The 56,490-nt window shown below is 68.4% G+C and carries 54 protein-coding genes (2 of these 54 running past the window's edge); 41 read left to right on the top strand and 13 right to left on the bottom strand.

The window, feature by feature from the left end; all coding sequences use genetic code 11:
• The 23 genes from J2850_RS11125 to J2850_RS11015 form a co-directional block, all read left to right on the top strand.
• Positions 1-374, top strand: the 3' portion of a protein-coding gene (locus J2850_RS11125) for an NADH-quinone oxidoreductase subunit D (RefSeq protein ID WP_246512999.1). 775 nt of this gene lie to the left of the window's left edge; only the last 374 of its 1,149 coding nucleotides appear in the window; the start codon falls outside the window, past its left edge; its stop codon occupies positions 372-374.
• Positions 371-1,012 carry an NADH-quinone oxidoreductase subunit NuoE gene (nuoE, locus tag J2850_RS11120; protein ID WP_209981563.1) on the top strand — a complete coding sequence of 214 codons (642 nt, stop codon included), beginning with the start codon at positions 371-373 and terminating at the stop codon, positions 1,010-1,012. The genes J2850_RS11125 and nuoE overlap by 4 nt, the downstream gene beginning before the upstream one ends.
• Before the next feature lie 16 nt (positions 1,013-1,028).
• Positions 1,029-2,318 (top strand): NADH-quinone oxidoreductase subunit NuoF, encoded by a 1,290-nt coding sequence (gene nuoF, locus J2850_RS11115; RefSeq protein WP_209981561.1) that lies wholly within the window; start codon positions 1,029-1,031, stop codon positions 2,316-2,318.
• A gap of 15 nt (positions 2,319-2,333) precedes the next feature.
• Positions 2,334-4,397 carry an NADH-quinone oxidoreductase subunit NuoG gene (nuoG, locus tag J2850_RS11110; RefSeq protein WP_209981559.1) on the top strand — a complete coding sequence of 688 codons (2,064 nt, stop codon included), beginning with the start codon at positions 2,334-2,336 and terminating at the stop codon, positions 4,395-4,397.
• Entirely contained in the window at positions 4,390-5,400 is a 1,011-nt protein-coding gene (nuoH, locus tag J2850_RS11105) for an NADH-quinone oxidoreductase subunit NuoH (protein ID WP_209981557.1), read from the top strand. Before nuoG ends, nuoH begins: the two co-directional genes overlap by 8 nt.
• An 89-nt stretch (positions 5,401-5,489) precedes the next feature.
• Positions 5,490-5,978, top strand: a complete 489-nt coding sequence (gene nuoI / locus J2850_RS11100; protein WP_209981555.1) for an NADH-quinone oxidoreductase subunit NuoI — start codon at positions 5,490-5,492, stop codon at positions 5,976-5,978.
• A gap of 18 nt (positions 5,979-5,996) precedes the next feature.
• Positions 5,997-6,611, top strand: a complete 615-nt coding sequence (locus J2850_RS11095; RefSeq protein ID WP_209981553.1) for an NADH-quinone oxidoreductase subunit J — start codon at positions 5,997-5,999, stop codon at positions 6,609-6,611.
• 1 nt (position 6,612) lies between these two features.
• Positions 6,613-6,921, top strand: a complete 309-nt coding sequence (gene nuoK / locus J2850_RS11090; RefSeq protein WP_014248409.1) for an NADH-quinone oxidoreductase subunit NuoK — start codon at positions 6,613-6,615, stop codon at positions 6,919-6,921.
• Positions 6,922-6,930: 9 nt separating this feature from the next.
• Positions 6,931-9,048: an NADH-quinone oxidoreductase subunit L gene (gene nuoL, locus J2850_RS11085; protein ID WP_209981550.1), complete on the top strand. Its 2,118-nt coding sequence runs from the start codon at positions 6,931-6,933 to the stop codon at positions 9,046-9,048.
• A 25-nt stretch (positions 9,049-9,073) separates the two neighbouring features.
• Positions 9,074-10,600, top strand: coding sequence for an NADH-quinone oxidoreductase subunit M (locus J2850_RS11080; protein WP_209981548.1), 1,527 nt, complete (start codon positions 9,074-9,076; stop codon positions 10,598-10,600).
• Between the two features lie 13 nt (positions 10,601-10,613).
• Complete coding sequence (gene nuoN, locus J2850_RS11075; RefSeq protein WP_209981546.1) at positions 10,614-12,062, top strand: NADH-quinone oxidoreductase subunit NuoN; 1,449 nt, start codon at positions 10,614-10,616, stop codon at positions 12,060-12,062.
• Positions 12,063-12,072: 10 nt separating this feature from the next.
• Positions 12,073-12,867 (top strand): biotin--[acetyl-CoA-carboxylase] ligase, encoded by a 795-nt coding sequence (locus J2850_RS11070; RefSeq protein WP_209981544.1) that lies wholly within the window; start codon positions 12,073-12,075, stop codon positions 12,865-12,867.
• Positions 12,868-12,901: 34 nt separating this feature from the next.
• On the top strand, positions 12,902-13,675 hold the full coding sequence (locus J2850_RS11065) for a type III pantothenate kinase (RefSeq protein WP_209981542.1): 774 nt from the start codon (positions 12,902-12,904) through the stop codon (positions 13,673-13,675).
• Positions 13,672-15,387 (top strand): ribonuclease J, encoded by a 1,716-nt coding sequence (locus tag J2850_RS11060; RefSeq protein WP_209981540.1) that lies wholly within the window; start codon positions 13,672-13,674, stop codon positions 15,385-15,387. Before J2850_RS11065 ends, J2850_RS11060 begins: the two co-directional genes overlap by 4 nt.
• Before the next feature lie 54 nt (positions 15,388-15,441).
• Positions 15,442-15,846 (top strand): methylmalonyl-CoA epimerase, encoded by a 405-nt coding sequence (gene mce / locus J2850_RS11055; RefSeq protein WP_209981538.1) that lies wholly within the window; start codon positions 15,442-15,444, stop codon positions 15,844-15,846.
• A gap of 25 nt (positions 15,847-15,871) precedes the next feature.
• A complete protein-coding gene (locus J2850_RS11050; protein ID WP_209981536.1) occupies positions 15,872-16,126 on the top strand; it encodes a DUF1467 family protein in 255 nt (84 codons plus the stop codon).
• Between the two features lie 72 nt (positions 16,127-16,198).
• Entirely contained in the window at positions 16,199-16,774 is a 576-nt protein-coding gene (locus J2850_RS11045) for a DNA-3-methyladenine glycosylase I (RefSeq protein ID WP_209981535.1), read from the top strand.
• A gap of 502 nt (positions 16,775-17,276) precedes the next feature.
• Entirely contained in the window at positions 17,277-18,182 is a 906-nt protein-coding gene (locus J2850_RS11040; RefSeq protein ID WP_209981533.1) for a hypothetical protein, read from the top strand.
• Between the two features lie 17 nt (positions 18,183-18,199).
• Positions 18,200-18,637 carry a hypothetical protein gene (locus J2850_RS11035; protein ID WP_307354385.1) on the top strand — a complete coding sequence of 146 codons (438 nt, stop codon included), beginning with the start codon at positions 18,200-18,202 and terminating at the stop codon, positions 18,635-18,637.
• Between the two features lie 174 nt (positions 18,638-18,811).
• The gene (proS, locus tag J2850_RS11030; RefSeq protein ID WP_209981530.1) at positions 18,812-20,125 is read left to right on the top strand and encodes a proline--tRNA ligase; all 1,314 of its coding nucleotides are present in this window, start codon (positions 18,812-18,814) and stop codon (positions 20,123-20,125) included.
• Between the two features lie 351 nt (positions 20,126-20,476).
• A complete protein-coding gene (locus J2850_RS11025) occupies positions 20,477-21,724 on the top strand; it encodes a lipoprotein-releasing ABC transporter permease subunit (protein ID WP_209981528.1) in 1,248 nt (415 codons plus the stop codon).
• A complete protein-coding gene (locus J2850_RS11020; RefSeq protein WP_209981525.1) occupies positions 21,717-22,472 on the top strand; it encodes an ABC transporter ATP-binding protein in 756 nt (251 codons plus the stop codon). Before J2850_RS11025 ends, J2850_RS11020 begins: the two co-directional genes overlap by 8 nt.
• 109 nt (positions 22,473-22,581) lie before the next feature.
• Positions 22,582-23,439 carry a dienelactone hydrolase family protein gene (locus tag J2850_RS11015; protein WP_209981523.1) on the top strand — a complete coding sequence of 286 codons (858 nt, stop codon included), beginning with the start codon at positions 22,582-22,584 and terminating at the stop codon, positions 23,437-23,439.
• A gap of 76 nt (positions 23,440-23,515) precedes the next feature.
• Here the strand turns inward: J2850_RS11015 and J2850_RS11010 are convergent, their stop codons facing one another.
• Positions 23,516-24,088, bottom strand: a complete 573-nt coding sequence (locus J2850_RS11010) for a cysteine hydrolase family protein (protein ID WP_209981521.1) — start codon at positions 24,086-24,088, stop codon at positions 23,516-23,518.
• A 110-nt stretch (positions 24,089-24,198) separates the two neighbouring features.
• On the opposite strand from J2850_RS11010, the gene crcB reads away from it, so the two are divergent.
• From crcB to J2850_RS10990, 4 genes are read left to right on the top strand one after another with little or no spacing between them, the layout of a single operon-like run.
• On the top strand, positions 24,199-24,600 hold the full coding sequence (gene crcB, locus J2850_RS11005) for a fluoride efflux transporter CrcB (RefSeq protein WP_209981519.1): 402 nt from the start codon (positions 24,199-24,201) through the stop codon (positions 24,598-24,600).
• Entirely contained in the window at positions 24,600-25,667 is a 1,068-nt protein-coding gene (locus J2850_RS11000) for an RluA family pseudouridine synthase (RefSeq protein WP_246512982.1), read from the top strand. The genes crcB and J2850_RS11000 overlap by 1 nt, the downstream gene beginning before the upstream one ends.
• Entirely contained in the window at positions 25,667-26,338 is a 672-nt protein-coding gene (locus J2850_RS10995) for an HAD-IA family hydrolase (protein ID WP_209981517.1), read from the top strand. The genes J2850_RS11000 and J2850_RS10995 overlap by 1 nt, the downstream gene beginning before the upstream one ends.
• Positions 26,339-26,340: 2 nt before the next feature.
• On the top strand, positions 26,341-27,036 hold the full coding sequence (locus J2850_RS10990) for an ATP12 family chaperone protein (protein WP_209981515.1): 696 nt from the start codon (positions 26,341-26,343) through the stop codon (positions 27,034-27,036).
• Positions 27,037-27,227: 191 nt separating this feature from the next.
• Here J2850_RS10990 and J2850_RS10985 read toward each other — a convergent pair whose 3' ends face one another.
• Both J2850_RS10985 and ygfZ read right to left on the bottom strand, forming a co-directional pair.
• Positions 27,228-27,797, bottom strand: coding sequence for a PRC-barrel domain-containing protein (locus tag J2850_RS10985; RefSeq protein ID WP_209981513.1), 570 nt, complete (start codon positions 27,795-27,797; stop codon positions 27,228-27,230).
• A gap of 100 nt (positions 27,798-27,897) precedes the next feature.
• Complete coding sequence (ygfZ, locus tag J2850_RS10980) at positions 27,898-28,794, bottom strand: CAF17-like 4Fe-4S cluster assembly/insertion protein YgfZ (RefSeq protein ID WP_209981511.1); 897 nt, start codon at positions 28,792-28,794, stop codon at positions 27,898-27,900.
• Between the two features lie 242 nt (positions 28,795-29,036).
• Between ygfZ and J2850_RS10975 the strand changes: the two genes are divergently transcribed.
• From J2850_RS10975 to J2850_RS10960, 4 genes are all read left to right on the top strand, one after another.
• Positions 29,037-30,614, top strand: coding sequence for an ABC transporter ATP-binding protein (locus J2850_RS10975; RefSeq protein ID WP_209981509.1), 1,578 nt, complete (start codon positions 29,037-29,039; stop codon positions 30,612-30,614).
• 78 nt (positions 30,615-30,692) lie between these two features.
• Positions 30,693-31,769 (top strand): ABC transporter permease, encoded by a 1,077-nt coding sequence (locus tag J2850_RS10970; RefSeq protein ID WP_209981507.1) that lies wholly within the window; start codon positions 30,693-30,695, stop codon positions 31,767-31,769.
• Positions 31,766-32,695, top strand: a complete 930-nt coding sequence (locus tag J2850_RS10965; protein WP_209981505.1) for an ABC transporter permease — start codon at positions 31,766-31,768, stop codon at positions 32,693-32,695. The genes J2850_RS10970 and J2850_RS10965 overlap by 4 nt, the downstream gene beginning before the upstream one ends.
• An 80-nt stretch (positions 32,696-32,775) precedes the next feature.
• Positions 32,776-33,852, top strand: coding sequence for a BMP family ABC transporter substrate-binding protein (locus J2850_RS10960; RefSeq protein ID WP_209981771.1), 1,077 nt, complete (start codon positions 32,776-32,778; stop codon positions 33,850-33,852).
• Positions 33,853-34,074: 222 nt separating this feature from the next.
• On the opposite strand, the gene J2850_RS10955 is transcribed toward J2850_RS10960, so the two are convergent.
• Entirely contained in the window at positions 34,075-34,533 is a 459-nt protein-coding gene (locus tag J2850_RS10955; protein WP_209981503.1) for a hypothetical protein, read from the bottom strand.
• Between the two features lie 130 nt (positions 34,534-34,663).
• On the opposite strand from J2850_RS10955, the gene J2850_RS10950 reads away from it, so the two are divergent.
• Together J2850_RS10950 and pssA are read left to right on the top strand one after the other, a co-directional pair.
• Positions 34,664-35,362, top strand: coding sequence for a phosphatidylserine decarboxylase (locus J2850_RS10950; protein ID WP_246512981.1), 699 nt, complete (start codon positions 34,664-34,666; stop codon positions 35,360-35,362).
• Positions 35,359-36,309: a CDP-diacylglycerol--serine O-phosphatidyltransferase gene (gene pssA, locus J2850_RS10945; protein WP_209981499.1), complete on the top strand. Its 951-nt coding sequence runs from the start codon at positions 35,359-35,361 to the stop codon at positions 36,307-36,309. The genes J2850_RS10950 and pssA overlap by 4 nt, the downstream gene beginning before the upstream one ends.
• 99 nt (positions 36,310-36,408) lie before the next feature.
• Here pssA and J2850_RS10940 read toward each other — a convergent pair whose 3' ends face one another.
• Positions 36,409-36,765 carry a hypothetical protein gene (locus tag J2850_RS10940; RefSeq protein WP_209981497.1) on the bottom strand — a complete coding sequence of 119 codons (357 nt, stop codon included), beginning with the start codon at positions 36,763-36,765 and terminating at the stop codon, positions 36,409-36,411.
• A 385-nt stretch (positions 36,766-37,150) separates the two neighbouring features.
• Between J2850_RS10940 and J2850_RS10935 the strand changes: the two genes are divergently transcribed.
• On the top strand, positions 37,151-37,306 hold the full coding sequence (locus tag J2850_RS10935; protein ID WP_082860756.1) for a DUF3309 family protein: 156 nt from the start codon (positions 37,151-37,153) through the stop codon (positions 37,304-37,306).
• 485 nt (positions 37,307-37,791) lie between these two features.
• Positions 37,792-38,268, top strand: coding sequence for a CYTH domain-containing protein (locus J2850_RS10930; protein WP_209981495.1), 477 nt, complete (start codon positions 37,792-37,794; stop codon positions 38,266-38,268).
• 79 nt (positions 38,269-38,347) lie between these two features.
• Here the strand turns inward: J2850_RS10930 and J2850_RS10925 are convergent, their stop codons facing one another.
• From J2850_RS10925 to J2850_RS10895, 7 genes are all read right to left on the bottom strand, one after another.
• Positions 38,348-40,753 (bottom strand): HAMP domain-containing methyl-accepting chemotaxis protein, encoded by a 2,406-nt coding sequence (locus J2850_RS10925; protein ID WP_209981493.1) that lies wholly within the window; start codon positions 40,751-40,753, stop codon positions 38,348-38,350.
• Between the two features lie 119 nt (positions 40,754-40,872).
• A complete protein-coding gene (locus J2850_RS10920) occupies positions 40,873-42,072 on the bottom strand; it encodes a GNAT family N-acetyltransferase (RefSeq protein WP_343206880.1) in 1,200 nt (399 codons plus the stop codon).
• Positions 42,073-42,282: 210 nt separating this feature from the next.
• Positions 42,283-43,371, bottom strand: a complete 1,089-nt coding sequence (queG, locus tag J2850_RS10915) for a tRNA epoxyqueuosine(34) reductase QueG (RefSeq protein ID WP_307354386.1) — start codon at positions 43,369-43,371, stop codon at positions 42,283-42,285.
• Positions 43,358-43,822: a preQ(1) synthase gene (gene queF, locus J2850_RS10910; protein WP_209981491.1), complete on the bottom strand. Its 465-nt coding sequence runs from the start codon at positions 43,820-43,822 to the stop codon at positions 43,358-43,360. The genes queG and queF overlap by 14 nt, the downstream gene beginning before the upstream one ends.
• The gene (gene tgt, locus J2850_RS10905) at positions 43,815-45,110 is read right to left on the bottom strand and encodes a tRNA guanosine(34) transglycosylase Tgt (protein WP_209981490.1); all 1,296 of its coding nucleotides are present in this window, start codon (positions 45,108-45,110) and stop codon (positions 43,815-43,817) included. The genes queF and tgt overlap by 8 nt, the downstream gene beginning before the upstream one ends.
• A complete protein-coding gene (gene queA, locus J2850_RS10900) occupies positions 45,107-46,150 on the bottom strand; it encodes a tRNA preQ1(34) S-adenosylmethionine ribosyltransferase-isomerase QueA (RefSeq protein ID WP_209981488.1) in 1,044 nt (347 codons plus the stop codon). Before queA ends, tgt begins: the two co-directional genes overlap by 4 nt.
• Positions 46,151-46,273: 123 nt before the next feature.
• Positions 46,274-47,620: an ABC1 kinase family protein gene (locus J2850_RS10895; protein ID WP_209981486.1), complete on the bottom strand. Its 1,347-nt coding sequence runs from the start codon at positions 47,618-47,620 to the stop codon at positions 46,274-46,276.
• A 552-nt stretch (positions 47,621-48,172) separates the two neighbouring features.
• Between J2850_RS10895 and J2850_RS10890 the strand changes: the two genes are divergently transcribed.
• From J2850_RS10890 to guaB, 4 genes are all read left to right on the top strand, one after another.
• Positions 48,173-49,414: an ABC transporter substrate-binding protein gene (locus tag J2850_RS10890; protein WP_209981484.1), complete on the top strand. Its 1,242-nt coding sequence runs from the start codon at positions 48,173-48,175 to the stop codon at positions 49,412-49,414.
• A gap of 196 nt (positions 49,415-49,610) precedes the next feature.
• Positions 49,611-50,621, top strand: coding sequence for a Ppx/GppA phosphatase family protein (locus J2850_RS10885; protein ID WP_307354387.1), 1,011 nt, complete (start codon positions 49,611-49,613; stop codon positions 50,619-50,621).
• 54 nt (positions 50,622-50,675) lie between these two features.
• Entirely contained in the window at positions 50,676-51,383 is a 708-nt protein-coding gene (locus J2850_RS10880; RefSeq protein ID WP_209981480.1) for an RlmE family RNA methyltransferase, read from the top strand.
• A 108-nt stretch (positions 51,384-51,491) separates the two neighbouring features.
• Positions 51,492-52,970, top strand: a complete 1,479-nt coding sequence (gene guaB / locus J2850_RS10875) for an IMP dehydrogenase (protein WP_209981478.1) — start codon at positions 51,492-51,494, stop codon at positions 52,968-52,970.
• Positions 52,971-53,067: 97 nt separating this feature from the next.
• Here guaB and J2850_RS10870 read toward each other — a convergent pair whose 3' ends face one another.
• The gene (locus tag J2850_RS10870) at positions 53,068-53,586 is read right to left on the bottom strand and encodes a hypothetical protein (protein WP_209981476.1); all 519 of its coding nucleotides are present in this window, start codon (positions 53,584-53,586) and stop codon (positions 53,068-53,070) included.
• A gap of 187 nt (positions 53,587-53,773) precedes the next feature.
• Here J2850_RS10870 and ligA point away from each other — a divergent pair, with 187 nt between their 5' ends.
• Positions 53,774-56,140: an NAD-dependent DNA ligase LigA gene (gene ligA / locus J2850_RS10865; protein ID WP_209981474.1), complete on the top strand. Its 2,367-nt coding sequence runs from the start codon at positions 53,774-53,776 to the stop codon at positions 56,138-56,140.
• Between the two features lie 217 nt (positions 56,141-56,357).
• Positions 56,358-56,490, top strand: partial view of a bacteriohemerythrin gene (locus J2850_RS10860; protein WP_209981472.1) — the 5' portion only. It continues 287 nt past the right edge of the window; 133 of the gene's 420 nt are visible here — the first part of the coding sequence; the start codon lies at positions 56,358-56,360; the stop codon falls past the right edge of the window.

Below are 56,490 nucleotides of genomic sequence, written 5' to 3'. Positions count from 1 at the left end.
CGCTGCGCATCATGCGCCAGTGCTGCAAGGAGATGCCGGCCGGCCCGGTGAAGGTGGAGGACCGCAAGGTCGCGCCGCCGGCCCGCGGCGAGATGAAGCGCTCGATGGAAGCGCTGATCCACCACTTCAAGCTCTTCACCGAGGGCTTCCACGTTCCCGCCGGCGAGACCTACACCGCCATCGAGGCGCCAAAGGGCGAGTTCGGCGTGTACCTGGTGTCCGACGGCACCAACAAGCCCTACCGCTGCAAGATCCGCGCGCCGGGCTTCGCCCACCTTCAGGGCCTGGACTTCATGTCGAAGGGGCACATGCTGGCCGACGCCGTTGCCAACATCGCCTCGATGGACATCGTTTTCGGAGAGATCGATCGATGAGCGCGCCCGCTTCCGATCACGGCCACGAGCCGACCAGTTTCACCTTCACCCAGGAAAACCTGGAGCTGGCGAAGCGCATCATCGCCAAGTACCCGGCCGGCAAGCAGGCCAGCGCCTGCATGCCGCTGCTCGACGTCGCCCAGCGCCAGAACGGCGGCTGGCTGCCGCGCGTCGCCATGGACGCCGTGGCCGACCTGCTGGGCATGCCGCGCATCCGCGTGTACGAGGTCGCGACCTTCTACACGATGTACAACAAGACCCCGGTCGGCCGGCACCACATCCAGGTCTGCACCACCACGCCCTGCTGGCTGCGCGGGTCGGACGATATCGTCCACACCTGCAAGAAGAAGCTCGGCGTCGAGGTCGGCGAGACCACGGCCGACGGCCAGTTCACGCTGGGCGAGGTCGAGTGCTCGGGCGCCTGCGTCAACGCGCCGGTCGTGCAGATCGGCGACGACTACTACGAAGACGTCACGCCGGAGCACATGGAGCGCATCCTCGACGCGCTGGCCCGCGGCGAGACGCCGAAGCCGGGTTCGCAGACCGGCCGCCGGTCGTCCGAGCCGGCCGGCGGCCCGACGACGCTGAAGGCATTCACCACCGCGCAAGCGGACGCCACCGCGCAAGCGGACGATTGAGGGGGAGGAGACAGCGATGCTTCGCGATGAGGACCGCATCTTCACCAACCTCTACGGCTACCAGGACTTCGGTCTCGAGGCGGCCCGCAAGCGCGGTGACTGGGACAACACGGCGGCGATCCTGGCCAACGGCCGCGAATGGATCATCGAGCAGGTGAAGGAATCGGGGCTGCGCGGCCGCGGCGGCGCCGGCTTCTCGACCGGCATGAAGTGGTCCTTCATGCCGAAGAACGTGACCGACAAGCCCGTCTATCTCGTCATCAACGCCGACGAGGGCGAACCCGGCACCTGCAAGGACCGCGACATCCTGCGCCACGATCCGCACAAGCTGATCGAGGGCTGCCTGATCGCCGGTTTCGCCATCGGCGCCAGCGCCTGCTATATCTACATCCGCGGCGAGTTCTACAACGAGGGCTCCAACGTCCAGCGCGCCATCGACGAGGCGTACGCGTCGGGGCTGATCGGCAAGAACGCCTGCGGGACCGGCTACAGCTACGACGTCTACATCCATCGCGGTGCGGGTGCCTACATCTGCGGCGAGGAAACGGCGCTGATCGAGTCCATCGAGGGCAAGAAGGGGCAGCCGCGCAACAAGCCGCCGTTCCCCGCCCAGGCCGGGCTCTATTCCTGCCCGACCACGGTGAACAACGTCGAATCGATCGCGGTGGTTCCCACCATCCTGCGTCGCGGCGCCTCCTGGTTCGCCGGGCTCGGCCGTCCGAAGAACTCCGGCACCAAGCTGTTCTGCATCTCCGGCCACGTGAACAACCCGTGCAACGTGGAAGAGGAGATGGGCATCCCGCTGAAGGAGCTCATCGAACGCCACGCCGGCGGGGTGCGCGGCGGCTGGGACAACCTGCTGGCCGTGATCCCCGGCGGCTCCTCGGTCCCGGTGCTGCCGAAGTCGATCTGCGACACCGTCCTGATGGACTTCGACAGCCTGCGTGAAGTGCAGTCGGGCCTTGGCACCGCCGCGGTGATCGTGATGGACAAGTCCACCGACATCGTGAAGGCCATCGCCCGCCTGTCGCAGTTCTACGCCCATGAGTCCTGCGGCCAGTGCACGCCCTGCCGCGAGGGCACCGGCTGGATGAACCGCGTCATGCAGCGCATGGTTTCCGGCAACGCCCGCATGGAAGAGATCGACATGCTGCTGCAGGTCACCAAGCAGGTCGAAGGCCACACCATCTGCGCGCTCGGCGACGCCGCCGCCTGGCCGATCCAGGGCCTGTTCCGCCACTTCCGCCCGGAAGTCGAGCGGCGCATCCAGGCCTACCGCAATGCTGCGCCGCTGGCGGCCGAGTAAGGAGCTCCCGTTTCCATGCCGAAACTCACCATCGACGGGATCGAGATCGAGGTCGAGCCGGGTACGTCGATTCTCCAGGCCTGCGAGCAACTGGGGATCGAGATCCCGCGCTTCTGCTACCATGAGCGGCTCAGCGTGCCGGCCAACTGCCGCATGTGCCTGGTGGAGATGGAGCGGGCGCCCAAGCCGGTGGCGTCCTGCGCCATGCCCTGCGGCGACGGGATGGTCGTCCGCACCAACAGCGAGACCGTGAAGAAGGCCCGCAAGGGCGTCATGGAATTCCTGCTGATCAACCACCCGCTGGATTGCCCGATCTGCGACCAGGGCGGCGAGTGCGACCTGCAGGACCAGGCCATGGCCTATGGCTTCGACCGCGGCCGCTACGGCGAGAACAAGCGCGCCGTCAAGGACAAGTACATGGGTCCGGTCATCAAGACCATCATGACCCGGTGCATCCACTGCACGCGCTGCATCCGCTTCATCAACGAGGTGGCCGGTGTTCCCGACGTCGGCGCGGTCTACCGCGGCGAGCACATGGAGATCACCACCTTCGTCGAGAAGGCGATCGGCTCCGAGCTGTCGGGCAACCTGGCCGACGTCTGCCCGGTCGGCGCCCTGACCCACAAGCCCTACGCCTTCACGGCGCGGCCGTGGGAACTGCGCAAGACCGAGACCATCGACGTGCTCGACGCCGTCGGCTCCAACATCCGCGTCGACGCCCGCGGCGCCGAGGTGATGCGTGTCCTGCCGCGCGTCAACGACGACGTCAACGAAGAGTGGCTGAACGACAAGAGCCGCTATTCCTATGACGGCCTGAAGCGCCAGCGCCTGGACCGTCCCTACATCCGCCAGAACGGCAAGCTGGTCCCGGCGAGCTGGGCCGAGGCGTTCACCGCCATCGCCGCCCGCATGAAGGGCCTGCCCGGCAACCGGATCGCCGCCATCTCCGGCGACCTGATCGACGTCGAGGCGCAGTTCGCCCTGAAGGAGCTGCTGACCCGCCTCGGCTCGGCCAACCTGGACTGCCGCCAGGACGGCGCCCGCTTCGACACCTCGGTGCGCGCCGGCTACCTCTTCAATTCCGGCATCGCCGGCATCGAGAAGGCCGACGTCATCCTGCTGGTCGGCACCAACCCGCGCTGGGAAGGCACGCTGGTCAACGCCCGCATCCGCAAGCGTTACCTGGCCGGCGGCGTCACCATCGCCTCGATCGGCGAGCAGCGCGACCTGACCTATCCCTACAGCGTGATCGGCACCGGGCCGGAGACGCTGCAGCAGCTCGTCGACGGCAGCCACGCCTTCTCCGAGACGCTGCGCGCCGCCAAGAACCCGATGATCATCGTCGGCATGGGCGCCTTCCAGCGCGCCGACGGCCTCGCGGTCCAGGCCGCGGCCCGTCTGGTCGGCGAGGCCTACGGCATGTTCCGCGACGACTGGAACGGCTTCAACGTGCTGCACACCGCCGCGGCGCGCGTCGGCGGCATCGAGGCCGGCTTCCTGCCGGGCGAGGGCGGCCGTGACGTCCACGGCATCCTCGACGGCGCCGCCAAGGGCGAGATCGACGTCGTCTACCTGCTGGGTGCCGACGAGGTCGACATGTCCCGCCTCGGCAACGCCTTCGTGGTCTACCAGGGCCACCACGGCGACGCCGGCGCCCATCGCGCCGACGTCATCCTGCCGGGTGCCGCCTACACCGAGAAGAACGCCGTCTACGTCAACACCGAGGGCCGCCCGCAGCTCGCCCGCCTCGCGGTCTTCCCGCCGGGCGAGGCGCGGGAGGACTGGAAGGTCGTCCGCGCCCTGTCGGAGGCGCTCGGCGCCACGCTGCCGTTCGACACCCAGACGCAACTGCGCCAGCGCCTGATGGCCGCCAACCCGATCTTCGCCGCGGTCGGCCAGCTCACGCCCGCGACCTGGGCGCCGTTCGGCGCGCAGGGACCGGTCGACGCCGCTCCCTTCGTGACGCCGATCACCAACTTCTACATGACCGACCCGATCAGCCGGGCGTCGGTGACGATGGCCAACTGCACGGAAGCGCTGGTGGGCCCTGCTCAGGAAAGGACTGGCACCCATGGCTGAGTTCTGGAGCGGCTTCCTCCTGCCGCTGATCATTATGGTGCTGCAGATCCTCGCGATCACCGTGCCGCTGCTCGTCGCCGTGGCGTTCATGACCTATGCCGAACGCAAGATCATGGGCGCCATGCAGCTCCGCCAGGGCCCGGCGATCGTCGGTCCCTTCGGGCTGATGCAGCCCTTCGCCGACGGCCTCAAGCTGTTCGCCAAGGAGCAGGTGCTGCCGGAAGGCGCCAACCGCGTCGTGTTCTACGTCGCGCCGATGCTGACCTTCTTCCTGGCGCTGATCGCCTGGGCGGTCATCCCGTTCGACTACGGGGTGGTGCTGTCCAACATCAACGTCGGCGTGCTGTACCTGTTCGCGATCTCCTCGCTCGGCGTCTACGGCATCGTGATGGCCGGCTGGGCCTCGAACTCGCGCTACGCCTTCCTCGGTGCGCTGCGCTCGGCGGCCCAGATGGTGTCCTACGAGGTCTCGATGGGCCTCATCATCATCACCGTGCTGCTGTGCGTCGGCTCGCTGAACCTGACCGACATCGTGCATGCGCAGGAGCGGGTCTGGTTCTGCATCCCGCTGCTGCCGATGTTCGTCATGTTCTTCATCTCGGCGCTGGCCGAAACCAACCGCGCGCCCTTCGACCTGCCGGAAGGCGAGTCGGAACTGGTCGCCGGCTTCATGGTGGAATACAGCTCGGCCCCCTTCGCGCTCTTCTTCCTCGGCGAATACGCCAACATGATCCTGATGAGCGCGATGACCTCCATCCTGTTCCTGGGTGGATGGCTGTCGCCGCTGCCGTTCGCGCCCTTCACCTGGGTACCGGGCATCGTCTGGTTCGCCCTGAAGATCGCGTTCTGCCTGTTCACCTTTGTCTGGGTTCGCGCCACGATGCCGCGCTACCGCTATGACCAGTTGATGCGCCTGGGCTGGAAGGTCTTCCTGCCGTTCTCGCTCTTCTGGGTCGTGCTGACCGCCGGCGTCCTGGTGACCTTCGGCTGGCTGCCCAAATAAGCGGTCCCCCAAAGCCCATTACTGAATTTCGTTGAGAGTGCCGGCGGCGATCCCGATCGCCTGCCGGCAAGGAAGGAGACGAAGAGGCCATGGCGTTCCTCGACCGCGCGGCGCGCAGCCTGTTCCTGACCGAGCTGCTTGGCGGCATGGCGCTGACCCTGCGCTACATGTTCAAGCCGAAGGTCACCCTCAATTACCCCTACGAGAAGGGGCCGATCAGCTCGCGCTTCCGCGGCGAGCATGTGCTCCGCCGCTATGCGAGCGGCGAAGAGCGCTGCATCGCGTGCAAGCTGTGCGAAGCCGTTTGCCCGGCGCTCGCCATCACCATCGAGGCCGAACCGCGCGACGACGGCAGCCGCCGCACCACGCGCTACGACATCGACATGACCAAGTGCATCTATTGCGGCCTGTGCCAGGAGGCCTGCCCGGTCGATGCGGTCGTCATGGGGCCGAACTTCGAGTTCTCCACCGAGACGCGCGAAGAACTCTTCTACAACAAGCAGAAGCTGCTGGCGAACGGCGACCGCTGGGAGGCGGAGATCGCCCAGAACCTCGCGGCCGAGGCTCCTTACCGGTAAGCGGAAGCGAGAAAAACGATGATACTCCAAGGCATCGCCTTCTACGTGTTCGCCGCGCTGCTGGTGGCCTCCGGTGTGATGGTCATCTCGGCGCGGAACCCCGTTCATTCGGTCCTTTTCCTGATCCTCGCCTTTTTCCAGGCGGCCGGCCTCTGCGTCCTGATGGGCGCGGAATTCATCGCGATGATCCTCGTCATCGTCTATGTCGGCGCGGTGGCGGTCCTGTTCCTGTTCGTGGTGATGATGCTCGACATCAACTTCCGCGAGCTGCGCCAGGGCGCCCTGGAGGCGCTGCCGCTGGGCGCGCTGGTCGGCCTGATCCTGCTGGCCGAGCTGGCCGCGGTTCTGGGTGGCTGGATCGTTGCCCCCGGCGTCGCCACGGTGGCCGGCGCGCCGACACCGGCGCTCGACCAGGTGACGAACACCCATGCGCTGGGCCAACTGATGTACACGCAGTACGTCTACCTGTTCCAGGCGTCGGGCATCGTCCTGCTGATCGCCATGATCGGCGCCATCGTTCTGACGCTGCGCAGCCGTGCCGGCGTGCGCAAGCAGAACGTCAACGTGCAGATCGCCCGTCACCGCGACGAGGTGGTCGTCATCCGCAAGGTCACGACCGGGGAGGGCGTGTGACATGGAGATCGGTCTCGGACATTACCTGACGGTCTCGGCCATCATCTTCACGCTCGGCGTGCTCGGGATCTTCCTGAACCGGAAGAACGTCATCATCATCCTGATGTCCATCGAGATGATGCTGCTGGCGGTGAACCTCAACCTCGTCGCCTTCTCGACCTTCCTGCATGACCTGGTCGGCCAGATCTTCGCCATGATCATCCTGACCGTCGCCGCCGCCGAGGCGGCGATCGGCCTCGCCATCCTGGTGGTCTACTTCCGCAACCGCGGCTCGATCCGAGTCGAAGACATCAACATGATGAAGGGCTGAGGCGGCGCCATGGAAGTGCTAGTCGTATTCCTTCCGCTCCTGGCGTTCCTCGTCGCCGGATCGATCGCGCTGTTCGGCGGGCCGAAGGCCGAGCCGGCGGCGGCCGGTCATGGCCATGGCCATGATGACCACGGGCACGGCCACGGGCATGCGCAGATCGCGCACGCCCATGACGACCACGCCCACCACATCTCGCACGACGAACTGAACCAGGCGCATGACGATGCCCACGACGACCACCATGTCGTCGCCGGGCCGCCCACCGCCGGCGACCGCGCGGCGCAGTTCGTCACCGCCGGTGCCGTGCTGGTGTCGGCCGTGCTCTCCTGGATCCTGTTCTTCGACGTCGCCGTCGGCGGTCACCCCCGCACGATTGAGTTGATGACCTGGATCCAGAGCGGCACGCTCGACGTGAAGTGGGCGCTGCGCGTCGACCAGCTCACCGCGGTGATGCTGATCGTCGTCAACACCGTGTCGGCCTGCGTGCACGTCTACTCGATCGGCTACATGGCCGACGACCCGCAGAAGCCGCGCTTCATGGGCTACCTGTCGCTGTTCACCTTCGCCATGCTGATGCTGGTGACCGCGGACAACCTGGTCCAGCTCTTCTTCGGCTGGGAGGGCGTCGGCCTGGCCTCCTACCTGCTGATCAACTTCTGGTACGAGAAGCCGTCGGCCAACAACGCCGCGATGAAGGCCTTCCTGGTCAACCGCGTCGGCGACTTCGGTTTCGCGCTCGGCATCTTCGCGATCTTCGTGCTGACCGGTTCCGTCCAGTTCGACACGATCTTCGCCAAGGCGCCGACGCTGACCGGCCAGACGCTGCATTTCCTGAGCTGGGACTTCAACGGCCTGACCGTCGCCTGCCTGCTGCTGTTCATGGGCGCGATGGGCAAGTCGGCGCAGCTCGGCCTGCACACCTGGCTGCCCGACGCCATGGAAGGCCCGACCCCGGTGTCGGCGCTCATCCACGCGGCCACCATGGTGACCGCCGGCGTCTTCATGGTCTGCCGTCTGTCGCCGGTCTTCGAATACGCCCCGACGGCGCTCGAAGTGGTGACGGTCGTCGGCGGCCTGACCGCCTTCGTCGCCGCGACCATCGGTTTCACCCAGTTCGACATCAAGCGCGTCATCGCCTATTCGACGATGTCGCAGCTCGGCTACATGTTCTTCGCCGCCGGCGTTTCCGCCTACGGTGCGGCCATGTTCCACCTGTTCACGCATGCCTTCTTCAAGGCGCTGCTGTTCCTCGGCGCCGGCTCGGTCATCCACGCCCTGCACCACGAGCAGGACATGCGCAAGATGGGCGGCGTCTGGCGCAAGATCCCCTTCACCTACGCGGTGATGTGGATCGGCAACCTGGCGCTGGCCGGTCTGCCCTTCTTCGCCGGCTACTATTCCAAGGACATGATCCTGGAGGCGGCCTTCGCGTCGGGCAGCGGGGTGGGGCGCTTCGCCTTCGCTCTCGGCATCGCCGCGGCGCTGCTGACCGCCTTCTACTCCTGGCGCCTGCTGTTCATGACCTTCCACGGCACGCCGCGGATGGACAAGGAAGTCTACGACCACGCCCATGAATCGCCGGTCGTCATGCTGGTCCCGCTGGCGGTCCTGACGCTGGGCGCGCTGTTCGCCGGCGTCGGCTTCCACCAGTGGTTTATCGGCGAGGCCCGCGCCGAGTTCTGGGGCCAGGCCCTCACCGTGCTGCACGGCCACGACCCGATCGAGGCCGCCCATCACCATACCCCCGGCTGGGTGGCGCTGGCGCCGCTGGTCGTCGGCCTGCTCGGCATCGCGATGGCCTACATCGGCTACGTCCAGATGCCGCATCTGCCGGGCAAGATCGCCGGCACCTTCGGCGGCATCCACCGCTTCCTCTACAACAAGTGGTACTTCGACGAGCTGTACGACCGCCTGTTCACCCGTCCGGCCAAGGCGCTCGGCTACGGCCTGTGGAAGTCGGGCGACGGTGCGGTGATCGACGGCGTCGGGCCGGACGGCATCGCCGCCGCCACCCGCGACGTGGCGGCCCGTGCCAGCCGGCTGCAGTCCGGGTATGTCTACCACTACGCCTTTGCCATGGTGATCGGGGTCGTCCTGTTCGTCGCCTGGCTGTCGGTCTTCGGCTGAGCGGTTTCGAGGGAGAACAACAACAATGGCTAGCTGGCCGATCCTGTCGTTCGCGACCTTCCTGCCGCTCGTCGGTGTCGCGCTGATCCTGCTGTTCTGCCGGGGCAACTCCCCCGACGTGCTGCGGAACGTGCGCTACATCTCGCTGTGGACGACGCTCGTCAATTTCGTGCTGACCCTGCTCGTCTGGGCCAACTTCGATCCGCGCAACCCGAACTACCAGATGGTGGAGAAGGCGGCCTGGATCCCGGACTTCGGCATCAACTACCACATGGGCGTCGACGGCATCTCGGTGCTGTTCGTCGTCCTGTCGGGCTTCCTGATGCCGCTGTGCATCCTGGCGAGCTGGGAGTCGGTGCAGGTCCGGGTGAAGGAATACATGATGGCCTTCCTCGCGCTGGAAACCCTGATGATCGGGATGTTCTGCGCGCTGGACTTCGTGCTGTTCTACATGTTCTTCGAAGGCGTCCTGATCCCGATGTTCCTGATCATCGGTGTCTGGGGCGGCCCGCGCCGCGTCTACGCCGCCTTCAAGTTCTTCCTCTACACGCTGCTCGGCTCGGTCCTGATGCTGCTGGCGATCCTGGCCATGTACTATGTGGCCGGCACCACCGACATCCCGACCATCACCGCCACCCAGTTCCCGCGCTCCATGCAGCTCTGGTTGTGGCTTGCCTTCTTCGCTTCCTTCGCGGTGAAGGTGCCGATGTGGCCGGTTCACACCTGGCTGCCGGACGCCCACGTCGAGGCGCCGACCGCCGGTTCGGTCATCCTGGCCGGCGTCCTGCTGAAGATGGGCGGCTACGGCTTCCTGCGCTTCAACATCCCGATGCTGCCGGAGGCGACCGAATATTTCGCGCCGCTGATCTACACCCTGTCGGTCGTCGCCGTGATCTACACCTCGCTGGTCGCCCTCGCCCAGGAGGACATGAAGAAGCTGATCGCCTACTCGTCGGTCGCCCACATGGGCTTCGTCACCATCGGCATGTTCGCGCTGAACCAGCAGGGCATCGAAGGTTCGGTGTTCCAGATGCTGTCGCACGGCGTGGTGTCGGGTGCGCTGTTCCTGTGCGTCGGCGTCGTCTACGACCGGCTGCACACCCGCGAGATCGCCCGCTACGGCGGCCTCGTGAAGAACATGCCGAAGTATGCCGTCGTCTTCCTGTTCATGACGATGGCCTCGGTCGGCCTGCCGGGCACCGCCGGCTTCGTCGGCGAGTTCCTGGTGCTGCTGGGCGTCTTCCGCGACAACACCTGGGTGGCCGCTCTCGCCGCCACCGGCATGGTGCTGGGCGCCGCCTACGCGCTGTGGCTGTACCGCCGCATCGTCTACGGCAAGCTGACCAAGCCCGACGTCAAGGCGATGTTCGACATGACCCCGCGCGAGATCGCGGTGTTCCTGCCGCTGATCGCCGTCGTCCTGTGGATGGGCGTCTATCCCAGCAGCTTCCTGAACGTCACCTCGGCATCGGTCGAGCAGTTGATCCAGACCTACCAGACCAAGCTGGCCGCCGCGCATGCCGCGTCCGGCGTTTCGGTCGCCGAGCGGTGAGGGGTTCTTCGACATGACCGCAGCGTTTCCCGACATCTGGCCGGCCCTGCCGGAGATCTTCCTTGCCCTGTCCGGCATCGCCCTGCTGATGCTGGGCGTCTTCCGCGGCGACGGCTTCACCCGTCCGGTGTCCTACCTGGCGATCGTCTGCATGCTGCTGGCCGCCGTCCTGTCGATGGGCTACGGCGCCGGCCGGGTGGTCACCTTCAACGGCATGTTCGTGATGGACGCCTTCGGCGTCTTCATGAAGGTGCTGGTGCTGGTGTCCGCCGCCTTCGCCGTCATCCTCTCGCTCGGCTTCAACGAGCGGGAGCAGATGGCGCGCTTCGAGTTCCCGGTGCTGATGCTGTTCGCCACGCTCGGCATGCTGATGATGGTGTCGGCCAACGACTTCATCTCGCTGTATGTCGGTCTGGAGACGCAGAGCCTGGCGCTCTACGTGATCGCGGCCTTCCGCCGCGACCATGCCAAGTCGTCGGAAGCCGGCCTGAAGTACTTCGTCCTCGGCGCCCTGTCCTCCGGCATGCTGCTGTACGGCGCCTCGCTGGTCTACGGCTTCGCCGGCACGACTTCCTTCGACAAGGTGGCCGCCCTGTTCGCCGGTGGCGCCCATGTCTCGACCGGCGTGGTGATCGGCCTGGTCTTCGTGATGGCCGGCCTGGCCTTCAAGGTGTCGGCCGCGCCGTTCCACATGTGGACGCCGGACGTCTACGAGGGCGCCCCGACGCCGGTGACCGCCTTCTTCGCGGCGGCGCCGAAGGTCGCGGCGATCGCGCTGCTGACCCGCGTGGTGATGGAGCCGTTCGGCCATCTGGCCGCCCAGTGGCACCAGGTGCTGGTCGCCACCGCCATCCTGTCGATGGTGATCGGCTCCTTCGTCGCCATCATGCAGACCAACATCAAGCGCCTGATGGCCTACAGCTCGATCGGCCACATCGGCTACGCGCTGGTCGGCCTGACCACCGGCACCCAGGACGGCGTGCGCGGCGTGCTGATCTACATGGCGCTCTACATCGCCATGAACATCGGCGCCTTCGCCGTCATCCTCAGCATGAAGGCCAAGGGCCGGATGCTGGAGGAGATCAAGGACTTCTCCGGCCTGTCCAAGACCAACCCGATGCTGGCCGCGACCATGGCGATCTTCATGTTCTCCATGGCGGGCATCCCGCCGATGGCCGGCTTCTTCGGCAAGCTGTACGTTTTCCTGGCCGCCATCGCGGCGCAGGAATACACGCTGGCCGTGGTCGGCGTGCTGACCAGCGTCGTCGGCGCCTTCTACTACCTGCGCATCATCAAGATCATGTATTTCGATGAGCCGTCGGTGGTGGTCGACAAGGTGGACGACGACGGCATGACCGGCGTCCTGGTCATCACCAGTGCCTTCACGCTGCTGTTCTTCGTCGCCCCCGCGCCGATCCTGAACGGAGCGGCGGCCGCCGCAGCGGCGCTGTTCGCCGGGTGACGGCGCACAGATGACATCCTCGACCGAAGCGGAGGCGGCGCGTCTGCGCCTGCCTCCAGGCTTCCACATCAGGGCCTTCGACTCCGTCGGCAGCACCAACGACGAGGCGAAGGCCCTGGCGCGTTCAGGGGCCGGCGAAGGCACGGTGGTGTGGGCGCGCCGGCAGGAAAGCGGACGGGGCCGCCGCGGCCGTGCCTGGAGTTCGCCGGAGGGCAACCTCTACAGCAGCGTCATCCTGCGTCCCGCCCGCCCGCCGGGCACCGCGGCTCAGATCTCCTTCCTGGCCGCCCTGGCCATCGCCGAGACCGCCGAGTCGGTGTTGCCCGACCCGGACGGCGTCCGGTGCAAATGGCCCAACGACGTCCTCGTGCGCGACCGCAAGCTCTCCGGGATCCTGCTCGAATCGGAGCAGGGGTCGGACGGCGACGTGGCTTGGCTGGTGCTGGGCGTCGGCATCAACCTGCGGCATTTTCCCGCGACGAGCGGCTACGAGGCGACCTCTCTGATCGCCGAGGGCGCTCCGCAGATGGCGGCCGGCGATCTGCTGGAAATCTACCTCGGGCATCTGTCGGTCTGGTACTCGTGCTGGCTCGCGCACGGATTCGCGCCCCTTCGCCAGGCATGGCTCGACCGTGCCCGCGGATTGGGCCAGCCTATCCTCGTCCGCTTGGCCGATCGGACGATCCCCGGGACTTTCGCCGATCTGGACAGCGACGGCGTTCTGTTGCTTGATCCGACGGACGGCGGCCCACGCCAGCGGATCGCCGCCGGCGACGTGTTCTTTCCCGGACCGCCGACCGGATAACGCCCGACTTCTTTGAGCCTTCACGGATTCGACCATGCTTCTCGCCATCGACGCCGGAAACACGAACGTGGTGTTCGCCATTTATGACGGTGACCGCCAGCGAGGGATCTGGCGGACGGCGACCGATCCCAAACGCACCGCGGACGAATACATGGTGTGGCTCACCCACCTGATGGCGCTGAAGGAGTTGAAGCCGGCGGACATCCGGGCGGCGATCGTCGCCAGCGTCGTGCCGGGGGCCACCTTCAATCTGAAGCGGCTGTGCAAGGATCATTTCGGCTGCGATCCCGTGATCGTCGGCCAGCCCGGCGTGGAACTCGGCACCAGGGCGCTGGTCGACCGTCCCGAGGAGGTCGGTGCCGACCGCCTGGTCAACACCGTCGCGGCTGCCGCGGCCTATCAGACCCCGCTGATCGTCATCGATTTCGGCACCGCGACGACCTTCGACGTGGTCGACGCCGACGGGAACTATCGCGGCGGCGTCATCGCGCCCGGCCTGAACCTGTCGCTGGAGGCGCTGCAGCGGGCGGCCTCCAAGCTGCCGCGGGTGGAGATCCAGCCGCCGCCGGTGGTCATCGGCAAGAACACGATCGACTGCATGCAGTCCGGCATCTTCTGGGGGTATGTCGGCCTGATCGAAGGGCTGGTCGCCCGCATCCGGGCGGAGTACGGCGAACCGATGCGGGTGGTGGCAACCGGCGGCCTCGCTGTTCTTTTCGCCAAGGCCACCCATGTCATCGAACACACCGACGACGAGCTGACGCTCCGCGGCCTCCTCCTGATCCACAAGCGCAACACGGTCCAATGACACAATCCTCCAAGCCAGCCGCCGGAAGCCCCGAAACCCCGGCGGAGCCCTTCGTTCCGGAGGATGGTGCGCTCTACTTCGTTCCGCTCGGCGGCTCCGGCGAGATCGGGATGAATCTCAACCTCTACGGCCATCGCGGGAAATGGCTGATGGTCGATCTCGGCATCTCGTTTGCCGACGACACCATGCCCGGCCTTGACGTGATCATGCCCGACCCGGCCTTCATCGCGGAGCGGCGCGACGATCTCGTCGGGCTGGTGCTGACCCATGCGCACGAGGACCACCTCGGCGCCATCCAGTATCTCTGGCCCGGGCTGCGCTGTCCCGTCTATTGCACCCCCTTCACCGCCGCCTTCCTGCGTTCCAAGCTGCAGGAGCGCGGGTTGAGTTCCATCGTGCCGATCCACGAGGTCGCGCTCGGCGGCACGGTCGAACTCGGCCCCTTCTCCGTCGAGTTCGTCACGATGACGCACTCGATCCCGGAGCCGAACGCCCTGGCGATCCGCACCGCGGCCGGCACCGTGCTGCACACCGGCGATTGGAAGCTCGATCCCGATCCGCTGGTCGGCGCCACAGCCGACGAGGCGCGGCTGCGCGCCATTGGCGACGAGGGCGTGCTGGCGCTGGTCGGCGACAGCACCAACGCGCTGGTGCCGGGTTCCTCGGGGTCCGAGGCGAGGGTGCGGGCCGCGCTGATGGACCTGTTCGGCCGGTACGCCGACCGGCGGATCGCCGTGAGCTGCTTCGCCACCAACGTCGCGCGGCTTGAGAGCATCGCCCACGCCGCCGCAGCGCACGGGCGCCATGTCGCGCTGGTCGGCCGCTCGCTGTGGCGCATCAACGAGGCGGCGCGGGAGAGCGGCTATCTGGCCGACGTGCCGAAGTTCCTGTCCGAACATGACGCCAGCTATCTCCCCCGGGAAAAGCTGGTGCTGATCTGCACCGGCAGCCAGGGGGAGCCGCGTTCGGCACTCGCGCGCATCGCTGCCGACGACCATCCGCAGGTCACCATGTCCCGCGGCGACGTCGTCATCTTCTCGTCACGGGAAATCCCCGGCAACGAACGGGCGATCGGCCGCATGCAGAATCAGCTCGTCGCCCTGGGTGTCGAGCTGGTGACCGCCGACGACGCGCCGGTCCATGTGTCCGGCCACCCGGCGCGCGACGAGCTGGTGCGGATGTACCAGTGGGTGCGTCCGCTGAACGCCGTGCCGGTCCATGGCGAGGAGCGTCACCAGCAGGCCCATGCGGCGCTGGCCGCAGGGTGTCAGGTTCCCCACAGCCTCGTGCCGGCCAACGGCCAGGTGATCCGCCTCGACCACCCCGACGGGGCACGCATGGTCGGCCACGTCCGGGTCGGGCGCATGGCGGTGGACGGCAAGCGCCTGGTGCCGCTCGACACCGGCATGATGCGGGCGCGCCACCGGATGGTGAACAACGGCGCCGCCGTAGTCACCTTGGCGATGACCGGGACCGGCGAGTTGCTGACCGCCCCGCAGGTGGCGGTGATGGGGCTCGTCGACGAGGCCGCGGACCGCGACCTGCTGATGGATGTGGTCGACGCCGTGCGCGAGGCGGTGGCGTCGCTGCCGAAGCCGGCGCGGGCCGAGGATGCCCAAGTCAAGGAAGCGGCGCGCATCGCGGTGCGCCGCTGCTTCAACGCCTCCCACGGCAAGAAGCCGGTGACGGAGGTCCATCTCGTCCGTGTATAAGGGCGTGGCAGAGCCCGCGTAAGGGCCGGAACAACCGCCTTGGAGAGGAAGCGCATGATCGGAAGGCTCAACCATGTCGCCATCGCCGTCCCGGATCTGACGGCGGCGACGGCGCTCTACCGTGACACCCTCGGCGCCGCGGTGTCGCAGCCCGTCGACCTGCCGCCGCACGGCGTCACCGTGGTGTTCGTCACGCTTCCCAACACCAAGATCGAGCTGCTGCACCCCTATGGCGACAGCTCGCCGATCGCCGGCTTTCTCGCGAAGAACCCCTCGGGCGGCATCCACCATATCTGCTACGAGGTCGACGACATCCTGGCCGCGCGCGACCGCCTGAAGGAGCAGGGTGCGCGCGTGCTGGGCAACGGGGAACCCAGCATCGGCGCCCACGACAAGCCGGTGCTCTTCCTTCATCCCAAGGATTTCTGCGGCACGCTGGTGGAACTGGAGCAGGCCTGACCGTCCGGACCCTGGGAGAGCAGCGATGAACAACTGGGTGACGGGCGCCTTCGTCTACATCGTCGTCTGGTGGGTGGTGCTGTTCGCCGTCCTGCCCTGGGGCGTGCGCACGCCGGAGACCCCGGAGCCCGGCATGGCCTCGTCGGCGCCGGTGGAACCGCGCATCCTGCGCAAGTTCGCCATCACCTCCGTCGTCGCGGCGGTGGTGTGGCTGGTTATCTTCGGGGTGGAGCAGTCCGGCCTTATCTCCTTCCGCGAGATGGCGCGGGACATGCTGTAGGAGCCCAGCGGCGGCGAGCGGTCCACCGGCCGGCCCCGAACGCGGACGTGTCTGATAACCGGAGGTGTCGGGGTGAGCCTGACCTATTGCGCGGCCGCACCCGGCCATCCCCATCACGGCCCCTACCATGACGGCGAATACGGCTTTCCCAGCAGCGACGATTCGGTGCTGTTCGAGCGGCTCGTCCTGGAGATCAATCAGGCGGGCCTCTCCTGGCTGACCATCCTGAAGAAGCGCGACGCCTTCCGGGCCGCCTTCGACGGCTTCGACATCGACCGCGTGGCCGCCTACGGCGAGGCGGACCGCGCCCGCCTGCTCGCCGATGCGGGGATCATCCGCAACCGGCTGAAGGTGGATGCGGTGATCGAGAACGCCCGGCGGATCATCGCCCTGCGGGAAAGCCACGGATCCTTTCATGGTTGGTTGAGCGCCCACCATCCGCTGGGCAAGCCGGACTGGGTGAAGCTGTTCGCCCGCACCTTCCGCTTCACCGGCGGCGAGATCGTCGGCGAGTTCCTGATGAGCCTGGGCTACCTGCCCGGGGCGCACCAGCCCGACTGCCCCGTCCAGGCCACCGTCCTGTCCTTGAGTCCTCCCTGGAAGACCGCAGTCGACGGGGGATTCGAAGGGTACGGGCCTGCAAAATAGGCAAAGCTCTGCCCGCAACCACGGCAAGCGCCAAATCGCTGGGCAGAATTGCAAAAACTTTGAGCAGGTGGCTGTATTGCCTCTGTTTTGGGCTTGCCATCACTCCGGAGCAGGTTCACACTTTTTCATGTGACAGGGGCGGACCGCTTGGCGGTTTCCTCCCTTTCCGACGCCTGGTGGCGATTCCTCCCTAAACTCATGGCCGCGCGATGATCCGCGCGGCCTTTCTTTATCCGGGGCTGCCGGTGCCAAGCCGAATGCGCGCCCGCACGGTCCGGAACCGGCGGTGGAGAGGAAATTTCCCGCCGCGGTCCAGAAAACATTAACGGTTTGCTTGGTAGCGTGGCCGGGCCTATCTCCGGTCGGGGCCAACCCGGATTCGAACCGCAAGATCGCCTCCGGGACGGTCGCCTCCCGGGGCGCCTTCCAAGGCGTCTCCCGGAGCGCCGGTGCTCCTGGAGTGGCCAGGACGGGCAAGGAAGGGACGACAGTCGAGGCGCCGATGGCCGCGAACGAAAACGAACGATTCGATCAGTTCGCCGCGGTTCTGTCGACCGAACTGTTGGAGCGGACGAAGAAGACCATGGAACTGCTGGCTCCCGAACAGCAGCCCGCGTGCAGGCTTCCTTTCGTCCAGACGCCGTCCTTCGTGGACTTCTACAGCGAACTCGTCAGGGTCGGCATTCTGCCGGTGGTTCTCAGCCGCCGGCCGGTCCGCGCCATCGTCGGCGACGTCGACTGGACGCGGGAAGGCCGCGAGTACCTGCTGACGGTGCTGGACGACCGGTCGAACGCCATCTTCACCGCCTGGGAATATGCCTGGGACTCGCTCTGGGACGAGCGCAAGGTCGGCCAGGACGGCGCGGGAGGCTCCGGTGCCGCCAAGCCCAAGAAGGGCTTCTTCCGCTCGCTCTTCGGACGCAAGGCCGACACGGCGCAGGACCATCGTCCCGCCGCCGAAGGGGCGGAGGGCGGCGTCATGGCCGGGCTGCACATCATGCTGACCGAACTTGCCGAAAAGCGCGGCTTCCTGCCGCTGTTCCATGACGACGTCCGCACCCTGAAGGCGCTGCCGCGGGTCAAGCCCGGCCGCGTGGCGCAGGCGTGGAAGGAGATCGCACAGTACCACCACCAGGAATTCTACCTGCCCGAACAGGAGCAGGCGAAACCCGGCGTGACTTCGGACTGCCTGCAGAAATGGCATTACAATCTTCAGGACCGGATCGGCGAGTTCCTGGTGCTCAAGGCCGCCGTGGACCTGGAGCATGTGAACAAGGCGTTCATCGGGAAATACATCCGGCAATCGGCGCGGACACAGGAGGAGGCGGAAAAAGGGATGCCCTACCTGTCGCTCTACTGGAAGGCGATGGCCAGGCCGGTGGCCGTGGCCGAACGGCACTCGCTGTGAGGATGCCGGTCCTGCGCGTGGCGGCCGTGCTCCTGCCGCTCGCCGCCGGTGTGGCGGTGGCCCAGACGCCGCAGAGGGGACCCGTCCCGCTCACGCCCGGCTCCAGCTCCGGCGCCGACCGGCCGGTGGTGGACCTGTCGCTCTGCCGGGCGATGGTCGCCCACCGCCCGGCGCCGGACGTCCAATACCGCCCCGGCGTCGATGTGCATGGCCGCCCGGTGGCACCTGCCGACCTCCCCGGCTCGGGCGGGGCGCAACCCCCCATCCCGGTCGACCTGCCGCTGTCGGTCGAACTGGCGCGGCGGATGGGCATCGCGCTGCCGTCCGCGCCGGGCCTGCCCGACGAAATGACGGCTGCCTGGCTGACGGTGGTCGGCGACCAGCTCTACCTCAACGGCCAGCCGATGGAGGCGGCCTCCGAGGAGCGCGTCTACGCCTATTGCCGGACGCGGTAGGCGGCCGCGGGCGGGCCTTGGTCGCCGCGGCGCATTGGGGGCTAAGGCCAGGCTGCCACGGTGCCGCAGTGGACAAGTGGCGGCGACCTTCCTAAAGTCGCACCCCCGGCGTCGCGCGGCTTGCCGGTGCGGTGCCGCACGCCATTCGAACACCTCGCACACGAGAGCAGAGCCATGCGGCTGTCCAGCTTCTTCATGCCGACCCTCAAGGAGACCCCGACCGAGGCGCAGATCGTCTCGCACCGCCTGATGCTGCGGGCGGGGATGATCCGTCAGACCAGCGCCGGCATCTATGCCTGGCTGCCGCTGGGCTACCGGGTGCTGCGCAAGATCGAGCAGATCGTCCGCGAGGAGCAGGATGCCGCCGGCGCGCAGGAACTGCTGATGCCGACCATCCAGTCCGCCGACCTGTGGCGCGAGAGCGGCCGTTACGACGATTACGGCAAGGAGATGCTGCGCATCACCGACCGGCACGACCGCGAGATGCTGTTCGGCCCGACGAACGAGGAGATGATCACCGACATCTTCCGCGCCTTCGTCAAGAGCTACCGCCAGCTTCCGCTGAACCTCTACCACATCCAGTGGAAGTTCCGTGACGAGATCCGCCCGCGCTTCGGCGTGATGCGCGGCCGCGAATTCCTGATGAAGGATGCCTATTCCTTCGACATCGACCCGGCCAGCGCCCGCCGCGCCTACCAGAGGATGTTCCTCGCCTATCTGCGGACCTTCGCCCGCATGGGGCTGAAGGCCATCCCGATGCGCGCCGACACCGGCCCGATCGGCGGCGATCTCAGCCACGAGTTCATCATCCTGGCCGAAACCGGCGAGAGCGGCGTCTTCTGCCACAAGGACTGGCTGAGCCTGGACGTGCTGAAGGACGCCCCCGGCTTCGCTGACGACCTGCAGCCCTTCTTCGACCGCACCACGGCGATCTACGCCGCCACCGACGAGAAGCACGACGCCGCCACCTGCCCGGTGCCGGAGTCCGATCTCGTCTCGGCCCGCGGCATCGAGGTCGGCCACATCTTCAACTTCGGCACCAAGTACTCCAAGCCGATGAACGCCGTGGTCGCCGGCCCCAACGGCGAGTCGATCCCGGTGGAGATGGGGTCCTACGGCATCGGCGTGTCGCGCCTGATGGGTGCCATCATCGAGGCCAGCCACGACGACAACGGCATCATCTGGCCGGACGCCGTCGCTCCCTTCGACGTCGGCCTCGTCAACCTGAAGTCCGGCGACGCCGAGACCGACCGGGTCTGCGCCGACCTGTACGCCAAGCTGCAGACTGCCGGCCGCGAGGTCGCCTATGACGACCGCGAGGAGCGGCCGGGCGCCAAGTTCGCCGACATGGACCTGATCGGTGTGCCCTGGCAACTGGTCGTCGGCCCGCGCGGCCTGAAGACCGGCGTCGTCGAGCTGAAGCGCCGCGCCACCGGCGAGAAGGAAGAGCTGTCGATCGACGCCGCGCTGGCCAAGCTGGCGGGCTGACGGCGGCAAGCCATAGGGGCGTCGCATCGCCCGGGCGGTGAGAGGAGCGATCCTCTGCCCGCGCTGCCCGCGCGGTGGCCGGCCGCGCGGCCATGCCCGTGCCCGCCGCCTCCGTGGCCGCGGCCGGGAGGGGCTCCCTATCGGGAGCCCGGAGAACCGCGTTTCCGCCGCCGCGGGAAGCCACTGGCGACCGGCGGCGGCGCCCGCCACGGCCGTCCCCGGCCTTCGTTGCCCCCTCGCCGCACGGCCTGGTCAGGCCGGGGAAAAAGGACGCCCGCGCATGCCGCCCTTTTCCCGCCACGCTCAAGTCCTTACCTAGGGCTTCGACCCCGCCCACCGACAGGACAGCTAATGATCTTCAACGCCTTCGAACGCATGGTCGCGATGCGGTACCTCCGGGCGCGCCGCCAGGAGGGGTTCATCTCGGTCATCGCGGGGTTCTCGCTGCTGGGCATCGCGCTCGGGGTGGCGACGCTGATCATCGTCATGGCGGTGATGAACGGCTTCCGGGCGGAACTGCTGGGCCGGGTGCTCGGGCTCAACGGGCATCTGAACGTCTACAACGCGCAAGGCGGGCCGCTGCCCGATTTCGACATCCTGGCCGGGACGCTGCGCAAGACGCCGGGCGTGGTCAGCGTCACCCCGACGGTGGAGGGGCAGGCACTGGTCTCGGTCCGCGGCGCCGCCTCCGGCGCGGTGGTCCGCGGCGTGCGGCCGGAGGATTTCCGCGACCGCCCGACCCTGGCCAGCCACATCATCCGCGGCTCGCTCGACGAGTTCGGGGAGGACCGCGTGGCCATCGGCGTGCGGATGGCCCAGCGCCTCGGCCTGTCGGTCGGCGACCAGGTCACGCTGATCGCACCGCAGGGCAACGTCACCGCCTTCGGCACCGTGCCGCGGATGCGCAGCTATCCAATCGCGGCGATCTTCGACGTCGGCATGTTCGAATACGACAACAGCTTCATCTTCGTGCCGCTTCCGGAAGCTCAGGCGTTCTTCCGCACCGGTGACGCGGTGACGTCGCTGGAGGTCTTCGTGCAGGACCCGACGCAGATCGACGCCGCCCGCGCCGCCGTCCGGTCGGCGGTGGCCGGCGTGGGCAGGGTGGTCGACTGGCAGCAGTCCAACGCCAGCTTCTTCACGGCCCTTCAGGTCGAGCGCAACGTGATGTTCCTGATCCTGTCGCTGATCATCATGGTGGCGGCCTTCAACATCATCTCCAGCCTGATCATGCTGGTGAAGGACAAGGGCCGCGACATCGCCATCCTGCGCACGATGGGGGCCACGCGGGGCATGATCATGCGCATCTTCTTCCTGTCGGGCGCCAGCATCGGCGTGACCGGCACGCTGCTGGGGCTGGCGCTGGGCGTCTCCTTCGCCCTGAACATCGAGAGCATCCGGCAGGTGATCCAGGGGCTGACCGGCACCAACCTGTTCAATGCGGAGATTTATTTCCTGTCGCACCTGCCGGCCAAGATCGACTGGAGCGAGGTGGTGCAGGTGACGCTGATGGCGCTCGGGCTGTCCTTCGCCGCGACCATCTACCCGGCCTGGCGGGCCGCCCGCCTCGATCCGGTGGAGGCCCTGCGCTATGAGTGACGCGCCGATGGACAACATGCTGGAACTCAAGGCCGTCGTCCGCCGCTTCGAGCAGGCCGGCGAGACGCTGGAGGTGCTGCGCGGCGTCGACCTGACGGTCGGTGCCGGCGAACTGGTCGCACTGGTCGGCCCGTCGGGAGCCGGCAAGTCGACGCTGCTGCACATCGCCGGCCTGCTGGAGCGGCCGACCGAAGGCCGTGTCAGCATCGGCGGCACCGACGTGTCGGGGCTGGACGACGGCAAGCGCACCGAGGTACGGCGCCGCGCCATCGGCTTCGTCTACCAGTTCCACCACCTCCTGCCGGAATTCTCGGCCCGCGAGAACATCGTCCTGCCGCAGATGATCGCCGGCGTGGCGAAATCGACCGCCAGGCAGCGTGCCGACGAGCTGCTGCGCATGGTCGGCCTGGAGCAGCGCGGCACCCACCGGCCCGCCCGCCTGTCCGGCGGCGAGCAGCAGCGGGTCGCCATCGCCCGCGCGCTGGCCAACGCCCCCTCGCTGCTGATCGCCGACGAACCGACCGGCAATCTCGATCCCCATACGGCCGAGCACGTCTTCGCCATGCTGTCGGCCATCGTCAGGCAGGCGAAGGTCGGCGCATTGGTGGCGACGCACAACCTCGACCTTGCCCGCCGGATGGACAGGGTGCTGGAAATGCGGGATGGCCGGCTGGTGGAATACGACCCGGGCGAGCTGGAACCGTTGGGCGACCCGGCGTCGCTGCGGGCGGAAACCAGCGGGTCATAGGTCGAAAGGCTGTTTGCCGGCCCGGTTGCCGGTTGGTCCCGCGAGCCCCACTGTCTTGCGCGACGTTGCGCAGAACACACAAGTTGCGCAGGAACAGGGGGCACGAGGCATGGACCAGCGAATCATCGACCTCTACGACGAGTATACCCACGCGCCGCTGCCGCGGCGGATCTTCCTGGAACGGCTGGGTGCGCTGGCGGGCAGCGCGGCCGCCATTCCGGCGATCCTTGCCGCGATCGAGCCGAACTACGCGCGGGCGGCGATCGTCGCGGAGGACGACGGCCGGCTGGCCGCCGAGCATGTCCGGTACCAGGGGGCGACCGGCGACGTCGCCGGCTATCTCGCCCGGCCGAAGCTGGCGGAAAAGGCTCCCGCCGTCATCGTGGTCCACGAGAACCGCGGGCTCAACGCCTATGTCGAGGACGTGACGCGGCGTCTGGCGACCGAAGGCTTCGTGGCGCTGGCGCCCGACCTGCTGTCGCCGGCGGGGGGCACGCCGCAGGACGCCGACAAGGCGCGCGACCTGATCGGCAAGCTCGATCCGGACAAGACGGTCAACGACCTCGTCGCCGCCATGAGCTACCTGATGGCCTACCGCTATTCCTCGGCCAAGGTCGGGGCCATCGGCTTCTGCTGGGGCGGCGGCATGGTCAACCGGCTGGCGATCAAGGCGCCTGACCTCAAGGCCGGCGTCGCCTTCTACGGCCCCACGCCCGATCCGGAACTGGTCGGCACGATCAAGGCGCCGCTGATGCTGCATTACGCCGGCCTGGACCAGCGCCTGAACGCCGGCATCCCCGCCTACGACGAGGCGCTGAAGAAGGCCGGGGTTGAGCACCAGATCCTGATGTACGAGGGCGTCAACCACGCCTTCCACAACGACACCTCCGCCGAGCGCTACAACAAGGAGGCCGCCGACCTCGCCTGGAAGCGCAGCGTGGAATTCCTGAAGTCCAAGCTGGCCTGAGCTTTCACGGGCGCGGAGGCGCCGGCGCCGCCCCTTCCCGGCCTCCCGTGCTTCGCGGGGAAAGGGGAGGCGGCGGTCAGCCGGCTGCCGCCAGCACCTCCGCGGTGGTCACGATCGCCGCATATTCGCCGGACAGGTTGGCGAGCGACAGATCGTGCACCTCCTCGGCCGTCCTTGGCCGGCCGGACCAGTCGGTGCGGGCGAAGGTGAAGCAGGCGTCGGCGACGAGCCGCACGTCGTAGCCGAGGTTTCCGGCCATGCGCACCGTCGCCTCGACGCTGTTGTTGGTGATGACCCCAGCGATCACCAGGGTGCCGATGCCCCGGGAGCGCAGCCGCTCGTCCAGGCCGGTCCCGATGAAGGCGCTGTTGGTCGTCTTGCCGACCACCGGCTCGCCCGGCAGCGGCATCGCCTCGTCCTTGAAGGCGTGCCCGGCCGTGCCCGGGCGGTAGGTCGACTCCGGGTTCACCGAATCGTGGCGGACATGGACCAGCGGCCGGCCGGCCCGGCGCCAGGCCGCCAGCAGCGCGGCGACGTTCGCTTCGGCCTGCGGGTTGTTGCGCGCGCCGTCGCGGCTCCATCGCGGGTCGTCGATCGCCCTTTGCAGGTCGATGATCAGCAGGGCGGCAGCGGGGGGCAGAGGGTCCATGGCAGGCAAGTCTGCCGCCTATCCCCATCGCGTGACAAGTGCGTCGGTTTCTGGCTCTAATCCGGCGCTCCAGTCGCGTTTCGTCCAGCCTATGGCCCCCAGGAGGCGCCGTGCTCGCATCCCCCCTGTCGTTGCTCGCGGTCGCCGCCGGCGGCGCGGCCGGCTCGGTCGCCCGCTACCTGATGCTGATGATGATCGGGCAATGGCTCGGCTCCCGCTTTCCTTACGGGACGATCGTCGTCAACATGCTGGGCTGCACCGTCATGGGCGTGCTATCCGAACTGGCGGTCCAGGCCTGGTCTCCGTCGCCGGAACTCCGCGCCCTGCTGATGGTGGGGGTGCTGGGCGGCTTCACCACCTTCTCCTCCTTCACGCTGGACATCGGTGTCCTCGTCGGCCGTGATGAGATCGGCGCCGCACTCGCCTATGCTCTTGCCTCGGTGCTGCTCAGCGTGCTGGGCTTCTTTGCCGGCCTGTTGGTCGTGCGTTCTCTTGTTTCGGTGTCCATCTGATGACTGACCTCCCCAATTCCGATGCCAAGTCCGCGGCCGATCCCGAGGCTGGCGGCACCTCCGGCGACAGCAAGGTCGAACTCCGCAAGGTCATGGCCGACGAGGCCGACATGCGCCTCGACCGCTGGTTCAAGCGGCATTTCCCCGATGTGAACCACAGCTATCTCCAGAAGCTGCTGCGCACCGGGCAGGTCCGCATCGACGGCAAGCGGGCGGAAACGTCGTCGCGGCTGCTGGCCGGGCAGAGCGTGCGCATTCCCCCGCTGGCCGCCTGGGCGGCGCCGGTCAAGGGGGCGGGCACCGCCGGCTCCCGGTCGAAGGCGATGTCGGACAAGCAGATCGCCGAGCTGCAGGCACTGGTCCTGTACCGCGATGCCGACGTCATCGCCATCAACAAGCCCGCCGGACTGGCGGTGCAGGGGGGCACCGGCACCTCCAAGCATCTGGACGCCATGCTCGATGCCCTGCGCTTCGATGGCGCCGAGCGGCCGAAGCTGGTCCACCGCCTGGACAAGGACACCTCGGGCGTGCTGCTGCTGGCCCGCACCAGCTTCGCCGCGACCAAGCTGACCGAGATGTTCCGCGGCAGCGCCGTGCGCAAGATCTACTGGGCGGCCACCGTCGGCGTGCCGAAGCCCTACCAGGGGAAGATCGACCTTCCGCTCGCCAAGGAGGGCGGACCGCATGGCGAGCGGGTGGCCGAGAACAAGGAGGAGGGCAAGCGGGCGGTCACCGTCTATTCGGTTCAGGAGAATGCCGGAAAGCAGTCGGCCTTCGTCGCCATGTGGCCGCTGACCGGCCGCACCCACCAGCTCCGCGTCCATATGGCCGCCGTCGGCACGCCGATCCTCGGCGACGGCAAATATGCCGGGCAGGGCGCCTTTCTGCCGGGAGCCGAGGTGGCGAAGAAGCTCCACCTTCATGCACGCCGGCTGGTCCTGCCGCATCCCCGCGGCGGCAAGACCATCGACGTCACCGCGCCGCTGCCCGACCACATGCAGGCGACCTGGAAATATCTCGGTTTCAGCGCCAACCTGCGCGGCGATCCCTTCGAGGATTTCGAGTGATGGCTGGCTTGCGGCTGGCGCTGTTCGACTGCGACGGAACACTGGTCGACAGCCAGTTCTCCATCATCGCCGCCATGACCGCCGCCTGGGCCGAGCACGGGCTCGGCGAGCCGGACCCGCTGGAGGTCCGGCGCATGGTCGGCCTGCCGCTGGTCGATGCCGTCGGGCTGCTGCTGCCGACGCTCGCCCCTGACGGGCGGGCCGCGGTCGCCGAGAGCTACAAGCGCGCCTTCTCCGCCGCCCGCGACCGCGGCGAGGGGACGGAGCCGCTGTTCCCGGGCATCCTCGACGCGCTGGCGGCCCTGGAGGCGGCGGGCGTGCTGCTCGGCGTGGCGACCGGCAAGTCGCGGCGCGGGCTGGACGCCGTGCTGAAGGGGCATGGGCTGGCCGGCCGTTTCATCACGCTGCAGACCGCCGACGTCGGGCCGGGCAAGCCCAACCCGCACATGGTCCACCGCGCCCTGGCCGAGACCGGCGCGGAGGAGGGCGGGACGGTTGTGATCGGCGACACCACCTACGACATTCAGATGGCCCGCAACGCGCGGGTTCGGTCGGTCGGCGTGTCCTGGGGCTACCATGCGGTGCCGGAGCTGGAGCGCGCCGGGGCCGACCGCATCGTCCACCGCGGGCGCGATGCCGCGACCGCGGTGCTGGAGCTTTTGGAAGGGTGAGCATGAAGCGTTTCTACAAGGCCGCCGGGGTCGGCGGTGCCGACGGCGGCTTCCAGGTCGAGCTGGACGGCCGGCCGGTGCGCAGCCCCGCCAAGGCGCCGCTGGTCTTCCCCAGCCAGGCGCTGGCCCGCGGCGTCGCCGAGGAATGGGAGGCGCAGGGCGACCAGATCGACGCCCATTCCATGCCGCTGATGCAGCTTTCGAGCACCGCGGTCGATCTTATCCCCGCCAAGCGCCCGGATATCGTCCAGGCCGTCAGCGCCTATGCCGGTACCGATCTCCTGTGCTACCGCGCCGAGCACCCGCAGCCGTTGGTCGAGCGTCAGGCCAAGGCGTGGCAACCGCTACTGGACTGGGCGGCGCTGCAATACGACGCCCCCCTGCATGTCTGCACCGGGCTGATGCCGAAGCCGCAGCCCGAGGAAGCGTTGGCCTCGCTGCGCCGGGTGGTCGAGGGAGCCGACGACTGGTACCTGTCGGCGCTGCAGACGGCGACCGGGGTTTGCGGTTCGCTCGTCGTCGCGCTGGCTCTGCTGGAAGGGCGGCTCAGCGCCGAGGAGGCGTTCGAGGTCTCGCAGCTCGACGAAACCTACCAGATCGAGCAATGGGGCGAGGACGCGGAGGCGACGAAGCGACGCGCCAACGTCCGCGCGGAGATCGTCGCCTGCCGGCGGTTCGTCGACCTGCTTCGCGGCTAGAGTGTGATCGGTTCAGGCGGAATCGCTTGAAGCGTGACTCACGCGGAGGATCAAAAGCTTGGAGCCCGGCAAACGGGAAAGGGGCGGACTGTGTCCGCCCCTCCCGGTCCGGTCGTCGGGCGGCCTCGGCCAATTCATGGCCGGGCCGCGGCCGGCTGACGCTTCCGCGTCACTCGGCCGCGTTGTCCAACTTACTTGGCCGTGCTGGTGCCGGAGCTGGTCGAGCCGGCGGTCGGAGCGGCGCCCGGCGCCGCGGGCTCGCTGGTGGTGGACTTCTTGCTCTTGTTCAGCGACGTCATGGTGTCGTCGTACTTGAACTCGGGCAGCGCCTTGATGTCGTCGCGGCTCATGCCGGCGAGGTTCAGGCGGTTGTTCTGGGCATCCCAGTTGGCGGCGCTGTAGTCGACGGCGACCTGCTTCTCACCGATGCCGAGGAAGCCGCCGGAGCCGATCACGAGCTGCTTGGCCTTGCCGCTGCCGTCGAGGATGACGTCCTCGACTTCGCCGATCTTGTTGTTGTCGCGGCCATAGACGTTCTTGCCGATCATCTCGTCGGCGCTGGCGAGCGACATGTCCGAAGCGGCGCCGGCGGTCGAGCCGCTCTTGGTCGCGCTGTCGGGCATCGCGCTGTTCGACGTGCTGGAGGACGAGGACGACGGGTTGCCCACGGTCGGCGACGTGGTCTGCGCACCAGCCTGGGTGGCGACGGCGCCAGACAGCATTGCCAGGGTGGCGGCGGTGGCGATCAGGGTGCGACGCATGGGGTGGCTCCTTTGTCGTTGTGTCGAAAGACATGTCAACAACACAGACGGAGCCTGTTTGATTTCACTTTCCGGGAATTCTTTTGGTGTATTCCTACCCCTAGGTGGTGGGATCCCACGATGGAACCCGCACCGTAAGGACAGTCGAACCCGCCAGCAGGGGCTGCCCGGTTTCGCCGGCACGCCGCACCTCCTCCAGGCGAAGCAAGGCGAGAGCGGCACCGTCGCGGCCGCTGCCGACCTGTCCCGCCTCCTTCCCGTCGAGGGTGACCGGGGTGCCGGCCTCGGGCGCGGGACCCGGGAATGTCACAGGGAACAGCTTCTTCTTGATCAGCGCGCGGTACTTGGTGCGGGCGGTCAGCTCCTGTCCCATGTAGCAGCCCTTGTCCCAGGAGATGGCGTTCAGCGCGTCCATCCGGCTCTCCAGCGGGATCGACTTCTCCGGGATCAGGTCGCTGCCGCCGTCCGGCACCCCCAGTTCCAGCCTCAGGCGGTCGTAGTCCGCCGGATCCAGGCGGGTGAGGCCGGCCTCCTCCAGCGCCGCCACACCCTCGGGCGGCAGGAAGAGGCGGCAGCCAAGCTCCGGCAGCCGCGGGTCCATGAAGGCGATGCCGCCGGCGAAGGGCCGCGCCGCGCCGGCTTCGGCCGGCAGGCCCAGCGCCGCCGCCGCGCCGTCGCCGAAAGCGGCGATCACGGTCAGGCTGTCGGCGCGGTCCTCAAGCGTGACCTTCGAGCGGAGCTTGTACATCTTCAGCCGGCGCAGCAGGTCTGCACGCCGATCCGTCTCGGGATCGAGCAGCAGAGCGCCCTCCGACTCGACCATCATGAAATCATGCAGGAACTTGCCCTGCGGGGTCAGGAACAAGGCATAGGCCGCGCGCTCGCCGGTGACGCGCAGCACGTCGTTGGACACCAGCCCCTGCAGGAAGCTCGCGCGGTCGTCGCCCGACACCGCCACCACGCTCCGCCGCTCCAGCACCGTGTAACCCGCCGACATCTCTGCCCTCCCACTCGTCCATGCCGTCCAAGTGTTGGACGGATTGTCGCACCTGGCAAGGGGCTGCTGCGGCGCGAAAGGCTGGGTTGCCGGGAGGTGATGAGGGAATCGGCGATTGCATTCCGGACAGGCAGAGGATCGGCTGTTGACGCATGGTGGCTCTGCCGGATTACTCTGTCCGCAACGGTGGCACGGCTCTGGCATTGCCATGCGGGTTTGACCTTTTTTCGGATCCTTCCTCCTTGCATTCGCACGCCGAGACTATTCCCCCGGACGCCGCGCCGCCCCGACTGGAGCTGCGCGGCATCACCAAACGATTCCCCGGCTGCCTCGCCAACGACCATGTCGATCTCATCCTGAAGCCGGGCGAGATCCATGCGCTGCTGGGCGAGAACGGCGCCGGCAAGTCGACCCTCGTCAAGATGATCTATGGGGTCCTGCACGCCGACTCCGGCGTCATGCTGTGGCAGGGGAAGGAGACCACGGTTCCCAACCCGGCCGGTGCCCGCAAGCTCGGCATCGGCATGGTGTTCCAGCATTTCTCGCTGTTCGACACGCTGACGGTGACCGAGAACATCGCGCTGGGGCTCGACGAGGCGGGTCCGATGGAGGCGCTGGCCGAGCGCATCCGCACGGTGTCGGAACGCTATGGCCTGGCGCTCGACCCGGCCCGCCATGTCTTCCACCTGTCGGTGGGCGAGCGGCAGCGGGTGGAGATCGTCCGCTGCCTGCTGCAGGATCCCAAGCTGCTGATCATGGACGAGCCGACCTCGGTGCTGACGCCGCAGGAGGCCGCCAAGCTGTTCGAGACCCTGCGCCGGCTGGCGGCGGAGGGCTGCACCATCCTCTACATCTCCCACAAGCTGGAGGAGATCCGCGCCCTGTGCAGCCGCGCCACCGTGCTGCGCGCCGGCAAGGTGGTGGGCGCCTGCGACCCGCGGCAGGAGACCGCCCGCGGCCTGGCCGAGATGATGATGGGCGCCGAACTGGCGATTCCGGAACGGCCGCCCCAGGCGCAGGCCGGGGCGCCGCGCCTGTCGGTGCGGCATCTCTCCACCACCTCCGCCAACCCCTTCGCCACCAACCTGAAGGACGTGTCCTTCGAGGTGCGGGCCGGCGAGATCCTGGGGATCGCCGGGGTCGCCGGCAACGGCCAGGCCGAGTTGATGGCGGCGTTGAGCGGCGAGACGCTGATTGCCGACGCCACGTCCGTGGTCATCGAGGGGACGGCCGCCGGCCAGCTCGGCCCGCGGGCGCGCAGGGCGCTCGGCCTCGCCTTCGTTCCGGAGGAGCGGCTGGGGCGCGGCGCCGTGCCGGAACTGAGCCTCTCGGAGAATGCGCTGCTGTCGGGCTATGCCCGCGAGCCGCTGGTGCGCGGCGGCATGGTGCATTTCGCCCGCGCCCGCGCCTATGCGGAAACGATCATCAAGGGCTTCAACGTCGTCGCCCACGGCCACCGCGCCGAAGCCCGGTCGTTGTCGGGCGGCAACCTTCAGAAATTCATCATCGGCCGGGAAATCCTGCAGAGGCCCAAGCTGCTGGTCGTCGGCCAGCCGACCTGGGGCGTCGATGCCGGTGCCGCGGCGGCGATCCACAAGGCGCTGATCGGGCTGGCGCGCTCCGGTGCGGCGGTTCTGGTCATCAGCCAGGATCTCGACGAGCTGTTCGTGCTGAGCGACCGCATCTCCGTGCTGTTCCACGGCCGCCTGTCCGATAGCCGGCCGACCCACGAAACCTCGGTCGAGCGCATCGGCCTGCTGATGGGCGGCCTGTTCGGCACGCCGCCGGACGAAGACGGGGAGATTGTGCGTGCTGTCTGACCTTTTCCGGCGATCCGCCCGGGGCCCGCTGGCGCGCGGGACGGGCAGGGGACCTGCCGCCGGCGACGGAGCGGTGTCATGAGCCTGCTTCGTCTCGAACCGCGCGGACAGGCATCCAAGGCCATGGTCTATGCGACGCCGCTGCTGGCGGTGGCGCTGACGCTCGCCAGCGGCTTCATCCTGTTTCTCCTGCTGGGCTTCGATCCGCTGAAGGCGCTTTACGCCTTCTTCGTCGCGCCGCTGACCTCGACGCGCGGGGTCGGCGAGTTGATCGTCAAGGCGACGCCGCTGGTGCTGTGCGCGGTCGGCCTCGCCATCGGCTTCCGCGCCAATGTCTGGAACATCGGCGCCGAGGGCCAGCTCACCATCGGCGCCATCACCGGCGGCGGGCTGGCGCTGGCCTTCTACGGCGACGGCGGCTGGTGGCTGCTGCCGCTGATGGTGATCGGCGGTGCCGCGGGTGGTGCCGCCTGGGCGGCGGTCCCGGCCTTTCTCCGGCTGCGGTTCAATGCCAGCGAGATCCTGACCAGCCTGATGCTCAACTATGTGGCGCTGCTGTTGCTGAACTACCTGGTCCACGGCCCGTTCCGCGACCCCGACGGATTCGCCTTTCCCGAATCGCGGCTGTTCGAGGCCGATGCGGTGATGCCGATCCTGTGGAGCGGCACCCGCGTCCACCTCGGCGCGCTGTTCGCCCTGCTGGCGGTCGCCGGCGGCTGGGTGCTGATGGCGCGGACCTTCATCGGCTTCCAGATCAAGGTCATCGGCCTGACCCCGGCCGCCGCCGGCTATGCCGGCTTCGACCAGAAGCGCATCATCTGGTTCGCCCTGCTGCTGTCGGGTGCCCTGGCGGGTTTGGCCGGGATGGGCGAGGTGGCCGGCCCGATCGGGCAGATCAACGCCAGCATCTCGCCGGGATACGGCTACACCGCGATCATCGTCGCCTTCCTCGGGCGCCTGCATCCGGTCGGGATCCTGCTGGCCGGGTTGCTGATGGCGCTGTCCTTCATCGGCGGCGAGGCGGCGCAGATCGCCATGAACCTGCCCAAGGCCATCACCGGAGTGTTTCAGGGCATGTTGCTGTTCTTCCTGCTGGCGAGCGACGTGCTGATCCGCTACCGGGTTCGCTTCGGGGCGCGGAGGGCGGTGGCATGAGCGACCTCGCCATCCTCGGCTCGATCCTCGCCGCCATGTTCGCGGCGGCAACGCCGCTGCTGTTCGCCGCGCTGGGCGAGCTGGTGGTCGAGAAGTCGGGCGTCCTCAATCTCGGGGTCGAGGGCATGATGCTCGTAGGCGCGGTGTGCGGCTTCGCCGTGACGGTGCAGACCGGCAGCGCCACCACCGGCCTGGTGGTGGCGGCGCTGGCCGGGGCCGCCACCTCGTCGCTGTTCGCCCTTCTGACCCTGTTCCTGCTGGCCAACCAGGTGGCGACCGGCCTTGCCCTGACGCTGTTCGGCGTCGGTCTTTCCGCGCTGATCGGACAGGGGTTCGTCGGCATCCCCCTGGAAGGGCTGCCCAAGCTGAACATTCCCGGCCTGACCGACCTGCCGGTGGTGGGGCAGGCGCTGTTCGGCCAGGACATCCTGGTCTATCTCGCGATCGCCGCGGTGCCGCTGGTGCACCTGTTCCTCTACCACAGCCGCGCCGGGCTGGTGCTGCGCGCGGTAGGGGAGAACCATACGGCGGCGCACGCGCTCGGCTACAAGGTGCTGCGCATCCGCTTCCTGGCGGTGCTGTTCGGCGGCGCCATGGCCGGTCTCGGCGGGGCCTTCCTGTCCATGGACTACACGCCGATGTGGGCGGAGAACATGACCTCGGGCCGCGGCTGGATCGCGCTGGCGCTGGTGGTCTTCGCCACCTGGAAGCCGGCCCGCGTCATGCTGGGCGCCTGGCTGTTCGGCGGCGTCACCATCCTGCAGCTCCATGTCCAGGGCATGGGCGTCGAGGTGCCCTCGCAGCTCTTGTCGATGCTGCCTTATCTGGCTACCGTTCTTGTGCTGGTGTTGATCTCGCGGGATGTCGCCCGTATCCGTCTGAATGCCCCGGCCAGCCTGGGAAAACTGTTTCATCCCGACGCTTGACGCGTCGTTCTGAAAACGAAACAAACGCCCACAACACAAGATACCGAAGAACGAGGAGTTTCGACGTGAACAGAAGGACGATGGGCAAGACGATGCTGGGCCTGGCCGGCGCCGCGGTCGCGCTCAGCTCGGGCATTCCGCTGGCGATGGCCGACGACAAGCTGAAGGTCGGCTTCGTCTATGTCGGTCCGATCAGCGACCACGGCTACAGCTACCAGCACGACCAGGGCCGCCTGGCGGTCGAGAAGGCGCTGGGCGACAAGGTCACCACCACCTTCGTCGAGAACGTGCCCGAGGGCGCGGATGCGGAGCGCGTGATCGAGCAGCTCGCCTCCAGCGGCCACAAGCTGATCTTCACGACCTCGTTCGGCTTCATGAACCCGACGCTGAAGGTGGCCAAGCGCCATCCCGACGTGAAGTTCGAGCATGCCACCGGCTACAAGCGCGCCGAGAACGTCGCCACCTACTCCGGCCGCTTCTACGAGGCGCGCACGGTGGTCGGCGCCATCTGCGGCAAGATGACCAAGTCGAACATCATCGGCTATGTCGGTTCCTACCCGATTCCCGAGGTCGTCGGCGGCATCAACGCCTTCACCCTGGCGCTGCGCGAGCAGAACCCGAAGGCCGAGGTCCGCGTCGTGTGGGTCAATAGCTGGTACGATCCCGGCAAGGAGGCCGAGGCGGCCAAGGCGCTGATCGACCAGGGCGCCGACATCATCGTCCAGCACACCGACAGCCCGGCGCCGATCCAGACCGCGCAGGAGCGCGGGTTGTGGGCGGTCGGCCAGTCGTCGGACATGACCCGCTTCGGCCCGAAGTCTCACCTGACCGCCATCGTCGAGGACTGGAACGGCTACTATGTCGACCGCGTCAAGGCGGTGCTCGACGGGAGCTGGAAGCCGATCGACACCTGGGGCGGCATGAGCACCGGAATGGTCGAACTGGCCCCCTATAACCCAGCCATTCCCGAGGACGTCGTCAAGCTGGCCGAACAGATCAAGGGCGAGATCGTCACCGGCAAGCGCCATTCCTTCCAGGGTCCGGTCAAGGACCAGTCCGGCAAGGTGGTGATCCCGGAGGGCAAGACCGCCACCGACGAGCAGATCCTGAAGATGGACTGGTACGTCGAGGGCGTGCAGGGCAAGGTTCCGAAGTAAGGCACCGCCGGATGCGCAAATGGGCCGGGGGACTCCTCCGGCCCATTTGCGTTTCAGTGATCCGAGTTTCGGTGGTCCGAGTTTCGGTGATCTGCGTTTCGGTGACGCGAGGCGCTGCCGGTCGCCGAAGCCGGCCTTCAAGCTCCCATTGCGTTCACAAGCCCCGAGCGCCCGGGCGAATCGACCAGTGGCGTTCCCGCGGGCCGACAGGCCGGCCGCGTCCTACAGATAATCCCCCAGCAGCCGCAGGAAGGGCCGTGCCTCCTGCAGCACCAGCATGGTCTGGTGGAACAGGTCCTCGGGCGAGGCGTGGTGTTCCAGCGTGATCTCCGAGAACAGGATGATCTTCTGGCCGCCCTGGACGATGAAGCGGACATGGGGCAGGCCCTCGATGCCGCGCAGCACCGCCAGCAGGGCACGCCGGCGTTCCGGCGCCTGCGCGGTGTAGGGGACGTGGCCGACGTCGGCCCAGATCTGGCAGACGGACCCGTCGCCCTCGTGCCGGACGGCGACGTTGAAGGGCAGGCCGTCGGCCATGAAGGTCAGCTTGCACGGCCTTGGCGCCTTGGCGATGCCGAGCACGCCTTCGGGCGTCATCACGATCGAGCCGGGGGTGATCGGCAGGGTGCCGTCCGGAACCTCGGCCAGCGATTGAATGGTCTTCAGGTCTGGAACGGTCAAGGCGGCATGCTCGGCTGCAGGGGCGACGGGAAGCCAGCATGGCCGTCGGCCGCTAAAATTCTGTAAAGGCCAGGAACGGGCGTCTAGAATGGCTGTTCGCTCTGGTCAGAAAAAACGAAGAAAGCAGGCGATGTCCGCCATCGATACCGTCGTCGTCCCCATCCACCGTGCCGGCTGGCCCTTCATCGCCGGCTTCGCCGTGGTCTCCCTCATTCTCGGCCTCGCCGTCTGGGCACCGCTCGGCTGGATCGGGCTTCTGCTCACCCTGTGGTGCGCCTACTTCTTCCGCGATCCCGACCGCGTGACCCCGACCCGCGCCGGTCTGCTGGTCAGCCCGGCCGACGGGCGTGTCACCATGATCGTGCCGGCGGTTCCGCCCAAGGAGTTGGGCATGGGCGACAAGCCGCTGACGCGGATCAGCGTCTTCCTCAACGTCTTCAACGTCCACGTCAACCGCGTCCCGGCCGACGGCACGATCGTGGCGGCCGAGTACCACAAGGGCACCTTCGTCAACGCCGCCCTGGACAAGGCCAGCGACGAGAACGAGCGGATGGCCTTCCGCCATCGCCTGCCCGACGGGCGGGAGATCGCCTACGTCCAGATCGCCGGGCTGGTGGCGCGGCGCATCCTGTGGTGGGTCAAGCCCGGCCAGCAGGTCAGGGCGGGCGAGCGCTTCGGCCTGATCCGATTCGGCAGCCGTACCGACATCTACCTGCCGGACGGCGTCGCGCCGCTGGTCTGCGTCGGGCAGAGCGCCATCGGCGGCGAGACCGTCCTGGCCGACCTGAACGGTCACGAGCCGCAGCGGCAGGGGGACGTCCGTCGATGAAGCGACCGCCGGTCTTCCGCCAGCCGCTCTTCCGTCAGGGCAAGGTGCGGCGCCCGCGCCGTCCCCACCCGCGCCTGAGCGGTCTGTCGATCAACCATCTGCTGCCGAACGTGCTGACGGTGCTGGCGCTCTGCTCCGGCCTGACGGCGATCCGCTTCGCCATGCAGGACCGGTGGGAGCCGGCGGTCATCGCCATCGTCATCGCCGCCATCCTGGATGCGCTGGACGGCCGGATCGCCCGGCTGCTGAACGGCCAGAGCAAGTTCGGTGCGGAGCTCGACAGCCTGTCGGATGCGATCAGCTTCGGCGTTGCACCGGCCTTCATGATGTACCTGTGGGCCTTGAACGGCGCGGGAAGCCTGGGCTGGATCGCCGCCATGGCCTATGCGGTCTGCTGTGCGCTCCGGCTTGCCCGGTTCAACTCCCGCCTCGGCGTGGTCGACCTGCCGCCATGGGCCTACAACTACTTCACCGGTGTGCCGGCACCGGCCGGGGCGGGGCTTGTGATGCTGCCCCTGATCCTCGGGTTCGAGATCGGGCCGGCCTTCACCGGCCATCCGGCGGTGATCGTGCCCTGGACCCTGCTGATCGGCGTCCTGATGGTCAGCACGCTGCCGACCTTCTCGTTCAAGGGCGCGCGGGTGCCCACCCATTGGGTGGTGCCGGCGCTGGCCGGCGTCGGCCTGCTGGCCGCGCTGATGGTCAGCCAGCCCTGGTGGACCCTGTCGGCGGTCGGCATCGTCTATCTGGTCAGCCTGCCGTTCTCCATCGCCCAGTTCCGCAAGCTTCAACGCGCGGCCGAGCTGATGCGGACGGGGATCGACGAGCCGCCGGCCGAGGATGCGTCCGAGATCATCGAGGAGAGCCCTGCCGAAACCGCGGCGGCGGGTGGCCCGGCCGATCCGGCAGTGCCTGACAGAGGGGACGGGACGCGGACGCCAGGCTGAGCAAAGCAGGCCTCCGGAAAGGCCCGCCCGCCGGGCGGGCCTTTCGCTTCGGGGTCCGGGTCGCGAGCCTTCCGCCGCGCCCTGCGCCGTTGTCCTGATCTACTCGGCCGCGACCAGTGCCGGGAGGGCGGCTGCGAGTCCGGCGGCCGGGAGCTCGGCCGTGGCGACCTGTGCGACCATCGGGATCTGGCCCAGGCAGCGGCCGATATGGTCGGTTTCCGCCTGCGCCAGATCCCCCACCTCCATGGTGATCGTCAGGCTGTCGCCATCGGTCAGGCGGCTGTCCAGCGCCAGCGGCACGAGGCCGCGCTTGGCCACCAGTTCCAGCACACGGGGAAGGGTGCCCGGATCGGCGTCGGCCAGCAGTGAAAAGACCACGCGGCGGCCGGGAGCGGCAGGCCGGCAATCCGGCTGTGCGGCGGGAGCGTGGACGGCGGTGTTCAGGGAAACGGACATGACGCGGTCAAGCCTTCGAACGGTTCTGCGGTGTGGACGAGAGAAATCCCCGGCTCTCAAAGGAGAACCGGGCCACTAATTCGCAGAATTCCGTTGAGACGAAGCGCGTACATACCGTCACCCTACGGCCTTCCGGCAGGCCCGTCAACCATGCCGCCAAGGGCATCGCATATGGCCACGCCGCGCCCTGCCATGCATACCGGCCGGACGCTGGTGCCGCAGCCCGTTACCTTTGGCTTAGCCATTGGAGGGGTGCCGGAATTGCCGCTTCTCTCCATCGTGGCAAGGCCGCGGTGCCTTCGCGCCTCACAGGAACAAAGCCGCCCGACTCTCGTTCCGGTCAGCACCCGTCCAATGCGGCGGGACTGACAGAAGGGAGAAGGACATGCTCGGCACGATTTTGCTCATCATCCTGATTCTGTTGCTGCTCGGCGCCGTTCCGGCTTGGCCGCACAGCCGTGGCTGGGGGTATGGGCCCAGCGGTATCCTCGGCGTTCTGCTGATCGTCCTGATCGTCCTGCTGCTGATGGGCCGCATCTAGGCCCTGTCCGTTCCGCCGTCCCGGCCGGAGGGTAGGCCGGAAGGCGGGACGGGGCGCGTTCCCGTTGGCGAGACGGGCGGCCGAGGGGGGCCGCCCGCGACGCGGGGCCGGCGGACCGCGAACAGCAGCCATCCGACCGGCCCCAGCATCAGGACCATAACCAGCCAGCCGGCACGCGGCCCGAACGGGCAGCGGGATCCCGGCGGCGGGCGCCAGCCGCCGCCCTGGCGCGACAGTGCAACGTGAAGCAGCGGCAGCCCGTAGAGCACGAACAGGATCAGCCACGGGATCGGCCAGGGCGAGCCATCGGCGAGCGGTGCGTTCATCCTGCCAGGATAGCCCGCGACACCGGAAATTGCGACCGATCGCCGCAACATGGCCCGTCCGGCAGTGGGCATGGTTGCAACGCACACAAGGATAGGCGGGTTGAAGCGTTGGTGCCCCTCCGCTAAGGTCCTGGGGCAAGTTGATCCGAGGGCCTAGCCATGGCACTGGAAATCGAGCGCCGCTTCCTCGTCAGCAAGGACGTCCGCCACCTATGCCAGGCCGGGGTCCGCATCCGGCAGGGATATCTGCCGTCCGATGGAAACAGCACGATCCGGGTCCGCATCGCGGATGGTCGCGCCACCCTCACCGTCAAGTCCCTGAAGCGGGGCGCCTGCCGGGACGAGGTCGAACAGCCGCTGGATCTCGATTTCGCCCGCCGCCTGCTGAGCCATGCCTGCGGCGGCCGGGTGATCGACAAGACGCGCTACCGGCATTGGCAGGACGGGTTGTGCTGGGAGATCGACGTCTTTCACGGCGAGAATGCCGGGCTGGTCATCGCCGAGGTTGAGCTCGACCACCCAGACCAGGCGGTGCCGCTTCCGGACTGGCTCGGCGCCGAGGTGACGACGCTGCGGGCCTATGGCAACTCGGCGCTGAGCCGTGCCCCGATCCGGCAGTGGCCGGCCGTGGCATAGCCGACATCCGGGTCCCGCTCCGAACGCCGCCCGCGGACGGACGGGTTCGGAGCCTTCGCGACCTCGGGCGGCCTCCGCATCAGGCGGCGCGAACCTTGTTCAGGAAGCCCTGGACCTCATTGCGCAGACGATCGGCCTGAACGGCGAGCGTGCGGCTGGCGCCCAGCACCGCATCCGCGGCTCCCCCCGTCTTGGTGGCGGCGGTGGTCACTTCGGTGATGTTGCGCATCACCATCTGGGTGCCTTCGGCCGCCTGCTGGACGTTCTGGGCGATCTCGCGCGTGGCGCCGCCCTGCTGTTCCATCTCATGGGCGATCTCGGTGACGGTGCCGCTGATGCTGGTCACCGCCTCGGAGATCGTGCGGATGGCATCGACCGCGCTGGTGGTGGCGGTCTGCATCTCGGCGACCTGGGCGGAGATCTCCTCCGTCGCCTTGGCGGTCTGGCCGGCCAGGTTCTTGACCTCGGTCGCCACGACCGCGAACCCCTTGCCGGCCTCCCCGGCGCGGGCCGCCTCGATGGTGGCGTTCAGCGCCAGCAGGTTGGTCTGCTCGGCGATCTCGCCGATCAGCCCGACCACCTGGCCGATCCGGTCGGCGGCATGCGACAGCCCTTCGACGATGCTGTTGGTCTGCACCGCCTTGTCGGCGGCGCCGGAAGCCGTGGCGGAACTGAGGTTGAGCTGGCGCGAAATCTCGGCGATGGAAGCCGAAAGCTCTTCCGCCGCCGCGGCGACGGTCTGGACGTTGGCGGTCGCCTGCTGCGAGGCGGTTGCGACGGCGGTGGACTTGGCGGTGGTCAGGGCCGCGTCCGAGGACATCTCCTGCGCATCCTGTCCCAGCGAGCCGGCGGATTCGGTCAGCAGTTGCACCACGCCCGACACCGCCTGCTCGAAGCCGTTGGCGAACTCGTTCATGGTCCGGCGCCGGTCGGCGTCGATCTGGACGCGCATGTCCTCGCGCTCGCGTTCCATGCGCCGCATCTCCAGGGCGTTCTCCTTGAAGATGGTCATCGCCTCGGCCATGTTGCGCAGCTCGTCCTTGCGGGTGCCGCCGGGAACGTCCACCGACAGGTCGCCTTCGGCCAGCCGTCCCATGGCGCCGGTCATCGCGTGGAGCGGCTGGGTGATCGAGCGGTCGATGATCCAGGCCATCACGGCGCCGAGCAGCAGGGCGACGGCGGCGCCGACGGCGATGACCATTCCGGCGCTCGACCGCCCGGCCTCGCGATCCTGGCGCTGCAGCGTGACCAGCCGGCCGACCTGATCGCTGACCGAGGTCGCCGCCGCCGTCATGGCGGCGGACGCGTCGTGCTGCTTGCCGACGGCCGCTGAGAGCGCTGCGAATTCGGTTCCGAAAGCGTGGGCGGCGTCGGTGATGGCGGCGATCAGGGCGCGCCCGTCCTGATCCACCAGGATCGCGCCGGCCTTCCCGGCGATGTCGAGGGTTTCCTTCACGGCGGCGGCGACGTTCGCCTGGGCGTCGGGGGAGCCGGTCAGCAGGAAATCGCGCTGGGCCAGCATCGCGGCCTGCGCCCCCTGGACCAGCCGCATCGCCATGCCGCGCAGCATCACCGCCTCGTTCACCTCGCTCTGGGCGAACTTCGACGCCTCGCTCAGGGCGTCGGTCACCATCGCCTGGTTCTGCTGCAGCTCCAGCGCGCGCTCCTGCACGCCACGGGCTGTCATGTCCAGCCCTGCTGCAACGCCCGGCTCGGTCATGGCGGCGACGCCCCTGGCCTTCAGCGCCTGAACGGTGTCACGGTAGATGCGGGTATCGTCGGCGATCTGGGCGGCCAGCGCCTCGTCGTTGGTGCCGGCAAGGTCCTTGGCGACGGTCGCGGTGGTCTCCACCAGTTCGTCCAGCGCGGCTGCGATCTGCCCGGCGAGCTGAGGGTCGCCGCTGCGGCGCAGTTCGCTCTGCTGCCGGCGCATGTCCAGCACCCGCTCGATCACCCGATTGGCACGGTCGGCCGTCTCGACGCTGTGGCGCAGCTCGGCGTCGGCGCCCTTCTGGCTGATCATGTTGAGGTCATGGCGCTCGGACTGCTGCTGGCCGATCTTCTCCGCGATCTCGCGCAGCACGCGGGCGCGGGCTTCCATGCTGGCGGTGCGGGTGTGCGCCTCGCCGTCCTGGGCGACGAAATTGGCGAAGGCCGCGCGGTAGCCGTCGATGCCGGACCGGATCTCGTCCAGCAGCCGCAGCCCTTCGGCATCCGCGATCGCGCTTCCGGTTTCGCGCGTTTCGGTCTGCAGGGCATCCAGCATGCCCGGCACGTTGGCGGCGGCCTTCGCATTGCGCTCGGTGACGAATCGGGCCTCCTCCAGACGGACGGACTTCAGGCGGGCGTCGAGTTCCGCCGTATGGGCGGCGACGTCGACGCGCTCCGCATAGGTGGTCAGGCTGTTCCAGCCGACGAACGCCACGGCAACCGTCAGCAGCAGGACGGTGGCGAAACCCAGCACGATCCGCGTTCCGATCGTCATGGTTGGTGGACTCCCCGATGGCGTCACGCTTTCAGCGGCGCATTCTTTGCGATCATGGGGGTGATTGAACCACACCGGGGTTAACATCCGGTTTGATTCATGTCACGCCGCAGTCCATTTCAGAAGCGATCGGGCATCCAGGCCGCACCACCGCAGAAGAGTCCCTGCAACCGGCAGATCATCGTCTCGTCGCCACGAAGCAAACCCGCTCGCCAAAGCGTACGGGCGCTTGCGTGACCGGTGAACAGACTGGCGAAGGCGCCGATGCCGATCTCGGCCGCGGGTCCGGAACCCTGCGCGTCCCTGAAGATCTTCCCGGCGGACTGCGCAACCTCGAGACGATAATGGCCGCTGTTCTCCGGGATCAGGGGATCCACCAGCCGGAATTCGGCGGAGGTCTCCACGCCGGCCGGATAGCCGCGGGCCTCCAATGCCCGCGTCACGTCGAGCGGACGGGCCAGCCACTCCTCGCGCTTGTCCAGCGTGATGCCGTCGCCGGCCAGCAGTGCGATGGGGTCATCGGGGCCGCCGCACCACGCCACCCGGTCCACCTGGGCACGGAAGCCGGCAAGCAGGCGCATTCCCGCGCGCAACGAAGAGCCCGACGGCAGGCAGGCGTCGGCAACCGTCAGGCGCTGGTCCCGCGGCGGCAGCACGGCGATGTAGCCGGAGTCGTTGCGATAGAGCTCGGCGGGTTCGCCCTCGGGGCACAGGGCGAGCGTCCACAGCGCCTCCGTCCGCTCCGGCAGGCCATTGCCCTCGGCCAGAACGGGGCGGCGAAGGGCGGCCAGCGGCACGGCGTCGAGCGGGTCCGCCATCCGGAACATGGCGGCCGTGGACCGTTCCGCCGGCAGGTCGAGGGCGGCGGGCGGGGCGCTCCACTGGCAGAGAACGCCGCCGCGGCCATAGCCCAGGCGGTTGTAGAAGGGCAGGGTGGCGGGCCAGAGGACGGACAGCGCGGCGCCTGACTGCCGCGCCTCCATCAACAAGGACCGCATCATCATGCTGCCATGGCCGCTGCCGCGCAGAGCCGGGTCGACGGCGACCATGGCGATCGCCTGGACCGGAACCGGACGGCCGCCGAACCACTGGTCCATCGTCCAGTGCGCGGCGCAGGCGGCGATGCCGGCGCTGCTGCCGGGCAGGCGGAGCCGGCGGATGGTGTCGGTGCCGAAAAGCGCCGCATAGCGGTCGAACACCTCGCGCGGCAACCCGAAGCCGAGTCGCGACAGGCGGGCGACGGCGTCGAGATCGTCGGGATGGGCGGGGCCGTAATCGGGGAACGGATCGGGACGCGAGACGAAGGCCCTCCATGCGATCGGCGCCGGGCGGCGCCGGGCGGTGCAGCCGCCGCACAGGCCTGAATTCCAAGGGACGGCGGCCCGTCCACGTCAAGGCGCCTCGGACGGGGAATGCACCCGGAAACCGGACCGTGTCCGTCATGCGCGCATCCGGGGAAGACCATAGCGCAACGGCGTCCGCGGCCACAAGGCGCACCGGCTGGGGCTCCGCTCGGCGGAATCCTTCCCTCAGGCCTCCTTGTCGCCGCTCCGGGCGAGCCGCCCTGCCGCCCACCCCGCCGCCTCGCGGACCACCTCGGCCGCGTCCAGGCGCAGCGCTTCCGCCACCGGGCGCAGCGCGGGGTCGCCGCTGTTGCCGATGGCGACCAGGACGTTGCGCACGAAGCGGTCGCGGCCGATGCGCTTGATGGGGGAGCCGCTGAAGACCTGCCGGAAGCCGGCATCGTCCAGTTGGGCGAGGTCGGCCAACCGCGGCGCCGTCAGCTCCGCCCGCGGCAGGAAGGCCGGCTCGGCCGTCGCCCGGGCGAACTTGTTCCAGGGGCAGGCGGCCAGGCAGTCGTCGCAGCCGTAGATGCGGTTCCCCATCAGCGGCTTGAGCTCGTCGGGGATCGGTCCCTTGTGCTCGATGGTCAGGTAGCTGATGCAGCGCCGGGCGTCGAGCTGGTAGGGCGCCGGAAAGGCGGCGGTGGGGCAGGCGGCCTGGCAGCGGTCGCAGGAGCCGCAGCGGTCACGCGCCGGCGGGTCGGGCGGCAGTTCCAGCGTCGTGTAGATCTCGCCCAGGAACAGCCAGGAGCCGTGCTCGCGCGACACCAGGTTGGTGTGCTTGCCCTGCCAGCCCAGCCCGGCCTGCGCCGCCAGCGGCTTCTCCATCACCGGGGCGGTGTCGACGAACACCTTCACCCCCGCCTTGGTCTGGTGGGCGAGCCATTGGGCCAGCGTCTTCAGCCGGCCCTTGATCAGGTCGTGATAGTCGCGGTTGCGGGCATAGACCGAGACGATGCCGCGGTCGGGATGCTCCAGCAGCCGGCGCGGGTCGTCGGCGGGGGCGTAGCTGGTGCCCAGCGCGATGACCGTGCGCGCCTCGTCCCACAGGGATTGCGGGTGGCTGCGCTGGTCGCTGCGCTCGGCCATCCAGCCCATGTCGCCATGGCGCCCATCGGCGAGGAAGCGGGCGAGCCGCTCGCGGGCTTCGGGGCCCAGCGCGGCGGGAGCGAAGCCCACCGCGTCGAAGCCGGCGGCCAGCGCGCGGTCGCGGATGCCGTCCCGCAGCCTTACGGGATCGGCGGAGGACAGCGGTGACGGTTTAGCCGCGGCCACGGTAGGTCGGCACGTCCTGCGACGGGATCCAGACGCCCTTCGGCGGCTCGCCGGTCTGGAAGAAGACGTCGATCGGGATGCCGCCGCGCGGGTACCAGTAGCCGCCGATGCGCAGCCAGACCGGCGACAGCTCGTCGACCAGCCGCTTGCCGATGCCGACGGTGCAGGCCTCATGGAAGGCGCCGTGGTTGCGGAAGCTGGTCAGGAACAGCTTCAGCGACTTCGATTCCACCAGCCAGTCGCCCGGCACATAGTCGATGACCAGATGGGCGAAATCGGGCTGGCCGGTGATTGGGCAGAGCGAGGTGAATTCGGGCGCGGTGAAGCGCACGCAGTAAGGAGTACCGGGATTCGGATTCGGCACCCGCTCCAGCACCGCCTCCTCCGGGGTCTTCGGCTGGACGGTGGCGCCGCCGAGCTGGGTCAGGCCGGAATAGATGGTCTCAGTCATCGGTCTTGTCCTCCGCCACCCGCTCGGCTGCCTGCGGATCGCTTTCCTTGCCCGTCTTGGGCGGATTGGTGTCAGTGTCCGCCTTCGGCGGATCGCTCTCCTTGCCCGCTTTCGGCGGGCGGCCCTGCTTCGGCGGCTTGCCGGGCTTGGCGATGGGGTCGGCGGTCGCCTCGACGTCGCCCTCGTTCAGGCGGGCTTCCATGGCGCCGGCGACCTCCTCGAACGTGCCGTCCTCGATGGCCTGCCGCATCGTCCGCATCACGTCCTGGTAGTAATGCAGGTTGTGCCAGGTCAGCAGCATCGGCCCCAGCATCTCGTCCGCCTTGAACAGATGATGCAGATAGCCCCGGCTGTAGCTGCGGCAAGCGGGGCAGCCGCAGTCCGCATCGAGCGGGCGCTCGTCATGGGCATGGCGGGCGTTGCGGATGTTGATGGTGCCGCTGCGGACGAAGGCCTGCCCCGTCCGGCCCGACCGGGTCGGCATCACGCAGTCGAACATGTCCACCCCGCGCCGCACCGCACCGATCAGGTCGCTCGGCCGGCCGACGCCCATCAAATAGCGCGGCCGGTCCTTGACCATCAGCGGCTCGGTGAAGTCCAGCACCCGGAACATCGTCTCCTGCCCCTCGCCGACCGCCAGCCCGCCGATGGCGTAGCCGTCGAAGCCGATGTCGGTCAGGGCGGCGACGCTCTCCGCCCGCTGGTCCGGGTAGACGCTGCCCTGGACGATGCCGAACAGGCCGTAGCCCGGCCGTTCGACGAAGGCATCCTTGCTGCGCCGCGCCCAGCGCATCGACAGGCGCATGGAGGATTCGGCCTGGGCCTCGGTCGCCGGGAAGGGGGTGCACTCGTCCAGGCACATGGTGATGTTGCTGTCCAGCATGTGCTGGATCTGGATCGAGCGCTCCGGCGTCAGGTGGTGGCGGCTGCCGTCCAGGTGCGATTTGAAGGTGACGCCCTCCTCCGACATGGTGCGCAGGTCGGACAGGCTCATCACCTGGAAGCCGCCGCTGTCGGTCAGGATCGGCTTGTTCCAGTTCATGAAGCGGTGCAGCCCGCCCAATTGCGCCACACGCTCCGCCGTCGGGCGCAGCATCAGGTGGTAGGTGTTGCCGAGCAGGATTTCCGCCCCGGTGGAGGCCACAGCGTCGGTGGTCATCGCCTTCACCGTCGCCGCGGTGCCGACCGGCATGAAGGCCGGCGTCTCGATGGTGCCGTGGGCGGTGGTGACGCGGCCGCGCCGCGCCCGCCCGTCGGTCGCCAGAAGGTCAAAGCCGATGCCGGTCATGATGGGTCCGTCCTGTGGAGCAGCGAGGCGTCGCCGTAGCTGAAGAAGCGGTAGTTGCCGTCGATGGCGTGGGCATAGGCCGCCCGCATGCGCTCGACGCCGGCGAAGGCGCAGACCAGCATGAACAAGGTCGATTTCGGCAGGTGGAAATTGGTCCACAGCAGGTCGACGATGCGGAAGCGGTAGCCGGGGGTGATGAAGATGTCGGTGTCGCCGCTGAACGGGGCCAGGGTCCCGTCCTCGCGCCCGGCGGTTTCCAGGATGCGCAGCGCGGTCGTGCCGACCGAGACGATGCGGCCGCCGGCCGCGCGCGTCTCGTTCACCGCCGCGGCGGCCTCGGGGGAGATCTCGCCCCACTCGCTGTGCATCTTGTGGTCGGCGATGTCGTCCACCTTGACCGGCAGGAAGGTGCCGGCGCCGACATGCAGCGTCACCGGAACGCGCCGCACGCCCCGCGCATCCAGAGCCGCCAGCAGCTCGGGCGTGAAGTGCAGGCCGGCGGTGGGGGCGGCGACCGCCCCCTCGCGCGCGGCGAAGACCGTCTGGTAGTCGGCGTCGTCGCCCGCATCCGCCTTGCGGCGGATGTAGGGCGGCAGCGGCATGCGGCCGTGGCGGTGGAGCGCCTCCATCAGCGCGGCACCGCCAGCGGAGAAGCGCAGCCGCACCTCCATGCCGTCCTTGGCGATCACCTCGGCGCTGAAATCGCCCTCCGCCGGATCGGTGGCGATGAGGATGATGTCGCCGGGCTTCAGCCGCTTGCCGGGCTTGGAGAAGGTCGCCCATTCGCGCTCGCCGAGCCGCTTGTGCAGCGTGATCTCGACGGCCACTTCGCCGCGCCGGCCGTCGAGCCTCGCGGGAATGACGCGGGTGTCGTTGACGACCATCAGGTCGCCCGGCTGCAGCAGCGCGGGCAGATCGCGGACGATCAGGTCGCGCAGTTGCGCGTCCACCTCGAGCAGGCGGGCGGCGTCACGCGGCCGGACGGGATGCTCGGCGATCCGGTCCGGCGGCAGGTCGAAGTCGAAATCGGCGGTCTTCATGGGAGGCGCAAGCTATAGACCGAACTGCGGGCGGAAGGGAAGGGGTTGGGCGGCGCAGACTTATGCCCCCTCCCTGACCCTCCCCCGCGTTCCGCGGGAGTGGGGGGCTGCCGCGGCGGGTGCTCACTCCGCCGGCGGCAAGCCCTGCGCCGCCAGCGCCGCGCCCTGCCGCGCCGCCAGCGCCTCGACGTCGAAGTCGCGGATCAGGCCCTGGAACATCTGGTACCAGTTCAGTTCCGCCTTCAGGTGCAGGAAGACCGACCCCAGCCCGACGGCGGCGCGGTCCATGAAAACGAACTCGCGCGGGATTTCGACGCCGCCGACACGCCGCAGCTCGGCATGGACCTTGCCGGCCGTCTCGCGGCCGTAATGACCGCCGTTGGTCTCCTCGATCCGGCGCTGGCGGTCCTCCATGATCGGCGCATAGACGAAGCGCGCCCAGATGTTCAGCACGTCGACGAGGTCGTTCGACGGGTTGACGAAGCCCCAGGTGCGGTAGGCCTCCACCGCCTGCTCCCGATTGTCGGTGCGCAGCGCGTTGTAGAGGTCGATCACGCCCTTGACGAAGCTGGGCTTGAAGACCCGGATGCAGCCGAAATCCAGCAGGTTGATCGAGCGGTCGGGCCGGACCGTGTAATTGCCCAGATGCGGGTCGCCGTGGATGACGCCGTAATTGTAGAAGGGCACGTACCAGGCGCGGAACATGTTCATCGCCAACTCGTCGCGGGCCTCCGGATGCTCGGCGACGAAGTCCAGGATCTTGCGGCCTTCGACCCAGCCCATGGTCAGCAGCCGCTTGGTCGACAGCTCCGGCACCACGTCCGGCACATGGACGCCGGGCGTGCCGTCGAGCATGGCGCGGTACAGCCGGGCGTGCTTGGCCTCGCGCTCGTAGTCCAGCTCCTCGCGCAGGCGGGCGCCGATCTCCTTCTGGATCTGGCGGGTGGAGATGGCGCTGTCCGCCCGCTCGAAGATCGCGAAGATCAGCCCGAGCTGGCGCAGGTCGGCCTCCACCGCCGAGGCCATGTCCGGGTATTGCAGCTTGCAGGCGAGCAGCCGTCCGTCCGGTCCCACCGCCCGGTGGACCTGTCCCAGCGAAGCGGCGGCGGCGGCGGCGTGCTCGAAGCTCTGGAACCGCGACTGCCAGTTCGGCCCCAGCTCGCTGGCCATCCGCCGCTTGACGAAGGGCCAGCCCATCGACGGCGCGTCGGCCTGAAGCTGCGACAGCTCCTGGGTATATTCCTTGGGCAGGGCGTCGGGGATGGTCGACAGGATCTGCGCCACCTTCATCAGCGGCCCCTTCAGCCCGCCGAGGGCGGCGCGCAGTTCGGCGGCGTGGCGGTCGCGTTCGAGGCGGATTCCCAGGACGCGCTCGCCCGCCAACCGCGCGGCCAGCCCGCCCACGGCGGTGCCGACCCGCGCGTAGCGCGCGACCCGTCCGCCCCATGTGTTCTCGTCGTGTTCCGGCATGCCTAACAGGTGGGTGCGGCCGGGGCGAAAGGCCAGCCCATCCCCCGCAAGAGGAGCGCCGGCGGACCTACCCTGATGGATGCCGCAGCGCAGCGTGTGATTTCCTTGACAGGGCGCCCAGGGAGGCGCACGCTTCGTCTCACAGTAATCAACACCGAGGTGAAGTGAGAGAGCTCAGAAAGGCCGCTTCGTCCAAGCACACAGGCTTGGGCAAGACAGTAATCACCGATGCCAGGGAGGGTGAGTAAGATCATGGCTCCACCGACGCTTACGTGATCATGCCGATCTGTTCGGTCCACACAATTCGGAATACATTCGCCTGATTGGCGACATCATTCGGGCCGTTGATGCCCGATGCGAAAACCCTCGCTTCCTTTGAAGCGAGGGTTTTTGTTTTGCACGGAGCGGGCAGGTGGCCCGGCCAATATGTTTCAAACGATACTGTTTGCGTAAGAAATCAAATCCCGTTATCCACGGGAATGGCCGCAGCGCCGTGCCGCGGTGGCCGGGTGCAGCCGGCGGCCATCCAAGAACGAAGACGGGAAGGATTGCATGGGCCAGTTCCTGAAGCCGATCGCACTGGCGGCGGCGCTGCTCGCCACGACGACGCTGACCGCCGGGGCGCAGACCGCCCAGCCGCAATCTGGCATGCCGCAGACCGGCAAGCCGGTGCGCATCGGCGCGCTCGTCGACGACGCCGGGTTCGCCTCCGACATCGGCGGCAAGGGGGCGGTGCTCGCCGCCCGGATGGCGGTCGAGGATTTCGGGGGCTCCGTGCTCGGCCGGCCGGTGGAGGTGCTGTCTGCCGACATGCAGAACAAGCCGGACGTCGCCTCCAACATCGTGCGGGGCTGGTTCGACGTCGACGGCGTGGACATGGTCACGGACGTCCCGGTGTCCTCCGTGGCGCTCGCCGTGCAGGCGGTGGCGCGCGAGAAGAAGAAGGTGCTGATGATCAGCGCCGCGACGACGACCGAGCTGACCAACGCCCAGTGCTCGCCCTACACCATCCACTGGGCGGACGACACCGCGTCGCTGGCGGTGGGCACCACCAAGGCCGTGGTGCAGGCCGGCGGCACGAGCTGGTACTTCATCACCGCCGACTTCGCCTTCGGCTCGGCGATGGAGAAGGCCGCGACCGATGCGATCCGCCAGGCCGGCGGCACCGTGGTCGGCAGCGTCCGCCACCCGATGGGCACCAGCGACTTCGGCTCCTACCTGCTCAGCGCCCAGGGCAGCGGCGCCAAGGTGGTGGCGCTCGCCAACGTCGGCGCCGAGACCATCGGCACCATCAAGCAGGCCGGCGAGTTCGGCCTGACCGAAGCCGGCCAGCGGCTGGTCGGCTACATCGTCTTCATCACCGACATCCACTCGCTCGGCCTCGAACTCGCCAAGGGGCTGTATGTGACCAGCGGCTTCTACTGGGACAAGGACGACCGGACGCGGGAATGGGCCAAGCGCTTCTTCGACCGCCACGGCAAGATGCCGACCAAGGAGCAGGCCAACACCTATCTCGCCACCCTGCACTGGCTGAAGGGCGTCAAGGCGGCCGGCACCACCGATGCCGAGGCGGTGACCGCCGCCATGAAGGCGATGCCGACGGACTATTTCGGCACCCCCGGCAGCATCCGCAAGGACGGCCGCGTGCTCTACGACCTTGAGCTGTACCAGGTGAAGGCTCCGGCGGAGAGCAAGGCCCCCTGGGACTACTACAAGCCGGTGCGCAGCATTCCGGCGGCCGAGGCCTTCCTGCCGCTGGAGGCCAGCACCTGCCCCTTCGTCAAGGCGCAGTGACCGGCTTCCCGGCAGACGGGCCTACGGACGGGCCGGCGGCCGGGCCAGTGCCCGGCCGGCCAGCCAAGTGGCGGGTGCACAGGTGACCTGCGAATCGCCGCGCATGGAATCCGGGTCGAGAGGGGTTCCCGCCGGACGGCGATCCGGGTTACACTCCGCTCTTTAGGCGCAGCGGGGAAGGTTCGTGGATCTACAGGTGCAAAGCGATCGGCAGAACGAGACCGGACGGTTGCGTTCGTCGGCGCTGGCGCGCCCGGTCTTCGCCGCCCTCGATCTCGGCACGAACAATTGCCGGCTGCTGATCGCCAAGGCCGCCCCCGGCGGTTTCCGCGTCATCGACGCCTTTTCCCGCATCGTCCGCCTCGGCGAGGGGCTGAGCCGCAGCGACGCGCTCTCTGTCGCGGCGATGGAGCGCACCATCGCGGCGCTGCGCGTCTGCGGTTCCAAGATCGAGCGGCGCGGCGTCACCGCGGTGCGCGCGGTCGGGACCGAGGCCTGCCGCCGGGCCGCCAACGGTGTCGCCTTCGTCGAGGCGGTCGAGCGCGAGACCGGGATCACGCTGGAAATCATATCGAGCCAGGAGGAGGGCCGGCTGGCGCTGGCCGGCTGCGCCGCCCTGCTCGAACCGACCCATCCCTATGCGCTGGTCTTCGACATCGGCGGCGGCTCGACCGAGCTGATGTGGCTGGCGCTGGAGAAGGGACGGCCGCCGCGCCTGCTCGACCAGACCTCGATCCGTTGCGGCGTGATCGGGCTGACCGAGCAGTATGGCGGTCCCAACGTCACCCGCGCCAATTACGACCGCATGGTCGAGGCGGTCGCCGACGCCATCGCACCCTTCGAGGCGCGCAACCGCATCCAGGGGCGGGTGGCCGCCGGCAAGGTGCAGATGCTCGGCACCTCGGGCACGGTGACGACGCTGGCGGGCGTCCATCTCGGGCTCTGCCGCTACGACCGGCGGGCGGTGGACGGCAGCTACCTGCGCGTCGACCATGCCCGCGCCGTGATCGACCATCTGGTCGCGCAGGATTTCGACGGCCGCGCCCGTCATCCCTGCATCGGCCAGGACCGCGCCGACCTGGTGGTCGCCGGCTGCGCCGTGCTCGACGCGCTGTGCGACGTCTGGCCGGTCGAGCGGCTCCGCATCGCCGACCGCGGCCTGCGCGAAGGAATTCTGGTGGACCTGATGGGGACCACCGGCGATTGACCGGCGGCGGGATCCGCTTCCCGCCGGCCGGATGACTGAGGAACTGCAGCGATCATGACCGACAAGACTCCGTCGTCGCGCCCCGGCGGGCGCCGTGCCACGGTCCGCGTGAAGACCGCCGGCAAGCGCACGGAATCCTCCAAGCGCTGGCTGGAGCGTCATCTCAACGACCCCTATGTCGCCGAGGCCACCAAGCGCGGCTACCGCTCGCGCGCCGCCTTCAAGCTGATGCAGCTCGACGAGAAGTTCCGCCTGCTCGGCCCCGGCAAGCGGGTGGTCGATTTGGGCGCCGCGCCCGGCGGCTGGACCCAGATCGCCGTCGAGCGGGTGCAGGTCGCCAAGGATGGCTGGAAGGTGGTCGGGCTGGACATCCTGCCGATGGACCCGGTGCCCGGCGCCACCACCATGCAGGCCGACTTCCTGGAGGACGGCGCCGCGGAGAAGCTGAAGGAGGCGCTGGGCGGCCCGGCCGACGTCGTGCTGAGCGACATGGCCGCCCCCACCACCGGCCACCAGCAGACCGACCACTTGCGCATCATGGGGCTGGCCGAGGCGGCCTACGACTTCGCGGAGGAGGTGCTGGCGCCGGGCGGCAGCTTCGTCGCCAAGCTGTTCCAGGGCGGCGCGGAACGGTCGCTGCTCGACCGGCTGCGACGCGACTTCGCCCAGGTCAAGCATGCCAAGCCGCCGGCCAGCCGCGCCGAATCGTCGGAAACCTATGTGGTCGCCACCGGCTTCCGCGGCGGCAACGTGAGCGACTAGACCGCCTCTCTTTTCGCACTTGCATAACAGATGCTGTGTGCGCACGGGTTCACAAGCCCATGGTCTTGTGTATAAGTGCGCCACGTTTATCTTCCGGGAGATTCACAGATGGCGCGCGACACGAAAATCCGCGAAGCCCTGACCTTCGACGACGTGCTGCTGGTTCCGGCCGAAAGCTCGGTCCTGCCGAACGACGTGGACACCCGGACAAGACTGACGAAGACCATCGAGCTGGGCATCCCGCTGATGTCCTCGGCGATGGACACGGTGACCGAGAGCCGGCTCGCCATCGCCATGGCCCAGGCCGGCGGCATCGGCGTTGTCCACCGCAACCTGACCATCGAGCAGCAGGCCGAAGAGGTCCGCAAGGTCAAGCGCTTCGAATCGGGCATGGTCGTCAACCCGATCACCATCACGCCCGACGCGACGCTGGCCGACGCGCTGCAACTGATGGCCGATTACCGCATCTCCGGCATTCCGGTGGTGGAGAGCCGCGACCAGCTCGGCAGCGGCAAGCTGGTCGGCATGCTGACCAACCGCGACGTCCGTTTCGCCAGCGACCCGCGCCAGCCGGTCAGCGAACTGATGACCAAGGATCTGGTGACGGTCCGCGAGGGCGTCAGCCAGGAGGAGGGCAAGCGCCTGCTCCACCAGCACCGGATCGAGAAGCTGCTGGTCGTCGACGAGGATTACCGCTGCATCGGCCTCGTCACCGTCAAGGACATCGAGAAGGCCCAGGCCTATCCCAACGCCTGCAAGGACGGCAAGGGCCGCCTGCGCGTCGCCGCGGCCACCGGCACCGGCAATGACGGCCTTGCCCGGGCGGAGGCGCTGTTCGACGCCGGCGTCGACGTGCTGGTGGTCGACACCGCCCACGGCCATTCCGCCAAGGTGCTTGAGCAGGTCCGCGCCGCCCGCGCCATGTCCGCCTACACCCAGGTCATCGCCGGCAACGTCGCCACCGCGGAAGCCGCCAAGGCGCTGATCGACGCCGGTGCCGACGCCGTCAAGGTCGGCATCGGCCCCGGCTCCATCTGCACCACCCGCATCATCGCCGGCGTCGGCGTGCCGCAGTTGACCGCGGTGATGGACGTGGTGGACGAGTGCGAGAAGCACGGCATTCCGGTGATCGCCGACGGCGGCATCAAGTATTCCGGCGATCTCGCCAAGGCGATCGCCGGCGGCGCCAGCGTCGCCATGCTGGGCAGCCTGTTCGCCGGCACCGACGAGAGCCCGGGCGAGGTCATCCTGTTCCAGGGCCGCTCCTACAAGAGCTACCGCGGCATGGGGTCGGTCGGCGCCATGGCGCGCGGCTCGGCGGACCGTTACTTCCAACAGGAAGTCTCGACCATGAAGCTGGTCCCGGAAGGCGTCGAGGGCCGCGTCCCCTACAAGGGCCCGGTGTCGGCGGTCATCCACCAGTTGGTCGGCGGCCTGCGTGCCGCCATGGGCTACACCGGCAGCGCCTCGATCGCCGAGATGCGCGAGAAGTGCCAGTTCGTGCGCATCACCAACGCCGGCCTGCGCGAAAGCCACGTCCACGACATCACCATCACCAACGAGTCGCCGAACTACCGCCAGGGCTAAGGAGAGATCGGGGGATAGGCGTCGGCTGACGAATGCCCCCGCCTTAATCCTCCCCCACCCAGCCTCCCCCGCCCAGCGGGGGAGGCTGGGTGGGGGGCTAGCTTGCCACCAGCTTCCAGGGCTGCCAGCCGCCCAGCCGCACGCCGATCGCCAGGCTGGTGAAGGGAATCCGCAGCTCGATGTCCCGCGGCTGGAAGAAGGTCAGCCGCTCCGGCTCGCCCTGGACATCGAATTCGAGACGCGCCCCCTTCGGTTCCGGCGCGTACTCGTCGCTCATCACCTGCCAGATCTCCAGGTCGGTGCCGTGGTTGGTGATCTTGTACTGGCCGCAGCGCCAGGTCGCCGACTCGCCGACGCTGCCTTCCATCACCTTCTTGTCGCCCTCCATCCGGACATCGCCGACGCCGGCGGCCTCGCCCTTCATCGACGGTCCCTGCGTCTCGGCGCGGAACCCCAGCCGCAGCCAAGAGGAGCGGCTGTGCGGGATCATGCGTCGCACCATGCGCGCATCCTCCGCCGCGAAGCGGTCGTGATCGTCGTAGAGGATGCGGTCGAGCGCAGCGGCGACGACCATGCGGTCGTCGATGTGCAGGCCCGGTGCGGCGGTCTTGCTCATCAGGGAAAATGCTCTGGTGGATGTCACCATCAGTATATAGGGAGCCGGGACGGCCGTCGCGGGGGCCGGAAGACTCCCGCTCCGCCGTTCCAGGCGCTATCCTGCGCGGCCCTTCTCCGGAAGCCCGGAATTCTCCCCAAGGCTTCGCCCCCAAGATTCGCCCCCAAGATTCGCTGCGAGACGCGCCATGCAGGACCTGTTCGACACGCCGCCCGATCCCCGCACACTCGACGTCGGGGCGCTGACGCCGGAACAGGCGGAGGCGGAACTGGCGGCGCTGGCCGCGGAGATCGCGCACCACGACCGCCTCTACCACCAGCAGGACCAGCCGGAGATCTCGGATGCCGAGTATGACGCCCTGGTCCGCCGCAACGCCGCCATCGAGGCCCGCTACCCCGACCTTCGCCGCGCGGATTCACCGTCCCTGCGCGTCGGTGCGGCCCCGGCCGCCGGCTTCGGCAAGGTCCGGCACGCGGTCCCGATGCTGTCGCTCGGCAATGCCTTCTCCGCCGAGGACGTGGCGGAGTTTGACGCCCGCGTCCGTCGCTTCCTCGGCATCTCCGACGACCGGCCGCTGACTTTCGTCGCCGAGCCCAAGATCGACGGCCTGTCCTGCTCCCTGCGCTACGAGCGCGGAGAGCTGGTGATGGCCGCCACCCGCGGCGACGGGGCCGAGGGCGAGAACGTCACCGCCAACGTCCGCACCATCCGCGACGTGCCGCAGCGGCTGTCCGCGCCGTTCCCCGAGGTGCTGGAGGTCCGCGGCGAGGTCTACATGAACCGCGACGACTTCCTGGCGATGAACGCCGCGCGGGCGGAGAAGGGTGAGCAGCTCTTCGCCAACCCGCGCAACGCCGCCGCCGGCTCGCTGCGCCAGCTCGATCCGGCCATCACCGCCGGTCGGCCGCTCTGCTTCTTCGGCTATGCGCTGGGCGAGCTGTCCGAGCCGATCGCCGACAGCCAATGGGGCATCCGCGAGCGGCTGAAGGGCTGGGGCTTCCATCTGAACCGTCCGGCCGAGCTGTGCGACAGCAAGGACAAGCTGATCGCCTTCTACGAGGGCATCGGCCGGCGGCGGGCATCGCTGCCCTTCGACATCGACGGCGTCGTCTACAAGGTCGACAGCCTGGATTTGCAGCAGCGCCTCGGCTTCGTCAGCCGGGCGCCGCGCTGGGCCATCGCCCACAAGTTCCCGGCCGAACAGGCGCAGACCAGGCTGAAGGCGATCACCATCCAGGTCGGCCGCACCGGGGCGCTGACGCCGGTGGCGGAGCTGGAGGACATCACGGTCGGCGGCGTGGTGGTCAGCCGTGCCACCCTTCACAACGAGGACGAGATCGCCCGCAAGGACATCCGGGTCGGCGACCTCGTGGTGGTGCAGCGCGCCGGCGACGTCATCCCGCAGGTCGTCGAGGTGGTGCTGTCGCAGCGCCCGGCCGACTCGGCCCCCTACGTTCCGCCGGAGACCTGCCCAGTCTGCGGCAGCCTCGCCATCCGCGAGGCAGGCGAGGTGGTGCGCCGCTGCACCGGCGGCCTGATCTGCGCCGCCCAGGCCAAGGAGCGGCTGCGCCATTTCGTATCCCGCGACGCCTTCGACATCGAGGGGCTGGGCGAGAAGATCATCGAGGAATTCTGGGACGAGGGCTTCATCAGGTCCCCGGTCGACATCTTCACCCTGGAGGGGCGGGTCGAGCTGGTGGGCCGGCCGGGCTGGAAGGAGAAGTCGGTCGAGAACCTGTTCAAGGCGATCAACCAGCGCCGCAACGGCATCGACCTGCACCGGGTGATCTTCGCGCTCGGCATCCGCCATGTCGGCGAGGTGACCGCCAAGTCGCTCGCCCGCCAGTACCGGACGATGGAGGCATGGGTCGAGGCGATGATCGCCGCCGGGCGCGCGATGCCCGGCCAGGAATGGCGCGACCTGCATGAGCTGAAGGGGGTGGGCAAGGCGACCGCCGACGCCATCCTCTCCTGGTTCGTCGATCCCGAGAGTGCAGGAAAGCTCGATTTCTATGCTGGAAACGAGACCCTGCGGCTGGAGACGGTGATCGCCTCGCTCGGAATCAAGGGGGTCAAGAAGCCGGCGGCCCAGGCGCTGGGCGAGCGCTACGGCACATTGGCCGGCTGGCGGGCGGCGATGGAGCGCGCGGTCGGCCAAGCTCCCGGCCAGCCGTGGTTCGACCTGGTCGCCACTCCCGACGTCGGCGAGGTGGCGGCCGAGGAGCTTGCCGGCTTCTTCGCCGAGGAACGCAACCTTGCCGTCGTGCAGGACCTGATGGAGCGGCTGACCGTCCTGCCGGCGGAAGCACCGAAGGCCGGCAACTCCCCGGTCGCCGGCAAGACCGTGGTCTTCACCGGGACCCTGGAGCGGATGACCCGGTCGGAAGCCAAGGCGCGGGCGGAATCGCTCGGGGCGAAGGTTGCGGGCTCGGTGTCCGGCAAGACCGACTATCTGGTCGCCGGGGCCGATGCCGGCAGCAAGGCCGCCAAGGCCAAGGAGTTGGGGGTGGAGATTCTGACCGAGGACGAGTGGCTGGCCAAGATCGGCGGCTGATCCCATCCCCTGCCAAAATGTCGCATCTCCGTCCGGTCGGATTGACGGGCGGCTCCGTCGGGAGTGATATCAGAAAACACTGATGCTGGCCGGCAGCCGGCCGCGGCAGGGAAATCCCAGGACATTCCGGGAAATCCCCGCGTCGCGGCGGCAAGACGACGGGCGGACAACGCCCGCACCCGCCGGCCGGCGGATCACGAGGGGAAAAGGAAACGCCATGGAGCCAATTCAGTGGTCACGCTGGATGAGCGTCGGCAACGACGCGCTCGACGAGGATCACCGCGTCCTCATCGGCATCGTCAACAAGCTGTATGACGAGACCAACCGTGAGGATCCGGTCGTGATCGACC

The sequence above is a fragment of the Azospirillum picis genome, assembly GCF_017876115.1.
In the GTDB taxonomy this organism is placed as follows: Bacteria; Pseudomonadota; Alphaproteobacteria; order Azospirillales; family Azospirillaceae; genus Azospirillum; species Azospirillum picis.
The sequence above is the reverse complement of the archived record's forward strand: the minus strand, read 5'-3'. Positions and strand labels throughout refer to the sequence as shown.

Excerpts from the sequence above, each read along its gene's own strand:
- ligA (WP_209981474.1), top strand. The coding sequence starts at position 53,774 with ATGCAGGACCTGTTCGACACGCCGCCCGATCCCCGCACACTCGACGTC.
- J2850_RS10895 (WP_209981486.1), bottom strand. The coding sequence starts at position 47,620 with ATGCCGGAACACGACGAGAACACATGGGGCGGACGGGTCGCGCGCTAC.
- nuoF (WP_209981561.1), top strand. The coding sequence starts at position 1,029 with ATGCTTCGCGATGAGGACCGCATCTTCACCAACCTCTACGGCTACCAG.
- J2850_RS10880 (WP_209981480.1), top strand. The coding sequence starts at position 50,676 with ATGACCGACAAGACTCCGTCGTCGCGCCCCGGCGGGCGCCGTGCCACG.
- J2850_RS11080 (WP_209981548.1), top strand. The coding sequence starts at position 9,074 with ATGGCTAGCTGGCCGATCCTGTCGTTCGCGACCTTCCTGCCGCTCGTC.
- J2850_RS11040 (WP_209981533.1), top strand. The coding sequence starts at position 17,277 with ATGGCCGCGAACGAAAACGAACGATTCGATCAGTTCGCCGCGGTTCTG.
- J2850_RS10985 (WP_209981513.1), bottom strand. The coding sequence starts at position 27,797 with ATGCGTCGCACCCTGATCGCCACCGCCGCCACCCTGGCAATGCTGTCT.
- nuoE (WP_209981563.1), top strand. The coding sequence starts at position 371 with ATGAGCGCGCCCGCTTCCGATCACGGCCACGAGCCGACCAGTTTCACC.
- J2850_RS10925 (WP_209981493.1), bottom strand. The coding sequence starts at position 40,753 with ATGACGATCGGAACGCGGATCGTGCTGGGTTTCGCCACCGTCCTGCTG.
- queA (WP_209981488.1), bottom strand. The coding sequence starts at position 46,150 with ATGAAGACCGCCGATTTCGACTTCGACCTGCCGCCGGACCGGATCGCC.
- J2850_RS10930 (WP_209981495.1), top strand. The coding sequence starts at position 37,792 with ATGGCACTGGAAATCGAGCGCCGCTTCCTCGTCAGCAAGGACGTCCGC.
- J2850_RS10960 (WP_209981771.1), top strand. The coding sequence starts at position 32,776 with ATGGGCAAGACGATGCTGGGCCTGGCCGGCGCCGCGGTCGCGCTCAGC.
- J2850_RS10890 (WP_209981484.1), top strand. The coding sequence starts at position 48,173 with ATGGGCCAGTTCCTGAAGCCGATCGCACTGGCGGCGGCGCTGCTCGCC.
- J2850_RS11015 (WP_209981523.1), top strand. The coding sequence starts at position 22,582 with ATGGACCAGCGAATCATCGACCTCTACGACGAGTATACCCACGCGCCG.
- nuoH (WP_209981557.1), top strand. The coding sequence starts at position 4,390 with ATGGCTGAGTTCTGGAGCGGCTTCCTCCTGCCGCTGATCATTATGGTG.
- queF (WP_209981491.1), bottom strand. The coding sequence starts at position 43,822 with ATGACTGAGACCATCTATTCCGGCCTGACCCAGCTCGGCGGCGCCACC.
- J2850_RS10970 (WP_209981507.1), top strand. The coding sequence starts at position 30,693 with ATGAGCCTGCTTCGTCTCGAACCGCGCGGACAGGCATCCAAGGCCATG.
- mce (WP_209981538.1), top strand. The coding sequence starts at position 15,442 with ATGATCGGAAGGCTCAACCATGTCGCCATCGCCGTCCCGGATCTGACG.
- nuoN (WP_209981546.1), top strand. The coding sequence starts at position 10,614 with ATGACCGCAGCGTTTCCCGACATCTGGCCGGCCCTGCCGGAGATCTTC.
- J2850_RS11050 (WP_209981536.1), top strand. The coding sequence starts at position 15,872 with ATGAACAACTGGGTGACGGGCGCCTTCGTCTACATCGTCGTCTGGTGG.
- J2850_RS10935 (WP_082860756.1), top strand. The coding sequence starts at position 37,151 with ATGCTCGGCACGATTTTGCTCATCATCCTGATTCTGTTGCTGCTCGGC.
- J2850_RS10870 (WP_209981476.1), bottom strand. The coding sequence starts at position 53,586 with ATGAGCAAGACCGCCGCACCGGGCCTGCACATCGACGACCGCATGGTC.
- J2850_RS10990 (WP_209981515.1), top strand. The coding sequence starts at position 26,341 with ATGAAGCGTTTCTACAAGGCCGCCGGGGTCGGCGGTGCCGACGGCGGC.
- nuoI (WP_209981555.1), top strand. The coding sequence starts at position 5,490 with ATGGCGTTCCTCGACCGCGCGGCGCGCAGCCTGTTCCTGACCGAGCTG.
- nuoK (WP_014248409.1), top strand. The coding sequence starts at position 6,613 with ATGGAGATCGGTCTCGGACATTACCTGACGGTCTCGGCCATCATCTTC.
- ygfZ (WP_209981511.1), bottom strand. The coding sequence starts at position 28,794 with ATGTCGGCGGGTTACACGGTGCTGGAGCGGCGGAGCGTGGTGGCGGTG.
- J2850_RS11010 (WP_209981521.1), bottom strand. The coding sequence starts at position 24,088 with ATGGACCCTCTGCCCCCCGCTGCCGCCCTGCTGATCATCGACCTGCAA.
- J2850_RS10950 (WP_246512981.1), top strand. The coding sequence starts at position 34,664 with ATGTCCGCCATCGATACCGTCGTCGTCCCCATCCACCGTGCCGGCTGG.
- nuoL (WP_209981550.1), top strand. The coding sequence starts at position 6,931 with ATGGAAGTGCTAGTCGTATTCCTTCCGCTCCTGGCGTTCCTCGTCGCC.
- J2850_RS11025 (WP_209981528.1), top strand. The coding sequence starts at position 20,477 with ATGATCTTCAACGCCTTCGAACGCATGGTCGCGATGCGGTACCTCCGG.
- J2850_RS11065 (WP_209981542.1), top strand. The coding sequence starts at position 12,902 with ATGCTTCTCGCCATCGACGCCGGAAACACGAACGTGGTGTTCGCCATT.
- tgt (WP_209981490.1), bottom strand. The coding sequence starts at position 45,110 with ATGACCGGCATCGGCTTTGACCTTCTGGCGACCGACGGGCGGGCGCGG.
- J2850_RS10995 (WP_209981517.1), top strand. The coding sequence starts at position 25,667 with ATGGCTGGCTTGCGGCTGGCGCTGTTCGACTGCGACGGAACACTGGTC.
- J2850_RS11060 (WP_209981540.1), top strand. The coding sequence starts at position 13,672 with ATGACACAATCCTCCAAGCCAGCCGCCGGAAGCCCCGAAACCCCGGCG.
- J2850_RS10965 (WP_209981505.1), top strand. The coding sequence starts at position 31,766 with ATGAGCGACCTCGCCATCCTCGGCTCGATCCTCGCCGCCATGTTCGCG.
- guaB (WP_209981478.1), top strand. The coding sequence starts at position 51,492 with ATGGCGCGCGACACGAAAATCCGCGAAGCCCTGACCTTCGACGACGTG.
- J2850_RS10940 (WP_209981497.1), bottom strand. The coding sequence starts at position 36,765 with ATGTCCGTTTCCCTGAACACCGCCGTCCACGCTCCCGCCGCACAGCCG.
- nuoG (WP_209981559.1), top strand. The coding sequence starts at position 2,334 with ATGCCGAAACTCACCATCGACGGGATCGAGATCGAGGTCGAGCCGGGT.
- J2850_RS11020 (WP_209981525.1), top strand. The coding sequence starts at position 21,717 with ATGAGTGACGCGCCGATGGACAACATGCTGGAACTCAAGGCCGTCGTC.
- J2850_RS11000 (WP_246512982.1), top strand. The coding sequence starts at position 24,600 with ATGACTGACCTCCCCAATTCCGATGCCAAGTCCGCGGCCGATCCCGAG.
- pssA (WP_209981499.1), top strand. The coding sequence starts at position 35,359 with ATGAAGCGACCGCCGGTCTTCCGCCAGCCGCTCTTCCGTCAGGGCAAG.
- J2850_RS11095 (WP_209981553.1), top strand. The coding sequence starts at position 5,997 with ATGATACTCCAAGGCATCGCCTTCTACGTGTTCGCCGCGCTGCTGGTG.
- proS (WP_209981530.1), top strand. The coding sequence starts at position 18,812 with ATGCGGCTGTCCAGCTTCTTCATGCCGACCCTCAAGGAGACCCCGACC.
- J2850_RS11070 (WP_209981544.1), top strand. The coding sequence starts at position 12,073 with ATGACATCCTCGACCGAAGCGGAGGCGGCGCGTCTGCGCCTGCCTCCA.